The sequence below is a fragment of the uncultured Nitrosomonas sp. genome (assembly GCF_902826915.1).
GTDB lineage: Bacteria > Pseudomonadota > Gammaproteobacteria > Burkholderiales > Nitrosomonadaceae > Nitrosomonas.
On sequence record NZ_CADEGP010000002.1, the window covers coordinates 1 to 57,671 of the forward strand.

A 57,671-nucleotide genomic window follows, 5' to 3' on the forward strand; every position below is an offset into this window, starting at 1 on the left:
TATCAAACCTCTGCATGTCTATTCGATGTGATCGAATAGATCAGCGTTTCCCTAGCATTACCTCAGCGTTCGTTTGGCCCGAAGTTTTGGATTTTTCTCAAAATCCTCTGATGCTTGACGTTGCGGGAGGTTCTGCGGCTCACCCGATTGGTGCAGCATCAAAGTTACCCAACTTGAAAGTAATCTTTCTGGACTTCGCTCAGGTATGCGAGGTGGCTCAAGAATATATCAATCAGTATGGTTTACAGGAACAAATTAAGACGCAAGAAACCAACATTTGGAGCGATCACTGGCCTTCTACAGATCTACATTTTTTCTCAAATATTTATCACGATTGGCCCCCAGAAAAATGTCACTTTCTAACAGCAAAGAGTTTCAACAACCTTGAAGTTGGCGGACGGATCGTCATCCATGAAATGCTCTATGATGATCAAAAAACAGGCCTTTTTGCCCCTGCAGCATTTAGTATGATGATGATGGGCTGGACCGAAGGAAGACAGTATTCTGGTCAAGAATTGACTTCAATGTTAACAGAAATAGGATTTGAGGAAGCTCAAGTCCATCGAGCTTTCGGATACTATAGCATTGTAACGGGGCGCAAGCCTTAAATTGCGTTTATAGCACGCTAATCTTGCCATTCGACAATCCAACCGAAAATGAGATCAATAGTCGCACACTTTCTACATCCTTATTTTCGCTACTTGTCTTTCTGATTAGCACACCCGCATGCTCGCGCTTAAAACATTTGGCGTTACAATTCGAGTTAAAGAATACAAAATGAACTATCAACTTTCTTTTTTGAATAGTTTCTTGTATCCCAGAAAACCCTAATTAGTCGGTCCTGAAATATGCATAATCATTTGATATTATGCATGAATGCGCTGTTTATTAGTGATCATAACAACCGAAAATGTTAAAATAGCATCATATTTCTGGTCGAACTGGTGATTAAAAATGCTAAGACGTAGCAGCACGATTCATCAACAGAATTTGTTTGGAACGGATTTTCTGATGCAGTTGGATGCCAGTGATCCATTGCTGAAGCTTGCAGACGCGATACCGTGGCAAGAATTTGACGAAGCATTCTCGATTCACTACACGAAATCGACAGGCGCGCCGAGCAAGCCGATCCGTTTGATGGTTGGGTTATTGATACTGAAGCAATTAGAGAATTTGAGTGATGAGGCGGTGGTGTTGCAGTGGAAGCGCAATCCTTACTACCAGGCTTTTTGTGGTATGAAGGAGTTCCAATGCAAGTTGCTTTGTCATAGCACGGAGCTGGTGCATTTTCGTAAGCGTATAGGCGCGGAAGGTGTTGAGAAGATTTTCCGGATGAGCGTTGGTTTGCATGGAGAGTCGGCGCGGGAAGATGTCATTCATGTTGACACGACAGTGCATGAGAAGAACATCACGTACCCGACGGATAGCAAGCTGGCGATCAAGATTATCAAGCGATTAAATAAGATTGCCAAAGCCCATGGCATTTTGCAACGACGCACTTTCGTTAGGCAAGTAAAATCACTGCGCCTAGATATTCGGCACTACCGGCACGTGAAGAAAAGAGCCAAGGCCAAACGAGCGCTAAAGCGACTCAGAACAATTGCAGGGATTTTGATACGGGAGCTAAGGAGAGAATTACCGCAACATTGTCTGTTTGAGTGCTACCAACAGGATTTTCTACTGTATGAACGTGTTCTGAAGCAAAAAACCAAAGACACACATAAAATCTATTCTCTGCATGAACCACAAGTGTACTGTGTTGGTAAGGGAAAAGACCACAAGCAATACGAATACGGCAGCAAGGCATCGATAGCCAGCACAGCAAAAGGTAATCTGATTGTCGGAGTCGTCAGTCACGAACAGAACCTGCATGACAGTCACACATTACCCGAAATCCTGCGCCATGTTGAAAACTCACGGGGGAAAGCTGCCAGGCAAGCCGTATGCGATCGCGGCTACCGTGGCAAACGTGAAGTCAATAGAACTCAGATCATTCTGCCTGGAAAAGCATTGAAGAAGGATACCCGGTACCAGAAAGACAAGAAGCGAAAACAGTGCAGGAGGCGTGCGGCAATTGAACCTGTTATTGGCCACCTGAAATCGGATTATCGAATGGCGAGGAACTATCTGAAAGGCGCTATCGGCGATCGTATTAACCTGCTGATGGCTGCTGCAGCCTGGAATCTGAAACAATGGCTGCTGGCCATTTTTTGGCTCTTTTTTCCGTGGCGAAGACTACAGACTTCGCAAATTCTTTGATGGAAGAGTGGCGGAAGAAGACCAAATCGCTCGATTTTGTCTTTATTAACTCTCCACCTTTTGAAGCGGCTGATCTAAGATAGCGATTGATGCGGTTTTTCAGGGCCGACTAATTAATCCCTTTAAATCCCTGAGAAATTCGGTAATATACCCGACGCACAGGCTCACCGTGGCGTTCGATTACACGATATTCAACCGCGCCAGGGTGATTAAGCATTCCTTTAACATCGATGTCTGGTCGTATTTTTTCTAAATGGCGGCGTTTCATGCCAACCTGAATGATCGGCCGATCAGTGGGGTTTTGGAAAGGAAGCCAGAATTCATACATGGCCCCACTACCGCCAAACATATTACGTGAACGGATATCCAACTTTGCATTACCGTGTGTATAAAAATATAGCGCACTGGCAACAGACCATTTGCTCATACCCACAATGATGGGTTCTTGGTCCGTTTGATTTCTGACTTCAGCTGCAATTTTCTCGATCTCAGCGGCGGTCTCACGCCAGAAATAGTGTTCTGTGAATAAGTGATAGGGTATACCTGGTATTCCCAGCACCACAAAATGGAGCACAAAGGCGTAACCAAAGATACAAGCAATAATGGTCGGTCGCCATGCTGTTTGAATGCGCTTGAACAGAGTACTCAGATGGTCGGTATGAACAATCATCCATGCGATGGTTGGTAATAGTGCAAGCCAGATCGGCGCAGTCCAGTGAAATCGGGGCGCATCAAAAGTACTGAGTATGAAACAAACGAATACTGGGATACCGGCGAAAACTTGTACAAACAAATAGCGCCTGCGTTCGAGAGGCTGAGACTCGGGTCGTTTGATAAAAAACAAGGCAAATATTGCTGCAAGAAAACCAATAGGGGTTAATAAAATGATAATGTGGAAAATGAATAAGTGGACTGCAAACTTATAGTCATCTGTCAATACCCGGTTCGACTGGAATGCAAAAGACGCCCAATCATTTTGATAGTTCCAGATAATTACTGGCGAAAAGAGAAGCAATGCCAATAGTGCTGCTAAATAAGGATGGGGACGTTTCATCCAACGGCGTGCTGCCGGATCTACAATTACAAACACCAATGCGGCTAACCCCAATAATCCCAGCGAGTATTTCGATAGTAACCCGAGACCAAACGCAATTCCCATTCCTAGCCAAGCCGTATTCTGGTGGGCGACTAGCGCTCGTTCCATGTAATAGAGGGTTGCTGCCCACGCTGCAAAGAGAGGTGCATCGGGCGTCGCTAACAGACCGGTAGAAAAGCCGAGCGGCAGGATAATGAGTAACAACAGGGTGCGCATTGCAGTGGATTTATCATACAAATTCTGTGCCAATGCATACAGATAACCCATTGTGATAAAGCCACAGAGAAACGCACCGATGCGAACACCGAACTCATTGTGCCCAAGAATTGATGTGCCAAGCCAGATTAACCAAGCAACTGCGGGGGGATGATCATAAAAACTGAGACCCATGTGTTGCGCATATTGCCAATAATAAGCTTCATCTGGAATGAGTTGCGCCAAGCCGAAATAAACCAGCCGTAGCAGTATGGCAAAAAATACAATACCAATTGCCGCCATACGCCAGCGTATTTCCAACGAAGGAAGGTTCTTTTTATTGGGGAACACATAAAAAGCCGAGCCTAAGAAGTTTACCGCTGCTGTGGTAAGTATAGCCGGAAAAATGGCCAATAGAGGCGGGACATGCCAAACATAAACTAGAAAAGCCAGCACGCCCCCACGTAATAAAAGCGCAAGTGTGCCAACAATTAAAAATCGACCAAATTGATGCCAGCGTAAACAGCCTTCATGATGTTCACGAAATGACCACTTTGAGTTAAGAGCATAGTTAAAGGTTGCTGCAACAAAAAAACTGACGAAGTGGGACAGAGCAAGCCCGGCTTCACGGCTGATCATCCAATGAAAAACAAAAGCATCTATTAATACACCTAACAGTCCAACTGCTGCAAAACGTCCTGCCGTATTGATCGTGGCCGTTCCTCCGGCTAACGTGATCAAACGTTGTATATAAGCTTGCTGGTGAAATAAAGATAGCTTTGAAGTGCCATAGGTCCGATCGCGAAAGCAAATTGGTATCTCTGTTACACGAATTTTCCCCTGATTAGCCATGAGTAGTTCGAGTAGAATCTTGTAACCATGTGCGTGACTTGAAATATTTTTAGCCAGATCCCGGCGAAATGCAAAAAAACCGGATGTGCCATCATTCACATCACAGATGGGTCGCGCTATCCAACCACCCACGCGAGATAAAAACTGTCGATACAATGGCCAATTTTCAGTACTGCCTCCCGCAATGTAACGACTGCCAACAACCACATCATGAGAATCATTTAATATCGGGGCAACGATAGCTGGTAATTGCTCAGGTGGATGACTAAGATCGGCATCCATAACAACAATGACGTCACTCTTAGCCGCAGCAACACCAGATAGTATCGAAGCAGTTAAGTCCGGTGTTTCTCGGCGCTGGATTAGTCGAACATTTGATTGATTTTCCCAGTTAAGTACTTTATTCGGAGTACCATCGGTTGAGCCGTCGTCAACAATAATTACTTCAAAAGAATCTGGAACAAAATCCAGTGCAAAGATGCGGGTTAAAAGTAAATCAATATTCTCGGATTCATTCAGCGTGGGCACTACGATGGAAAATTGTGTCATGTAGCTCACAGCTCAAAAGTTGATGCTTGTTGATGGCAGCATAATGTTATTTTTTTGCTTCTGGTATTTATTTACTGCTTTATTATGGTCCGTCAAATTGGTTGAAAACTGAGATTCTCCATTACCCTTTGCAACGAAATAGAGCGCATCCGTTTCGCTTGGATTAAGAGCTGCGCGGATTGAGGCAAGACCTGGCATGGCAATAGGAGTCGGTGGCAGGCCAGAACGCGTATAAGTATTATACTCCTGGTCGGTTAACAAGTCCTTTTTGCGCAAATTACCGTCAAACTGTTCACCCAGACCATAAATAATGGTTGGGTCAGTTTGTAAACGCATGCCTTTGCGTAACCGGTTAATAAATACGCCTGCTATTTCAGCGCGATCACTTTCCAAGCCGGTTTCTTTTTCTATAATGGAAGCCAGTATCAGCGCCTCATAAGGCGTGGCTAATGGTAATGATTCTGCACGAACTATCCAGCTACTCTCCAAGTGGTTTTGCATATTATGATAGGCGCGTTGCAAAATCTCTATATCACTACTATCTCTAACAAAATAATAAGTATCAGGGAAAAACAAACCTTCAGCGGAGGTTTCAACTGCACCTATTACGCGCAGAATTTCCTGCTCACTCAGTCCAGTCGTAAAATTCCTAATTGCTGGATGCTCATTCAATACTTGCCTGATTTGAGCAAACGTCCACCCTTCAATGAATCTTATTTCATTTTGTATCACATCACCTCTGATCAGAGCCTTTAATAATGCAACCTGAGTAAGATTTTCCTTAAATCTATAATCACCCGCTTTGATTGCAGATTCCTGATTCTGATAGCGTGCCAATAGTATAAATGTCCATTTGTTCAGAATAACCCCGGCGTCTTCTAGTTGCTGAGAAACCTGCTTCAGATTGGCGCCAGCCGGAATAGAAATATCATAAGGAATTGCAGGGAGGCTAACACTTGAATGAACATGAAGATAGAACCATGAAGCAAGCAAAATGGCTATCAATGTCCCAGAAAAAAGTAGGCGTTTTAGCTTTTGCATGCGCCAATGGATAAAATTTATATACGGCGGAAGACGAGCGTTCCGTTGGTTCCTCCAAACCCGAAAGAGTTTGATAATGCAACTTTAATATTCATATTTCTAGCAGTGTTGGGGATATAGTCAAGATCACATTGCGGATCTTGATTAACAAGATTAATAGTCGGCGGGGCAATTTGATGATGCGTCGCCAGTACTGAAAAAATAGCTTCTACACCACCAGCGGCACCTAATAAATGCCCTGTCATTGATTTTGTAGAATTAACAGCAATTTTACTTGCATGGTCACCAAAACAGCGTTTGAGCGCAATGGTCTCGGCAATGTCACCTAATGGAGTAGATGTGCCGTGTGCATTAACGTAATCAACTTCTGCAGTATTGATTTCGGCATTTTTCAGTGCGTTCGACATACAGCGTGCGGCGCCTTCACCATCGTCGCAAGGTGCTGTCATATGAAATGCATCTGCGCTCATGCCAAAACCGGCTACTTCAGCATAAATTTTAGCGCCGCGACGCTTAGCATGTTCTATTTCTTCCAAGACCAAAACTCCGGCACCTTCACCCAAGACAAAACCATCACGATCAATGTCCCAAGGACGGCTTGCAATTTCTGGTTCATCATTGTGTACTGACAAAGCTTTAGCGGCGGCAAACCCGCCGATAGCAAGAGGCGTTACACAAGATTCGGCACCGCCACACACCATGATATCGGCATCACCATATTCAATCATACGCGCTGAGTGACCTATACTGTGCGTAGCTGTAGTACATGCTGTCACAATGGCTAGGTTGGGGCCTTTATAGCCATACATGATGGATAAATTTCCCGCAATCATGTTAATGATAGTGCTGGGTATAAAGAAGGGGGATATTTTACGTGGCCCACCCGCATGATATGCGATGTCGGTACTCTCAATCATCGACAAACCGCCAATACCCGAACCGATATTTACACCGATCTTTTCCGCATCTAACCTAGAAATCTCATCGATACCCGCATCTTTAACTGCTTGTATAGCTGCAGCCATACCATAATGAATAAAAATATCCATGCGACGCGCTTCTTTCGCTGAGAGATATTGGTGAATATCAAAATCTTTTACTTCGCCAGCAATCTGTGAAGCAAAACTAGACGCATCAAAGCGGGAAATCCTGGTAATGCCAGACTTTCCCGCAATAATGCTCTCCCATGCGCCTGAAATTGTGTTTCCAACAGGGGACACGATACCCAATCCGGTCACTACTACCTTACGTTTGGACAAAATTACTCCACTTCCATGTACATATAAAAAACCAGAAACTAACCAGCACTCGTGTTGGCGGTGACGTAATCAATCGCTTCCTGCACGGTATTTATTTTTTCAGCTTGTTCATCCGGGATTTCGCACTCGAACTCTTCTTCTAGCGCCATGACCAGTTCCACTGTGTCAAGCGAGTCTGCGCCCAAATCATTGACAAAAGATGATTCATTCTTGACTTCTGCTTCATTAACGCCAAGTTGCTCAGCTACAATTTTTTTAATCCGCTGCTCAATATTTTCCATCTAGGTATTCCTTCTCAGGTAAGAAAAACTTATTTATTCTAACAAATTTTACATGCCAACAAAATCGAAACATGGCACAGGATGCAACTATTGTTTAGTTTTATTCGATGTTACACTATAAAAAATTTTTTGCGATTAATTTACTTCCACAATTGATTGAATTAATTTCTATTTATCTATGTGCTAATCCATATACATTCCACCATTAACATGTAGCGTTGTGCCCGTAATATAGCCTGCCGCAAACGAGGCGAGGAATGCAACAGCTGAAGCAACTTCTTCAGGTCGCCCCAATCGCCCCAAGGGAACATGCTGAATCAAGGTTTGTTGAAACGCATCCGGCAGGGAGCGCGTCATATCCGTATCGATGAAGCCTGGGGCAACACAGTTGACGGTAATATTACGACTACCTACCTCACGCGCCAATGATTTACTAAACCCAAATACTCCTGCTTTAGCAGCTGCATAGTTCGTTTGCCCCGTATTCCCCATTGCACCGACAACAGAAGAAATATTAATAATACGGCCATATCGGGCCTTCATCATTGCGCGAAGAACCCCGCGGCTTAATCGAAAAATTGATTTCAAATCAGTTTCCATAATTTCATCCCATTCTTCATCTTTCATACGAACCAGCAGATTATCACGCGTAACCCCGGCGTTATTCACCAATATTTCCACTTCACCAAATTTTTCACGAATGGTTTGAATAGCATGGTTAATTTGCTCGGCATCATTCACGTTTAAAACGACGCCGGTGCCTTTAATGCCCGCCTTATCCAAGTATTGATTAATCGCAGTCATGCCACTTTCGCTAGTTGCCGTACCGATAACTACCGCACCAAGCTGCCCTAGTTTTAATGCAATAGCTTGTCCGATTCCCCGGCTAGCGCCAGTTACTAAAGCAATCTTATTCTCCAAGATCATATCTCCTTACATAGAGTCATGATGATTTGCTGCAAATAAACATTGTTCATGACGTCCTTACATCGTTAATAGCTTGCTTGATTGCTTCACTATCAGTCAATGACAATTGTTGTAAATTTTGATCGATGCGTTTATTCAATCCAGCCAATACCTTGCCGGGACCACATTCGATAACATGCGTAATCTCAGCAGCCGCAAAAGCTCGGACAGTATCCACCCAATGTACCGGCCTTATGAGCTGTTGAGCTAAAATTTCTTTGATTGTCGCTGGATCTGAATGTGATTTCACATCAGTATTATGCAGAATTGGAATGTTAGGCGCTTGCAGCGTGACGTGTTGCAATTGCAACTGTAATCTTTCAGATGCCGGTTTCATTAGAGAACAATGTGAAGGAATGCTCATGGGCAGCATAATTGCACGCTTTGCTCCTTTGGATTTAGCTAATTCTATTCCTTGCAAAATTGCATTTTTGTGTCCCGCGATAACGACCTGACCTGGTGAGTTGAAGTTGGCTGGCTCAAGAGATTCTCCATTACCCTGGTTTGTGATGTCGCGACAAATCGCTGTGATCGCTTCATCATCCAACCCAAGAATCGCAGCCATTCCACCAACACCTTCCGGCACAGCTTGCTGCATAACTTGTGCACGAAAATGCACTAATGATAGTGCATCGGCAAAACTCAACGCTTCCGACGCAACCAGCGCGGTGTACTCGCCTAGACTATGTCCAGCCAGAAATACTGGTTCTTTTCCACCCAGACTAGTCCAAGCGCGATATACAGCCACTCCTGCGGCAAGCATGAGGGGCTGGGTATTTAGTGTAAGGTTAAGGTCTTCCGCAGGCCCGGAATTTACCATCGACCAGAAATCCTGCTTGAGGATATCGGAAGCTTCTTGAAAAGTCTCTTGAATAATGGGTAAATCTGTGTACCCATGCATCATTCCAACCGATTGCGACCCTTGACCCGGGAATACAAATGCAAATTTCATGATCACCAACGCAGCAAAACTGCTCCCCATGTAAAACCACCGCCAACACCTTCCATCAGAATCAATTGATCAGGCTGAATGCGTCCGTCACGCACGGCAATATCAAGCGCAAGTGGAATGGAAGCTGCTGAAGTGTTGCCATGTTTATCCACTGCTACTACTACTTTTTCCATGGGCAACCCCAATTTTTTTGCAGTTGATTGAATAATCCGAATATTAGCCTGATGAGGAATTAACCAATCAAGATCGGTGGACCGCAGATTGTTTTCTGCGACTGCTTCGTGCACAACCTCTTCCAGAACTTTGACCGCGAATTTAAAAACGGCATTGCCTTCCATGTTGATGTAAGGCGTACCTTGCACTTTACCGCCACTGATGCACCCAGGGGCAGACAGAATATTACTATAGCTCCCGCTGGCATGCAGATGTGTTGATAAAATTCCGGGGCGATCACTGCGCGACAATACCACTGCCCCCGCACCATCGCCAAACAAAACACAGGTGTTACGATCGTTCCAATCAAGTATTTTTGAGTAAATTTCACTACCAACGACTAAGGCATTGCGGCATTTTCCTGAACTGACAAACATATCGGCTGTTGCCAGTGCATAAATGAAGCCACTGCAAACCGCTTGCACATCAAATGCCGGGCAGTTCTCGATACCCAATTTATTTTGCAGAATACAGGCAGTGCTTGGAAAAATCATGTCGGGTGTGGTCGTGGCAACAATGATGAGATCAATGTCTTTTCCGGTTACGCCGGCAGCCAGCATGGCATTCTGGCACGCATACAACGCTAGATCGCTGGCAACCTGATCCCCAGCGGCAATATGCCGCTGGGTAATGCCGGTTCGTGTTCGTATCCATTCATCACTGGTATCAACGATACGCTCCAGGTCGAGATTGGTAAGTATTTTTTCCGGTAAATAGCTACCTGTTCCAGTAATTCTTGAATACATTATCTTGTAATTTCTTTAGAAGATATTTGTGGATGCTGAGAAAACTCAGCCACCCGTTCGCTAATCCGCCGCAACATTCCGCCACGAACTTCATCAGCAGCTCGTTTTATAGCAAAACCAAAAGCATATTTATCTGCGGAACCATGGCTTTTAATTACTATCCCACGCAAGCCCAAAAAACTGGCACCATTATAGCGACGGTGATCAACACGGCGTTTGAACGAATTAATGACAGGCATCGCAATGACACCCGCTAGTTTTGTCAGCAAATTGCGTTTGAATTCTTCGCGCAAATAAGTTCCTAGCATTTGTGCCAGGCCCTCCGATGTTTTTAAGGTGATATTGCCAACAAATCCATCGCAAACCACAACATCAGTCGTTCCCTTATAAATATCGGTACCCTCGACATTACCATAGAAATTAAGTCCGCTAGCGCGCAATAATTCAGCCGCCTGTTTGACTATCTCATTTCCTTTAATTTCTTCTTCACCAATGTTGAGCAACCCAACGCTTGGATATGCCTTGTTTTCTACCGAAGACACCAAGGATGCCCCCATGATTCCAAATTGAAATAAGTGCTCCGCGGTACAGTCAACGTTTGCACCCAAGTCTAAAACATAAGTATGGCCAATGCTAGTGGGCAAGATTACAGCCAGCGCCGGACGATCAACACCGGGAATTGTTTTTAACACGAAACGGGAAGTTGCCAATAGCGCACCTGTGTTTCCAGCACTGATGCAAGCCTGCGCTTCGCCTGTTTTAACTAGATTGATGGAAACTCGCATGGAGGAATCCTTCTTGCCACGCAGCACCACTGCCGGAGACTCGTCCATACCGACCACTTCACTTGCTGGATGTAAACGTATTCTTGTTCCGAGTTCAGAATTTGCGGCACGTAGTTCAGCTTCGATAGCATCGGGAATGCCAACAAGGATAATATTAGCCTCAGGATCGTTGCGTAAATAATCGAGTGCGGACGGGACTGTGACATGCGGGCCGTGATCACCTCCCATACAATCTATTGCTACCGTAATATCCAATATCAGTACCTTTGTGGCTGCGAAAAACTTATATTCAGGTATGTCGTAGCAATAGAGAGAAATTATTAATCGTTTTTGGTTTTAACGACTTTTTTGCCACGATAATATCCGTTTGGACTAATATGGTGACGCAAGTGAATTTCTCCCGTACTTGGTTCCACGGCTAATGGTGGACTAGTCAGGAAATCATGCGAGCGATGCATGCCGCGTTTCGATGGTGATTTTTTGTTTTGTTGAACTGCCATTGTGATAACTCCTTAAGCTTAATTTGTCTTTTTTAATGCCGCCAATGCTGCAAAGGGATGTGCTGCTCTTTTTTTGTCGATCAGATTATCTTCAATTGACTTTAGTTTAAGCGGACTACACTCGCCCTCTGCATGTCGCGATGAAATCGACAAACTAAGAATTAATTCATCTTCAATTAAATTGACCACATCCAAATCAGGTGTTGCTAAAATAGCATCAATAGTATCGTCTTCATCAACCTGTTGCAGCTCTACCTCATTTTTTGCCAGCAACAAAAATGTCTTTAGGTCAATTCTGTAAGCCAGTTTCTCAAGGCAACGCTGACAATTAAGATGAATTCTACCCTTTACTTCCAGTTGCAAGCCAGGCTTTGCATTCTTGTCGAATTGACCACTAATTTGATAGATTAGCTCCCCTTCTTTGTCAAACAAAAAGTCATGCAGACGCGCAAGATCAGTCACCGGGATTCTACCATGACGTATACCCGCATTTTGAACAAAATCTATAGGGTCTATCATTAACCTAACAGACATAAGGCGCGCATGTTATATTTTTTACTCATAAGTGTCAAAAAACACAGAAGGAAATTTTGAAAATAAAAAACGATTTTACACAGCAAATTATACTGGGATCCGGCTCGATCTATCGCAAAGAATTGCTTCAACGATTGCAAATTCCTTTTGAAACGAGCAATCCACAAATTAACGAAACGCCGTTAATCGACGAATTACCCGAACAGACGGCGGCACGTTTAGCTGAGGCAAAAGCCCGCGCAGTAGCCAAAACTTACCCACAGGCGCTTATTATTGGCTCAGATCAAGTGGCAGCCTTAGGGGATGTTCGTCTTGGCAAGCCGTTGAATCATGCTAATGCGGTAGAGCAATTACGACAGACCCGGGGAAAGGAAGTTGTATTTCATACTGCCGTATGTGTCCTGAATAGTTTCACCGATAAGCTACAAATACGTGTTATTCCATACCATGTGAAATTCCGCCAGTTGAGCGATCAACAAATCGAGAACTATTTGTTAAAAGAACAGCCCTATCAATGCGCCGGCAGCGCAAAATCAGAAGGACTCGGCATTGCACTGATTGAACGAATAACGGGAAATGATCCTAGCGGATTGATCGGATTGCCTCTCATCACTTTAATCGACATGCTGACTCTCGAAGGAATCAAGATAATTTAAATGCTCAAAACAAAACTTGAATTTATTGACAAAATTGCCTAATTGCAAATAGCGTGATAATGTGAAATGATTGCGATTGTCCAAGACTTACATTATTTGTAGATTGACACACCGATGCGGAAATATCCTGTTTATCCAGTTATTCTTGTGCTGATTATCAGCATACTGACGAATGGACTGAGCTTATCTTTTAGAGGAGAAGTTTTCGCCCATGAATTGGATCATATTCGACAATCATTATCCGCGGATCCTGCGACACATCTGGAATTGCATCGGAATAATGTAGCCTGGGATGGCGTTGATCTTGATGCAGCCACCCATTTATGCCTACACTCTGTGGGACAATACCAGCCATTTTTCTTTAATTCTTTTCCGCACATTCCCGATCTAATCGTTACAGAGACGATAACTGTATTCATTTCTTCATTTATTCCAGAAACAATCCCGGATTTGCCCCTACGCCCTCCTCGAAGCATTTCTTTAAGCTAGATCAAAAAAATTTAGTATTTGTGGATTAAATTTATTAATCTACAGCCGCGCAAGTGCAGATGAATTCAAACTTCATGATGATCTGTTTTACACATGCGTGGGCAAATGCCGGGAGAATTTTATGAAACTAATCAGTCTGTCTAGGCCACGCAGTTGGGTGGCAACAGAATTAAGATTTATGCTACTGAGTTGTATTCTATTACTATTTTTTTCATCTCAGATAGAAGCTAGTGCTGATACCTTTAGTGACGCATCCAACCGGACAAATAATCACACCATTGATTCTTCAATCAATGAAACGAGTGATCTCACGTTACGCGATGCGGTCAGTCTTGCATTACTTCGCAATCCAGAGCTGGCAGCTTTCTCCAAAGAAATGCGTGCATTGGAAGGTGCGACTCTACAAGCTGGATTGCTAAGAAACCCAGAATTGTCGGTAAATGTTGAAAATGTTGGGAATATTCAGAAGATACGTGGTGACATTAATGCAGCCGATTCGATAGTGCAAGAAGTTGTGCAGCAGGTCACGACCATACGCATTGGTCAATTAATCGAATTAGGCGGAAAGCGTACCGCCAGAGTGAACGCAGCTTTACTTGGAGAAGAGCTGGCGGCCAAGGATTATGAAACCAAACGCATCGAAATTATCGCCCGAGTTGCCAGTGTATTCACAGAAGTGCTCGCTGCACAAGAGCGATTAAGACTGGCCGAGGAAACCAGACAAGTGGCGCAAAACGTAGTCAGTACCGTCACGGGACGTGTACAAGCGGGGAAAGTACCGCCCATCGAAGAAACCCGAGTGAAAATAGGTCTATCGACGACGCGTATCGAGCAGGAACAGGCGCAACGAGATCTGATATCCGCACGCAGGCGATTAGCGCTGTTATGGAACAGTTCCTCACCGCAATTCGATAAGGTTTTGGGTGATATGGAAATAATGACTGCGCCACCAAACTTCCAAGTCCTTGAGAAAAAAATATTAAACAATCCAATGGCGCTCCGCGCCTTGAAGAATATCGAGCATCGCAAAGCTTTATTGGAGGTTGAACAAACCCGGCGCATTCCCAACCTGACCCTAAATGCAGGCGTCGTAAATTATGCTGTGGTGGGTGGCAATACGGCCATAGCAAGCATAATGATGCCATTACCTCTATTCGATCGTAATCAGGGCAATCTCAAAGAAGCTTATCAACGTGTAGACAAAGCCGAGGATGAACAGACGATGATGGAACTCAGGCTGAAAACCGAGCTGGCGCAAACTTATGAAGCAATGCTGACAGTCTGGAATGAAATTAACTTATTACGTGAAGAGATTTTACCTGGTGCCAAGAGTGCTTTTCATGTGATGCGCAGGGGCTATGAATTGGGCAAATTTGGTTTGCTGGAATTGCTGGATGCACAACGTGTGCTATTTCAGAATCAATTGCTCTACGTGCGTGCATTGGCAAACTATCAGCGATTGATGAATGACATTGAACGCCTGATCGCAGCGCCTATCGATAGTGTTTTGACTCATCGTGGTGTAGAAAAAAGGGTTAAGGAATAAATTATGGATAAAGCGCGATTGAGGCCAATCCTGATGGTAATTACCATAGGGATTATATTGGCTGGATTGATTCTAACTTTGGATAAGCCTACTGGCACTACCGAAGTCAAGATAAAAGATATGCACACCGATGAAAAATCAACCGAGAATCAACTTGCCACGGGACCAAGAGGAGGCAAGCTGTTTACAGATCATGATTTTAGTCTAGAGCTTACTATTTTCGAAACCGGTGTACCACCGCAGTTCCGAATCTTTCTGTATGAAAGGAATAAATTGTTACCACCAACCTCGGCGACCGTAGCCATCACATTAACCCGGCTGGGTACACCAGCGCAGTTGATTCAATTTACTCCGGAAGCGGATTACTTGCTGGGAAATCAAATCATCGAAGAACCGCATTCATTTGATCTCGCTATTACCGCAGAGCTCAACGGCAAAATCTTACGCTGGAGCCATAGCCAAGTGGAGGGACGAGTAGAAATAAGCGATGACATGCTAAAAAGCATGGGGATTGAGCTTTTCACCGCCGGGCCAGCAACTATCAAGCCCAAACTCAGATTACCGGGAGAAGTGATATTTAATGAACACAACATAGTGCGCATAGTACCGCGAGTTCCCGGCATGGTGACTGTGGTGCATGGCCATCATGGCCAGCATGTTAAAAAAGGAGATGTATTGGCCGTCATCGATAGTCCGATGCTAGCCGACATGCGCAGTCAGTATTCTGTGGCCAAGAAACGGCTGACTCTGGCAAAAACAACGTATAAGCGAGAGAAACAGTTGTGGGAAGAAAAAATCAGCGCCCAACAGGAATTTCTTTTGGCAGAAGAATTATGGAATGAAGCTCAGATTGCCTTAGAGTTGGCTGCCACCAAATTGCTTGCATTAGGCGTGCAACCTGAATCTAGCTTCTTGAGAACAAACATTACACAGTATGAAATACGCGCCCCAATTTCCGGAATCATTATTGCTAAGTCCGTTGCGCTTGGCGAGGTACTCAAGGAAGACAGGGAAATTTATACTGTAGCGGATGTATCGACAGTATGGACAGCTGTTACGGTTTATCCTAAAGACCTTAACGTGATTCGGGTTGGTCAGGAAGTTACAGTAAAGGCAACGGCTTACGACATAAAGGGCGAAGGAAGTGTAACTTATATTTCTACCTTGATCGGCGGACAAACGCGCACAGCAACAGCCAGGGTTGAGTTAGATAATAGCGATGGTAAATGGCGTCCCGGGATGTTTGTGAATGCTGAACTGATAGCCGAAGAAATTGAGGTACCTGCTGCCGTTTCTGTTGATGCCATTCAAACATTTCGCGACTGGTCAGTAGTTTTCGGCCGTTATGGCCAGTATTTTGAGGTTCGTCCTTTGGAACTAGGCCGCAGTGATGGTGAGATGGTTGAGGTTCTCGAAGGACTTACTCACGGTGAGCAATACGCCGGAGGCAATAGCTTTGCTCTTAAAGCAGAACTGGGCAAAGCGGGCGCAACGCACGACCATTAAACCGACAACCTGATCAAGGTGAGCCACCATGTTTGAACGCATTCTACATTTATCCATCTATCAACGCGGCATCGTGCTGATGGCGGTCTTGATGATGGCAATTATCGGTGTTTATAGTTACCAGAAACTGCCGATTGATGCGGTACCCGATATCACCAACGTACAGGTTCAGATTAACACGGTTGCGACGGGTTATTCACCGATTGAGGCGGAACAGCGCATCACGTTTCCGATTGAAACTATCATGGCAGGTTTGCCGCGTCTGGACTATACCCGCTCGATTTCACGTTACGGGCTGTCACAAGTCACCGTAGTCTTCAAAGATGGTACTGATGTTTATTTTGCGCGCCAGCAAGTCAGTCAGCGTATTCAGGAAGCAAGGGGACGGTTGCCCGCTGGCATTGAACCCATGATGGGGCCTATTTCCACAGGGCTTGGCGAAATTTTCATGTGGACTGTAAATGCCAAGGAAGGTGCTAAGAAACCGGATGGTGCAGACTATACCTCGACTGATTTGCGGGAAATCCAGGATTGGGTGATTCGACCGCAACTGAGGATGGTGAAAGGGGTTACAGAAATCAATACCGTGGGTGGTTATGTCAAACAATTTCATGTGGTGCCGTACCCGGAAAAAATGATTTCTTTTGGTTTGACATTGACCGACTTGATGACCGCTCTGGAGCGCAACAATCTGAACGTCGGTGCGGGCTATATCGAAAGAAGCGGAGAACAGTATCTGGTTCGCATGCCGGGGCAAATCGCTGACTTGGATGAAATTGGCAATATTATTTTGAGTTCTCGGCAAGGGACACCTATTCGGGTAAAGGATGTAGCGGATATTCTGATCGGCAAAGAGCTACGCAACGGTGCCGCTACTCAGAATGGCAAAGAAGTCGTGTTAGGAACGGTACATATGCTGATTGGAGAAAATAGCCGTACCGTCTCTCAAGCTACAGCCAAGAAACTGGAGGAAATCAATCGCAGCCTGCCGGAAGGTGTTTTTACTACCCCCGTCTATGATCGCACCACATTAGTGGATCAAACTATTCATACTGTGGCGAAGAATCTGCTCGAAGGCGCTGCATTGGTGATTGTGGTATTGCTATTGTTTCTTGGCAATCTGCGAGCCGCACTGATTGCGGCATTTGTTATTCCATTGTCGATGTTGTTTACCTTCACCGGCATGGTGACCAATCACGTCAGTGCCAATCTGATGAGCTTGGGAGCAATTGATTTTGGCATTATCGTGGATGGCGCGATTGTCATTGTTGAAAACAGCATTCGTAGATTGGCACATGAACAGATGCGCCTGGGAAGAGAGCTCACGCTCACTGAGCGACTGGAGTTGGTATTTGATGCTTCCAGAGAAGCACGAAAAGTTTTGATTTATGGTGAGTTGATCATCATTATTGTTTACTTGCCGATTTTTGCGCTGACCGGAGTGGAAGGAAAAATGTTTCATCCGATGGCGCTGACGGTTGTGACAGCATTGATTGGTGCGATGATTCTTTCGATAACATTTGTTCCGGCAGCCATCGCGTTCTTTTTGACCGGTAAAGTACAGGAAAAAGAAAGTCGTGTGATGGTATGGGCTAAAAAAATCTATGTGCCAATATTGACAACAACCATGAATAACCGTGCACTCATCGTCACGATTGCAATTGTGATTGTTATTCTGTCAGGATTGCTAACTACGCGCGTTGGTAGCGAATTTGTCCCAAGTTTGAATGAAGGTGATATTGCATTGCATGCCATCCGTATTCCCGGCACCAGCTTGACCACTGCAGTCGAAATGCAGAATGAACTGGAAGCGGCCATCAAAAAATTTCCTGAAGTCGAACGGGTATTTTCCAAAATTGGCACGGCTGAAATAGCGACCGATCCGATGCCTCCTAGTGTTGCAGACACTTTCATCATCTTGAAACCACAATCGGAATGGACCGGAGAACATCGAACCAAAGCAGAGCTAATCGCTGCAATGGAGCAAGTGGTATATAAAGTTCCGGGAAATAATTACGAATTTACCCAGCCGATCCAGATGCGTTTTAATGAGCTACTATCTGGGGTGCGCGCCGATGTTGCAGTGAAAGTATTCGGTGATGACATGGATACTCTGCTGGCTTTGGGTGAAAGCATTGAGAAGCTGCTTGGAACCGTCCCCGGCGCGGCGGATGTACGAACCGAGCAGATTACCGGTTTACCGGTGCTTTCGATCCAAATGGATCGGGTAAAAATGGCACGTTACGGGCTCAATGGCCGCGATGTGCAAGATGTGGTGGCAATGTCGGTAGGTGGTAGAAGCACTGGCATGATCTTTGAGGGCGACCGTCGCTTTGATCTGCAGATAAGGTTACCGGAACATTTGCGGATAGATATTGAAACCTTGAAGCGGCTGCCCATCAGTGTTCCGATGCAAAGTGTTGCAATGACACCCATTATGCCGCAAGCTGCTCAAGCAGCTCAGCCAGCTGTACCGGTTTTTGTTACCTTGGGAGAAGTGGCCAAATTCGAATTAACTCAAGGTCCAAATCAAGTCAGCAGGGAAAATGGCAAACGCAGAATCGTAGTCACCGCCAACGTTCGTGGCCGTGATCTGGGTTCTTTTGTTAACGAAGCGGAGGAGCTTATCAACGAGAAGATCCAAATCCCTCCTGGATATTGGACGACCTGGGGCGGTCAATTTGAACAAATGATATCCGCAGCACAACGTCTGCAGATCGTGATTCCAGTTTCACTTGGTTTGATTTTCATTCTGCTGTACACGATGTTCGGTAATGTGCGCGATGGATTGCTGATGTTCACCGGAGTTCCATTTGCCTTGACCGGCGGGATATTGGCTTTATGGCTGCGTGATATTCCCTTATCCATCTCAGCCGGTGTAGGATTTATCGCTCTCTCCGGTGTGGCGGTACTGAACGGCTTGGTGATGCTGGCGTTTATCCGGGGTTTGAGAGAAAAAGGATTTCAATTGGATGATGCGATTCAGACTGGTGCGCTGACCCGGTTACGTCCAGTATTGATGACTGCACTGGTGGCATCAATTGGATTCCTGCCCATGGCACTTGCCACCGGTACCGGCGCCGAAGTGCAACGGCCTTTGGCTACTGTGGTGATCGGAGGAATTTTATCGTCGACTGCGTTAACATTGTTGGTGCTGCCCGTCTTGTACCGGATCGTACATGGAAGGGATATAAGTAAGAAATAACCTAGGTTGACCCTGCCCAGATTTTATTTCGCCAATGACGCCCCCCATTGCAAGTAGCGGGAAACTAAGCTCAGAAAATATTTTTCTTGTATTATGAAATCGAAAATTCAATCTGCCAATCAAATAACTGCAGTTTCCTCTTCAAATAACAATACTACTTTGCTATCACTATCCATATCAATCGTCACTTTCCCACCATTGACTAAGCGTCCGAATAATAATTCGTCGGCAAGCGCACTACGAACTGTATCTTGGATCAAGCGCTCCATAGGTCGCGCACCCATTAGCGGATCAAAGCCATGCTGCGCAAGATATTTACGCAATCTTTCGGTAAATGCTGCTTCGACTTTTTTCTCTTGCAACTGATTCTCAAGTTGAATCAAAAATTTATCAGAAACCCGCTGAATAATTTCCTGATCTAATGAAGCAAAAGAAATAACCGCATCCAGTCTATTACGAAATTCAGGAGTAAATAATCTCTTGATATCAATTAATTCATCACCAGCAGAATTTGATTTTGTGAAGCCAATTGATGTTTTCGTAAGCGCTTCCGAACCTGCATTTGTAGTCATTATAATAATGACATTACGTAAATCCGCTTTACGCCCATTATTGTCAGTTAATGTACCATAATCCATAACTTGCAGAAGAATATTAAAAATATCTGAATGTGCTTTCTCGATCTCGTCCAATAATAAAACCGAATAGGGGTGTTTGATCACAGCCTCAGTTAACAATCCACCCTGGTCATACCCTACATAACCAGGCGGTGCACCAATCAGCCGTGATACTGCGTGACGTTCCATATATTCGGACATATCAAAACGATGCAAGTGAACGCCCAAAGCATATGCTAATTGCCTTGCCACTTCAGTTTTCCCAACACCTGTCGGACCCGTGAAAAGAAAAGAACCAACCGGTTTTCTTGGATTACCCAATCCGCTTCTTGACATTTTAATGGCTGCTGTCAATGCATTAATCGCATTGTCTTGACCAAAAACGACCGCTTTCATATCACGCCCCAAGGTTTTTAATTTACTACGGTCGTTAGTAGAAATGCTCTGAGATGGAATTCTTGCGATTCTTGCGACAACACTCTCAATCTCTCCTTTACCAATAACCTTGCGTTTCTTCGATTTCGGCAATAATCGCTGTGCAGCGCCAGCTTCATCAAGCACATCTATTGCTTTATCTGGTAAATGCCTATCATTAATATACCGTTCTGATAACTCTGCAGCTGAAACTAGAGCGCTGCTAGTATACTTAACCTTATGGTGTTGCTCATAACGAGATTTTAAGCCTCGTAAAATAGCCACCGTCTCATCCACACTTGGCTCGCTAACTTCTATCTGCTGAAAACGTCGTGACAATGCATGGTCTTTCTCAAAAATTCCACGATACTCACTAAAAGTTGTCGCGCCAATACATCGCAACTGTCCAGTATTCAGAACCGGTTTCAGTAAATTTGAAGCGTCCATAACTCCACCAGAGGCAGCACCAGCACCAATAAGGACATGAATTTCATCAATAAATAAAATAGCCGCGGGATCATCAGTTAATTGTCTTAGTAAAGCTTTTAAACGTTGCTCAAAATCTCCCCGATATTTCGTACCCGCTAATAAAGCCCCCATATCGAGCGAATAAATCTGATGCTTCAAAAGTAACTCAGGTACATTTTCCTCAACAATTCGCTTCGCTAGGCCTTCTGCAATCGCCGTTTTCCCAACACCGGCCTCTCCAACCAGCAGTGGGTTATTTTTACGGCGTCTACATAAGATTTGTATTACGCGCTCGATTTCTTTTTCACGCCCCACCAAAGGATCAATTTTATTTATTAGTGCCAAGTGATTTAGATTTACCGTGTAATTCTCAAGTAGCCCAGCAGAGCTGGATTCATGTTCAGCATCGCTTTCACTTGCAGTTTTAGCATCATTCTCATGCGACATCTTCTTAATGTTGTGTGAGATGTAATTAACCACATCCAAACGAGTCACTCCTCTTTGATGCAAGAAATAGACCGCATGAGAATCTTTTTCTCCAAATATCGATACCAATACATTAGCACCTGTTACCTCCTTTTTCCCAGATGACTGAACATGCAATATGGCACGCTGAATAACACGCTGAAAACCCAGTGTAGGCTGCGTATCAACTTCCTCATCACCTTTAATCACAGGAGTATGACGTGTTATATGATCCAACAATACTGCTCGCAAATCTTCTATACCCACCAAGCAGGCATTTAATACTTCAGCTGCGCTTGCATTATCCAGCATTGCCAACAACAAATGTTCTACCGTAATAAATTCATAGCGCTTCTGCCTCGACTCTACGAATGCCATATGCAAACTAACTTCTAAATCTGGTGCAATCATTTCAGTTTTTCTCCATTACACACTTAAGAGGGTGCTGATTTCTTCTGCTAAATTCAACCACTTGCTTGACCTTAGTACTTGCAATATCGCCAGGATATATACCACACACGCCCACTCCTTCTGTATGCACCTTTAACATTATTAATGTCGCCTGTTCTTGGCTCATGGAGAAAAACAACTTTAGTACCTCAACCACAAACTCCATTGGAGTGAAGTCATCATTTAATAGTAAAATTTTATAAAAAGGAGGTGGCTTGTGCTTCACCTTCTCTTGTGAAAGCTTAACGGTTCCAGACTTGCTCTCCGTCATGAATATTTCCTAAACTGATAAATTTCTAATCATAAAATATAGTACAAAAGACTTCTCTACACTAGAGGCATATTTAACGATTACGACAAAAATTTCAAGTATCTTGAGACAATTACCTTTCCCTGAACCACAAAAATGGTGCAACCGCTTGACTTTAACCTAGGATTTGCGTAAAACAGCAAATGGCGTTTGACTTTAAGATTACTTACGGATCAATTTTATCCATAAGTAATCTTAAATTTCAAATAGTATCAGGGTTTCCGGCCCAGTTTTTATATAGGAAGTAGAAATGGCAACAGGTACAGTAAAATGGTTCAATGATTCTAAAGGTTTTGGTTTTATTACTCCTGATGACGGTAGCGAGGATTTGTTTGCACACTTCTCGGCAATCACTATGTCTGGTTTTAAAACCCTTAAGGAAGGTCAAAAAGTGAGCTTCGATGTCACTCAAGGACCAAAGGGGAAACAAGCCTCAAATATCCAGGCCACTTAACTTTCATAACTACTGGCCAAACAATAACAATAATTTTCTTTTACTCTTATATAATAGCCCCTTTGCTTTGTTGTATTGCACGCAGCAAGGGGTTCACTTTCGAACTCACTCCTTATTTATAACCGGATAAATAGCATCCATGAGTAATTAGCTCATGGAATCAATCATCGCATTACCAAAAGCCGAGCAAGAGACTTTCTTAGCATTAGTCATTTGCCGGGCAAAATCATAAGTAACAATTCCGTCCTGGATAGTCTTTTCCATAGATTTAATAATTTTGTCGGCTGCTTCACCCCATCCAATATGTCGCAGCATCATCTCTGCCGATAATATTATTGAACCAGGGTTTACTTGATCTTTACCAGCATACTTTGGTGCTGTGCCATGTGTTGCTTCAAAAACTGCCACCACATCGCTGAGATTGGCTCCAGGCGCTATCCCTATTCCACCCACCTGCGCAGCCAAAGCATCGGATATATAATCCCCATTTAAATTCAAAGTTGCAACAACATCATACTCTTCTGGACGAAGCAAGATTTGTTGAAGAAAAGCATCAGCAATTACATCTTTGATAACAACTCCACCCAGTGTCGAAGGCAACTTCATCCAAGGCCCACCGTCCAACAATTCTGCTCCGAATTCATTGGCTGCCAATGCATATCCCCACTTTTTAAATGCACCCTCAGTAAACTTCATAATATTACCTTTATGCACCAAAGAAACAGAATCACGTTTATTATCAATTGCATACTGAATTGCCCTACGGACAAAACGCTCCGTTCCCTCTTTTGAGACCGGTTTAATACCGATACCAGAAGACCGAGGAAAACGTATATTCGTCACCCTCATATCTTTAACCAAAAAATTAATTACTTTTGTTACAGATTCTGACTCTGCTTCCCACTCTATACCCGCATAGATATCCTCAGAATTCTCACGAAAAATGATCATGTCTGTTTTTTCTGGGTTCTTTAATGGACTCGGAACACCACTGAAATAGCGTACGGGCCTTAAACAAACATATAAATCTAGTTGCTGCCGTAAAGCAACATTAATTGAACGAATTCCACCACCAACCGGTGTTGTTAACGGGCCTTTAATTGAAACCACAAACTCTTTGGCAGCCTGCAATGTCTCTTCTGGTAACCATACATCTGATCCATAAACCTGCGTTGATTTCTCACCCGCATAAATTTCCATCCACGAAATTTTTCGTTGATCACCATAAGCTTTCTCAACAGCTGAATCAACAACACTACGCATCACTGGAGTGATATCAACACCAATCCCATCACCTTCAATAAAAGGAATTATTGGATTGTCAGGCACTTTTAATGAATAATCATCATTAACCTTAATCCGCTCACCCTTACTAGGCACCTTTATATGCTGATACATGACATCTCCAAATATTCAAAATGCAATTTGCAAGAAAAATTCTGCCAATCTAAAATAAACTCGTTCTTTCTATACGATGCATTATACGTGTAAACACAATACCTTTCCATGATGGCAAGTAACCCTATCCCTGCATACAGCATTACCTCGCATTTGTATCAGCAGCAATATGGTCACTTGCCTTACAAAACCTTTTTGGAGTGTTTCATTCCCCTCAATGAATATTAACCTTCTAATTCCCAATCTATTTTGGTCTGACACTTCGCAACCAGAAATCTATGATGGTTTATTAATGCATTCTTTAGAAACACTACTATCTAAAGGTTTCTCCAAGACAAATTCATCCCTTGAAATGGAAATCTGGCTATGCAAACAGTTTAATTTGGAACAACAACATGGGAATTGGCCTATTGCACCATTGATGTTACACCTTGATGCCCCCGTTTTGGCAAAAACAAGTAAAGATTTCTGGATACGAGCCGATCCTGTTCATCTTCGCATTGAACAAAACCATATCATGCTAGCAGATAGTCAATCTTTCGAAATCTCCCCAGAAGAAGCAGAGCAATTAATACAAGACTTGAATCATAATCTTGGTAACCAAGATTTTATTTTTTCAGCTTTTCATCCCCATCGTTGGTACATTCGAATACCCAAGGCACCTGAAATGCAAACACACACACTCAGCCACGTTACATGCAAAAACATTAATAATTTCTTGCCGACAGGAAAAGACAGCAGCATCTGGCATAAAATCTTTAATGAAGTCCAAATGCTTCTGCATGAGCATCCGGTTAACCAAGCTCGTGAATCTCGCGGCGAATTGATCATTAATAGCATTTGGCCTTGGGGAGGAGGAAACATAATTCAATCAATACATTCTCCTTACACACATGCATGGAGTAATAATGATTTTTCTCAATCACTAGCACTGGCTGCTAGTAATATCAATTATTCAAATCCACCTACAGATGTTAACAAATGGCTCCAAACTAAAATATCAGGAAATCATCTTGTAGTGTTGGACTCGCTACGTAATCCAGCAAAATACAAGAATGCTTATGGATGGCGAGAAGCTCTCAGAAATATGGAACACAATTGGTTTCTACCCTTATACACAGCAATTAAAAACGGAAAAGTTAGACAACTCACCATAACAACATCGAATGAAATCGCCTCACATGATTTTGCAATAACACGCTCTGATCTATGGAAATTCTGGCTATTTAATAAACCACTCTTCACTCATAGTAGAAAAATCAACTAAAAAATACTCTATAAATAGCAACAACGCATCTTAATTTAAGCTCTCAAGAATAAGGAATTATCGTGCCAAAGAACTCATTATTAAATAACGTCAAGCCCTATTTGACTATTTGTATTTCATTGATTCTATTGCTTATCATCATAGCAGATGCATATATTACCAATGAACTCCCGCCCCATTGGCTAACTGCATTATGGTTTTCTTTACTCTTTACAATACTAATAGTAATTATTCAGTTAGCGCAAGCCGAGAAAAATTCCAGAAGCCTCAGCAATCAACTCAATGTTACTAAGGAAAGACTCGGAAATGAGATTAAACATCGGCTTTGGGCTGAAAAAACATCGTCAGAAAATAAGATAAAATCACAATTTATCGATGAGAATTTCCCTGTTATGTTGGCTTATTTTAATACTGAGCTCCGCTGTCGGTACCATAATCGAATTTTCCGCCGATGGTTTGGGTTAAATCCGGATCAGATTGATGGGCATTCTCTAAAAGAATTCTCAAATGCAGAATTCTTTTCTGATATCCAGAATAATATTGAAAAAATATTAACAGGAAAAACCGTACATAACGAACGAATCCTTAAATCTATCAAAGGCTTTCCCTATATTTTCACAGAGCAATATCTTCCTCATATTGATAATAAAGGAAAAACTATTGGCTTCTATACACTGCACACCCCTCGTGCACAAGAAAAAAGTCGTATACCCTCAAAAAACAATAAAGATGGAAATAAAACAAAGCCAGAGTTAAAAAAATCTATTGAAGCATCAACCAATAACGACATAAAGCTTCAACAAAATAATCAACCATCCACATCTAAATCAGGAATTACTGCTGCACGCATTGCTCAAGCAATTGACGGAGAAGAGTTTAATCTCTATTGCCAGAAAATAATCCCTATCAAATCTGCTGATACATCTTCCTCGCATTATGAAATTCTGATTCGTATGCATGAAGAAGAAAATAGCTTAATGCCTCCAGGTTCGTTCTTACCCCTAGTCGATCAATTCCAAATGATGCCCAAGCTGGATCGATGGATCATCAACCATATCGTTCAGTGGCTATCGGTTCATCCAGAAACCAATTCGGTATTTCACCTTAATTTAGCCAAAGATACTTTAAAAGATGTAGCCTTCCCTAGCTTTATTCAAGATCAGTTGCAAAAGACCAAAGTCGCCGGCTCTAGTCTTTGTTTTGAAATTGAAGTTTCAGATGCAGAAGACAGTACGGCAGACACACATATCTTCACACAAAGGATTCATGAATTAGGTTGCCTGGTTTCACTCTGTAGCTTTAGCGATAATTCTGAATCATTAAATCTACAGAGTAAAATAAAAGTGGACTACCTGAAAATCGATGGCAGCATTGTTTGTAATATACTTCGCGACGAAGAAGATTTAACCAAAATAATAGCTATCAATCAGCTCGCTCAAGATGCTAATGTCAAAACAATTGCTGAATTAGTCGAAACGGATGATATCATCGCGAAATTACAAGAAATTGGCATCGATTATGCGCAAGGATTTGGTATTGCGAAACCTCATCCCTTTAATGATCTTGAAACTTAGTCCCAGATCATGAATGCCGTTCAATATATTAGAGCAACCGCTCAGGCAATTGCTCTCCAGTTCCAGAAATAGTCAATGTCTTTCAGGATATCACAATGCCTTGACCATATGCTCAACGACTTTCTTAGCATCTCCGAATATCATCATAGTCTTATCCATATAGAACAGATCATTATCAAGACCGGCATAACCCACCGCCATACTACGCTTTACAACCATAACCGTACGCGCCTTATGCGCATCTAATATCGGCATACCATAGATGGGGCTGCCTGGAACGTTTGCTGCCGGGTTGACTACATCATTTGCACCCAATACCAAAACAACATCTGTATTTGAAAAGTCGCTATTGATTTCTTCCATTTCCTGGACTTGCTCATAAGGAATTTCAGCTTCCGCCAATAATACATTCATGTGTCCAGGCATACGTCCGGCTACTGGATGAATAGCAAAGCGAACATTAACTCCCTTTTTATGCAATACCTCAGCCAATTCCTTGACTGCGTGCTGCGCTCTTGCAACTGCTAAGCCATATCCAGGGATGATGATCACACTATCTGCATTACCCATCAAGAAAGCTGCATCTTCTGCACTTCCGCTACGATGAGTCTTCTGGGTGCCATCCGTAGCTACAATTGCTCCGCCATCGCTGCCAAAACCGCCCAATATAACAGATAAAAATGGCCGATTCATAGCTTTACACATGATGTAAGAAAGAATAGCGCCTGAACTACCCACCAAGGATCCGGCAATAATCAACATCGGATTACCTAACGAAAAACCAATGCCTGCTGCAGCCCAACCAGAATATGAGTTAAGCATCGATATCACGACCGGCATATCAGCACCACCAATAGGAATAATGATCAGAAATCCTAATACGAAGGCAATTGTAGTCATGGCAATAAACGCGGTCCAGTTCGTCGTCTCACTAAAAAAGAACCACAAACCAAATCCAACCATGGCAATTGCCAGCAATAAATTAAGCATATGCTGGCCACTGAAAACAATAGGTGTACCGCTCATGCGGCCAGACAACTTCAGAAAAGCAATAACTGAACCCGACCAAGTCATTGCGCCGATAAAAGTACCCAAGAACAATTCCAGCTTACTACCTGCCGGCAAAATCGCAGGCAACCCGAAAGAAACTGGATTATTGATCGCTGCAATTGCAATAAATACTGCCGCCAGACCAACCAGTGAGTGCATAAAGGCAACCAATTCGGGCATTGCAGTCATCTGCACACGTTGTGCCACAATCGCACCGATAGTACCTCCCACCGCAATACATCCCAAAATCAAAAGCCAGTTCTGCGTAAGTGTCAAAGTTGTGGCAACCGCAATCGCCATGCCCACCATACCGAACAAATTTCCACGACGTGCTGATTCAGGCGAGCTTAGGCCTTTTAGTGCAAGTATAAAAAATACTGAAGCAACTAAATATGCAAGTGCTACCATATTGGCTGACATTTACGCGTTTCCTTTTTTATCTTTTCTCTTGAACATTTCTAGCATCCGTTGACTCACCAGAAACCCACCAAAAACATTGATTGCTGCCAGCGTAACTGCAGCAGCACCTAACCAAACGCCCCAGTCGGTCTCCGTTGGCCCCGCAGCCAACATTGCGCCAACAAGAATAATACCGGAAATAGCGTTAGTCACTGACATCAGAGGGGTATGCAAAGCCGGTGTAACATTCCACACAACATGATAGCCAACAAAAACTGCCAGCACAAAAACCGTTAGATTGATAATAACCGGATCAATTTCACCAATCATATTTACTCCTTTAAAATTCGTTAACTGTACTTTCTCTATGCAGCAACTGATAAAGCGTCTTTCTTAGTTATCGTTGAGATTATGACTTTCCGATGACTTCCCCACCTGCACATAATAATGTTCCCGCAATAATTTCATCTGAGCGGTCTATTTTCAATGCATCATTCTCCTGATCAAGCATCAAGTTAAGAAAATTCATCAGATTTCGTGCATATAATGCACTAGCATCGGCTGCCACCAAACCAGGAAGATTCGCAATCCCAATCAGATACACACCATGTTTAAACACATTCTTATTTAATTCGGATAATGGGCAATTACCACCTGCTTCAACTGCCATGTCGACAATAACAGAACCTGGCTTCATCGCCTGCACGGTTTCCTCTTTGACCAAAACGGGCGCTGGGCGACCCGGAATTAACGCGGTTGTAATAATAATATCTGCCAAAACCGCACGCTCATGGACCAAGTCGCCTTGCCGCCGCTTATAATCATCCGACATTTCCGCCGCATACCCGCCCGCTGTTTCAGCTTCGGCTTTTTCTTCATCACTGAGTGGCACTTCCACAAACTTGGCACCCAGACTCTCTACCTGTTCCTTAACTGCCGGTCGCACATCGAAAGCTTCAACCACTGCGCCCAATCTCTTGGCGGTTGCAATGGCCTGCAATCCAGCAACACCTGCACCCAGGACTAGAACTCGTGCCGCTTTCACAGTACCAGCTGCCGTCATCAGCATAGGAAAGAATTTTTGATAGATATTTGCCGCCACAATCACTGCTTTGTAGCCCGCAATGTTTGCCTGTGACGACAAAACATCCATATTTTGCGCACGAGAAATCCGCGGCAATTTCTCCATCGCAAATGCAGTCAATCCATGTTGTACTAGTGCATCCACACCATCCTTTTGATGCGGCGACAACAACCCTAGCAATACCGCATCCTTTCGCATCATCGCTAATTCACTGGACTCTGGGCCACGCACTTTGAGTACAATTTGCGATTGCGCATACAATTCAGCCACATCAGTCACTATCGTTGCGCCCGCCTCTTGATAGGCTGAGTCTGGAATACTGGCACCAGCACCGGCACCTAGCTGGACTGAAACCTTATGAACACCCTTAGCAGTATATTTTTTCACGGTCTCCGGTGTGGCTGCCACACGCGTTTCTCCACCGCGAATCTCTGCTGGTATGCCTATATGCATTGATAATCTCCCTTTTCTTACCTATCTGTTTGCAGATAAAACCAATATTGAGTTTAAATTTTTAATGAGTAGTGGATTATAAATCAATTTGCGCGTAATGCATTAAATGGATCAGGAAAAACTTGATATGGCGTGATCTTAGGTTATACAGACAATTTCTTGCAGTGATTAAGCTCACACCCAATAAAAGGATCAAGATGCATGGATGAATATCCAATCACTATGCTTCTTATCAAGCTCTCGATAAAAAATTTGAATCGTCGAAGTAAAATGACCAGGTTCCGCCTAGCGCCTTATTCGCTCAACTCACCAAATTCATGCTCAAGTTGTTGTGTAATCTGCTTCAACAAAAGTGGAATCTTTGCCAGCAATGCTTCCGCATCGGACCAATTATTATTGGCGCTCGCTTCCTCAAGCGCCTCGCATAAATCAGCGAAACTTAAGGCGCCGATTGTTCTTGCTGAAGATTTTAATTTATGACCTAAACAACCCAACGCTGACAGATCCTTTTCAGTCTGCGCCACTTCCATTTCCGAAAGCGTGTCATTGGCAACCTCAATAAATTTAAGACAAAACTTTCGTACTAGCACAGAATTGTCATGAAACATCAGACGCATTTTTGCGATATCAACCGGCAATGACGCATCCGGTAACGATCCTTCTTCTGCTTCATTAATCACTACAGCTCAGACCCCGTTTTTTAAACAACGGTCAACCCATCGATTTGTTAGTTTTTCCTGCACAGTATTTTGGCGCAGACGTGTATTCAATCCTGAGAAATCCACTTGATCCAAGGGCTGATCTTGGTTGAAACAAGAAAACACATACGTAATTTTTCCTGTTTCCGGATCCTGATGCGGCTGTAGACATTGTGCGCAAATCTCCTTCATCATGCACTGCATAGGCGAGTTAATCGAACCAATTGCAAAATGATCTGCCTTCAAGTAAGGCTTCAACTGGTTATGACGAGCTAGTCCAACAGCAGCCATCATGCGATCCGAACCAATTGCAATAATATGATCGGCTTCAGTCAGCGCCACCGGTTGCACACCTAATTCACCACTGGCATAAGCCACCATTGCTTGCACGATATTTCCTACATAGCTTTTATCCTGAGGACGCGTAGCTGTAAAACCTGGCGACTCATCGCAGCACCATACGACAATGTCTGCTGCAGCCTCGATCTCAGCCACTTTATATCGATCGACCAATTTCTTATAACCAGCAAAATATAACACCCTCGATCCGGCCGCACGCGCGGCTGCCCCAATAGAAAACAACACCGCATTACCTAAACCACCACCCACTAACACCACAGTCTTATCCCCAGGGATTTCTGTTGGTGTTCCGGTAGGCCCCATCAGCACAACCGGCTCACCCGGTTTCAGCATCGCACACAAATTAGAAGATCCGCCCATTTCCAAAACAACGAGTGAAACCAATCCGCGCTCGATATCCACCGATGCGCCAGTCAACGCTAAACCCTCCATCGCCAGCCTAGTATCTCCGGCAATTGTTGCTAGTGTTGCATAATTCTGAAAGCGATAAAATTGACCCGGCTGAAAATGCTCTGCTGCCATTGGAGCATGCACAACCACTTCGATTATATTGGGAGCAAGCCTCTCTACTTTATAAACCGTTGGACGCAGCTGATTGTTTAAGCCTGCAAAGAACTGCTGTGTCGACTGATTCAACTTTGGCTTAACACGCCCCAATACCCGATGCACCACGGGATAGCCTTGTTTGGCACTCGACATCGCCTTCACTACATTCCCAGAATAGGATGGATGCAAATCACCAAAAAAACTGATAAAGCGGCCATCTTGACCATCCCGATAACGACTGAGCAACACCATCGGTATTTCTGGTTTGGGATTACCATGGGCGGGTTGCACTGGATTCCCTTCCTCATCGCAAGCAGCAAAATAACGGCCGTTGAGTTTGAATAGTTTTTCATCTTCCCGTGCCAGCACTGTATTAGGTTGAGTACCAGCAGCAACCAACAATGCACGTGCTGACAACTCTACATTGCCCGCATTTTGCCATTGTCCGGTTTCATCTCGTTTCTGCACCCCAAATTGCACCGATTGCGTGTGTCCCCATTGATCTACATTAACGCGCTCTGGCGTCATTCCCTCAGCAAACCAGATGCCTTCTTCCAGCGCCTTTTCCACTTCTTCATGATTCAACGTATAAGAAGGACTATCAATCAAGCGCTTCCGATAAGCTATTGTCGCGCCGCCCCAAGCTTGCAGCAGATTGATGATACGCGGTGCACGCCCTTCCTTTTCTGCATCCCGACGTTCTGCCCGAATGGCTCGTGCATGATTAAGAAGCTCGTCAGCAATTTCTTTCTCCTCATCGTCCCACGCTTCACGAATCGCAGCTTCACCTTGCACTACTGCCATTATTTCATAGCGCTGCAGAAATTTTTCCACCTGAACTGGATAATATGCCAGCGCCTCAGTTGCTGTATCAATGGCCGTCAACCCACCACCAATAACCACCACAGGCAAACGTAATTGCATATTCGCAATCGAATCGCTCTGCGCAGCACCCGTAAGTTGCAAACCCATCAAGAAATCCGATGCGGCACGCACCCCACGCGCTAACCCGTTCGGCATATCCAGCACAGTAGGTCGTCCAGCCCCTGCAGCTAGAGCAATATGGTCAAACCCCATAGCAAATGCATCATCGGCAGTCAACGTGCCGCCAAAGCGCACACCTCCAAACAATGCAAATTCTTCTCTGCGCTCCAGCAACAACCGAATCAATTTGAGAAAGTTTTTATTCCAACGCACAGTAATTCCATATTCTGCCACTCCACCAAAACCACCCGGCATACGCTGCTCCAAGTTTTCTTCTAGCGTACTAGCCAGCCGGATCGCCTGAAATGGCACCCGTTCACCCTGTAAATTCACCCCTGAGATCTCTTCCGGCAAAAATTCAATCTTAAGCCCGTCGATGCCCACCACCGTGTGGCCTTCATTCATTAAATGATGCGCCAGCGTATATCCGGCCGGCCCCATGCCGACCACCAGCACCTTGCGGCCGGATGGCGACTTCGGCACCGGTCTATGTAAGTTCAAAGGATTCCAACGTGTCAGTAAACTATAAATTTCAAATCCCCATGGCAATGCCAGCACGTCTTTCAGCGTTCGTGTCTCAGCCTGAGGGATATCAACCGGCTCTTGTTTCTGGTAAATACATGATTTCATGCAATCATTACAAATTCGATGACCAGTTCCGGCACACATCGGATTATCCAGCGCGATCATGGCCAGACTGCCTATTGCGACGCCTTGTGTTTTGAGTTTATGAAATTCGGAAATGCGCTCTTCCAGCGGACAACCCGCGAGCAGCGCGCCCAACTCGCTGCGTTTGAAAGCAAGAGGCTCATCCGGTGATTTAGATTTCTGTATCAAACCCTTAGAGCATGAATCCTTACCTTGCTCATGACACCAGATGCAGTAATTAGCTTCATCAAGCGCTCCCATCAGATCTGTTCCATTATCGGTCAACGCAAAACCATTGCGTTCACGCACATGACCAAGCCGATGCACCGGATACCCTGCCGACTCATCCGTTTCCAGCGACAACAGATGCTGAAAATCCAATTTGGCAGGTGACTTAAATAAAATACCTTGCCGCGTACGTTGCTGCCCAGCCGGTGTTCGTAGTGCCCAAGCAGCATAGTGAAGCGCTTTGTTCAACTGGGATTCATTATCCGCCTCCGCATCCATCCACTGCGTTACTTTAGTAGCAAAAACTAATTCAGAGAAAGCTTCACCAAATTCTGCAGCAAGTTCCTTTTCAAGAGTCAATCCATCAATGCCAGCCAATTCTCCATCACTCACTTTCCCCTTGGCTCGGCGTTGTACAAATTGCCGCTTGCAAAAATACAGTGGAGCTAGTTCATGATGTTGTGCCGCCAATTGTTGCACTTCATTCTCAATATTAAACAACCGAGCAACAAAGTCTTCCAACCAAGGCGCAATCTCAATTAACAATGCAGATTCGTCTTTGGGTAACAAATCATCAGGATGCGCACGCGCATGCTCCAGTTTTTTATATAACGCCTCATCACCGGTGCGAAGAAAGCCCAGAAATACCTCATCCAATCTAACTAAACCATCGCGACGATAAAGATCAGCGATTGTGAAGTCAAAGTTAAAATTTGATAAAGTAGCCATTGTTTCCTGTCGAGTGTGAAACGTTGCATCCATTTTTGTCATAATTCCAGATATTTATTAATTATTTTATTACAATGGGAAAATAAGCCATCATGATTTGCAGTAATATTGTCCGCCTAAATTCAAAACTTTGAATTTCCACAACCGCTCATTCTGGTAGCAGCCACTTTAATATGATTCTGACTAGCTGTTCTGGATCAATTGGCTTGATTAAGAAGTCATTCATACCAACGCTCCGACATGAATCCTTATAATGCTGATCTGCATGGGCCGTTACCGCGATAATCGGCATATTGAACCACTGCGGATTAGCCCGAATCATCTTAGTAGCCTCTAAACCATCCATAACAGGCATCTGAATATCCATCAATACACAATCAAAATTTTCCTTACTCAACTTATCCAGCGCTTCTTGTCCGTTACCTGCAATAGACACAACAGCTCCATTATATTCGAGTAGCCCTTGGGCCACTTGTTGATTCAATTCATTATCCTCTACCACCAGAATAATGCATCCATTTAGTTTCAGACCGGAATGATTGATTATATTCATATCGCATTGACTTGATTTATTATTTTCCTAACAGCTCCCATTGCATCAACAACATAATGTGTTTTATATGCGCAGACAGGAATAGAGAAAATCTACCAAATCTATCTTGTAATCGCCACGACTAGGTATGGAATCCCCTCAATATTAGCCAGATAGGCGTGATGACTCATGCGCTTTTTCTCAACAAATAAAAATTTGTGCAAATCCTAGATAGATTGCTCTGACGAAAATAGATAGGGCATTACTAATAATCGCAGTTATTTTGATTGGATTACCTTGTCGGCATGCAATCCGCATTCCTTGGTTTCCGGAGTTTCCCACCACCAGCGCCCGGAGCGTATATCTTCTCCCGGTGTAATAGCGCGCGTACAGGGAGCGCAGCCGATACTGGGATAAAATTTGTCATGCAGCTTGTTATAAGGCACTTCACAGTGTTTAAGATAGTCCCAAACTTCCGCATTAGTCCATTCCAACAATGGATTAACCTTTTGCATGCGATTGTCCATATCGTAAGTGGACACTTCCAGGTTTGCACGAGTTGATGCCTGCTCACGCCTAATTCCGGTGACCCATGCTCGTTTGCCCTGCAAGGCACGACGCAATGGTTCCACTTTACGGATGTAGCAGCAATTTTTACGTAAATCAACGCTTTGATAAAAACCATTGACACCATGCTCCGCAACGTATGCTTCAATCTGCTTCACATTAGGAAAATAAATACGCAATTTAGTTTTGTAGCGCTCTTGCACAGTTTGCATCAAATCATAAGTTTCCTGCGGCAAACGCCCAGTATCCAGACTAAACATTTCGATCCCGATGTGGTGCCGGTCGATAATGTCTGTAAGTACCATATCTTCAGCACCCAGGCTATTAGCAAACGCTACCGGCGCATAATCACGCACGGTTTCAGTCAAAACCGCAACAGCCTGATCAACTCTATGTTGCAAGTTACTCATTGAACGGTGCCTGCAGTCGAATTCCCTTTGCGTTGCGTGCGCCGGAATAATGGTAAGGCTGGATCAAAAGAAGTCTGATAAACCTCAGAGAAATCGCTGAGCCCCTTTATTGCATCTTCTATTTTTCGGTCTGGACGCGGCGCAAAAGCATCAAAACCGACACGCTGCATGTAAAACAATTGATCGCGCAGCACATCACCGATCGCCCGCAATTCTCCCTTATAACCGAGCCGTGCGCGCAGATTATAAGCAATGGAATACCCCCGGCCATCCGAGAATTTCGGAAAATCAACTGCAACCACAGAAAACTTGTGTATATCACCCTTCAAATCTTCCGGGCATTCATCACTAGCCAGCCAAACACCGATGTCTTTGCGCTGTTGTAACGTTTCGCGCTGAGCTTGCCATACTTTTAACGGAACAATGACTTTCCCTGACGCAACTATCGCGCTCTCAGCAGTATCTTGTTCCTTTAACCGTAAGACCGTCCAATCGTCCGCAACGATAGTTTTATTTTTTATGATCATCTCAATTAAAACCTTGGTGAATAAAAGGGAATCTCGTACTGCGCAGACTCTACGCTATGCTTGTCAGCAACTTTCTCTTCCTGCGCTACAAAGTCAGTAGCGTATACATGCTCTTTAAACGGCGCATGGCCAATACGGCGCACCGTATCGATGAAGCACTCAGTTTCTGTGCGTTCGCGCAAATATACATGAATCAAACGTTGGATAACTTCCGGTACCTGATTAAAAGTAAATGACGGGCCAATAATTTTGCTAATCGAACTGTCATTGCCTTCCGCACCACCGATCGAAACTTGATACCACTCATCGTGATCTTTCTTTTCCACACCCGTGATACCAATATTGCCAATATGATGCTGCCCGCAAGCATTCACACACCCCGAAATATTCAACGTAACCTCACCAATATCATGTTGATAGTCCAGATCTTCAAAGCATTCGGAAATTACCTTCGCCAACGGTATCGAACGAGCATTGGCAAGCGTGCAAAATTCCGCGCCGGGACAACTAATAATATCGGTCAACATGCCAATATTGGGTGTGGTTAATTCATGCTCGGTTGATTCTTGCCATAAGCGGACCAAATCTTTCTGCCTGACATCCGCCAATACCAGATTTTGCTTGTGCGTAATGCGTAACTCACCAAAGCTATACCGATCCGCTAAATCTGCAACCGCTTCCATTTGCTCAGCCGTAGCATCGCCAGGAGCCTCACCAGGTTTCTTCAACGACAAAACAACGATCGCGTAGCCGGGAATGCGATGAGGTTTAACGTTGCACGATAACCAATTCGAGAATGAACGGCTGTCCGCTTTGAATTCGTTTAATCTTGGATCATGATCGGTTAGTGTTTCATAAGATGGATCAACAAAGAAAGAGGTGACACGATTGACTTCATCAGAGGTAAGTGTGCCATGACCATCCTTGAGGTCAGCCCAATCGGCCTCCACCTTACGCCTGAATTCATCAACTCCAAGCGCTTTCACCAGTATCTTGATGCGTGCTTTATATTTGTTATCGCGGCGACCATATTGGTTATACACGCGCAAAATAGATTCGACATAGGTCAGAATGTGCTGCCATGGTACAAACTCACAAATTTCACTACCAATGATCGGTGTTCGCCCCAATCCACCGCCCACCAATACACGGAAGCCGACTTCTCCTTGTGTATTCTTTGTCACCGCCAGTCCAATGTCATGCGCATAAATAGCAGCACGATCCTCTTTTCCACCGCTGATGGCGATCTTAAATTTTCGTGGCAGATACGCGAATTCCGGATGAAAAGTGCTCCATTGACGCAAAATCTCTGCATACGGACGCGGGTCAACCACCTCATCCTGCGCCACGCCAGCAAACTCATCCGACGTAATATTGCGCACACAATTCCCAGAGGTTTGAATGGCGTGCATTTCCACAGATGCCAAATCTGCCAGAATATCCGGTGTATCTTCCAATTTAAGCCAGTTAAACTGAATATTTTGACGTGTTGTGAAATGACCATAGCCACGGTCATATTTACGCGCAATATGAGCAAACATGCGCATTTGCTTAGAAGATATCAGGCCATACGGCACTGCAATCCGCAGCATGTAGGCATGGATTTGCATGTATAGTCCGTTTTGCAGCCGCAAAGGGAGAAACTCCTCCTCGGTCAATTCCCCTGATAGGCGCCGACGCACCTGGTCACGGTACTGCTTGACACGTTCATCCACTATTTGTTGATCATATTCATCATAGCGATACATATTTAATTTCCTCGCTTATTTGTTCGAAGATACCCAAAAGGCCTTTAGGATTCTTGGGAATAATGCTTAGATACTGGCAGCAACAATGCCGCATCCAATGGAAATTTGGCACCATACTTCATAATATGGTCCACATCATCGTCTTCATCATGCTTCAACGCCACGCCAATATAAGCATGCTCACCGCTTTCACCCACTACTATACCAATCCGCCCGCCACAACCATTAAACCAGCTCACTTGTTTAGGTTTATTCTCTACATTCGTACTCATCAATCAATCCTTGTTTCATTAATGGAAAATTGCCAAAATCTGCTCACAAATAAGCAACTCACCACCTGTTTGATTTTTTCAAGCCTGACCGTATCGATCAGTGATCTTTCAGCATTCCGGCGTCGTTGATATACGCACAACCAACACACAGAATAGCAAATTCGTTATTCTACCAAAAACTAACGATAATCGCTTTTCGCGTGTTAACAGCAACTGATTAAGCAGTGTGAGCAGAGTTGATCAGAGAACCTGACAAAATAGATTTAGTAACTGCCTTCCAATTTCCTTTTCTAGTCGTTTATTATGATAACAATACATTTTTACAAATCAAAATAATATTATATTAGATGTATATAACCATTTATTATTACTAGGCGGGTCCATGAAACTTCAACAACTTCGCTATTTATGTGAAACCGCTCGCCAGGATATGAATTTGTCCAAAGCGGCCAAAAATCTGCACACCTCCCAACCAGCCATCAGCAAACAAATCCAGATGCTCGAACACGAACTCGGAGTCGATATTTTTTTGCGCAATGGCAAGCGCATTGTAAAAATCACCCCTCCCGGCCAATTGATAATTCAAACTGCCACTCGAATGCTACGCGACGCTGACAATCTGAAAAAAATTGCGCAGGAATTTACCAATGAAGCAAGCGGCACTCTCACTATCGCAACTACTCATACTCAGGCTCGCTACGCGCTACCGATTGTAATCAAGCGTTTTACCGCGCGCTATCCAAAAGTTAAACTTATCCTGCGTCAAGGTAGTCCGATGCAGATCTCAGCTTTAGTAACTTCCGGCGAAGCGGATGTCGCAATCGCTACAGAAGCCATTGAACAATTCCATGAACTCGTCATGCTGCCATGCTATGAATGGAATCGATGTGTCATTGTACTACCCAAGCATCCACTCTTGAAAACAAAAAAACTTACGTTGGAAGCAATCAATCAATATCCCATTATTACTTATGACTTCGCTTTCACTGGGCGCTCAAAAATTAACCAGGCTTTTGCAAACCATGGACTGGAGCCTAACGTAGTATTGACAGCAATCGACTCAGACGTAATCAAAACTTACGTGGAATTGGGATTGGGCGTTGGCATACTAGCTAATATGGCTTTTGACGCCAAGCGTGACAAGAACCTAAGGTCTATTGATGCCAGCCACCTATTTGAATCCAGCACAACGCGTATCGGCATAAGTCGCCATAGTTATTTGCGCGGCTATATTTTCGATTTTATCGAAATGTTTGCACCGCATCTAAATCATGCAAGCATTAAAGCTACACTGAAAAACAACACGAGTGATGGCATAGAAAATTCTGCAACACCTATAACTACAAATTCACGCAATGCAAATTGATTCCTACTAAAATTAAAAGTACTATGAGAAAGGGATTGTTGTACGTTGAAACTAAGCACAGGATATTTTTATAAGGTCATAAAATGAAAATAATTCTTAGTCTTTTATTGGCATCACTCATACTAACCATTATTGCTATTGGATCAGGCGCTTACAATATAGCTGCCACAGAAAAACACTGGGGCATCACTGAGAAGATCATCGAATGGGTGCGCGAAAGTTCCATTGAGGCACGCGCCAAAAACTTGACAGTACCTTCACTGGAAGATACAGAACTACTTGCTCAAGGCGCCGTAGACTATGGCGCCATGTGCATAGATTGCCACTTGGCACCCGGTATCAAGCCGACAGAGCTCTCAATCGGTTTGTATCCTCAGCCACCCATATTCCATCAACGCGAACCTATCAACGATCCAGTCAAACAATTGGAGCTCGCCAGATCACATTTTTGGGTAATAAAGAACGGATTAAAAATGACCGCCATGCCAGCGTGGGGCTTAAGCCATGATGATCAGGCTATTTGGGGAATGGTGGCCTTTGTTCTAAAGTTAGGTCACATGACACCTGAACAACATCAAGATCTCATGAAAGCTGCGCAAGATCACGGCCATAATCATGGCCATAGTCACGATCAAGATCACGGTGATCACTAACAAACTCGCAGATTCATGCAGCGTTATGCACGCTGCTATTGAAACCAACGACTTTGATCCGATCATTGGTGGCTAAAAGCCTTACCGCCAGCTACCATAATACGCACTATCAGATTGGGACTAGTTCAGATGCAATTGTCCTACGTATCGGCCAGCATTCAAAACCACTCACCAAACTTCTTGAAACACTTAAACAATCCTTCGCTGCCATAATCAGCGCATATAACCCATGTAGCCGACTCGTAAGCAATGAAACAAACTTAATTGCACACGAATTACTCAGGAATTATTTGAATCACCATGCTTACGCGATGATTGAAAGCCTGAATGTAGATCCATCTGGCAAATGGCCGCCTGAGAAAAGCTTTTTTGTCCCTGGGCTGGATCTCAATACCGCCCGTTCAATCGGACAGCAATTTAATCAGAATGCGATTGTATGGATTGATAGTGAGGCAATTCCTCGCCTAATATTATTACGCTAGAAAATCAGATTCTGTGTTTTTTGCAACAAAAAGACCGTACGCAGAATTTACTCAGCTAAAAATTCAATGTAGCTGGCAACACAAACCCGATGCTATACTCAACGCTTTACAATACAGTTGGAAGATTATTATGAAGCGAACACTTACCTTTCTAACTTTAGCTATCTTCAGCTTTGGCTTACTTGCTTTTGATGCGGAAGCAAAACGCATGGGCGGTGGCAAAAGTTTCGGCAAACAACGTCAATCCGTTAATCAGCAACAAGCCGCACCCACTCCTCAACAAGCGCCTGCCGCAGCACCTGCAGCCGCTGCGGGTGGCAGTAAGTGGGGTGGCGCACTAGCCGGCTTGGCCGCCGGTGGTTTATTGGCTGCACTCTTTATGGGAGGCGCGTTTGAGAACATCAACATGATGGATATCGTAACCATCCTATTACTCGTAGGCGCTGTGTTTTTCATCATTCGTATGCTGCGCAAACCCAAGACTGAACAATCGCCTTCCATGCAATACTCGGGCATGAATACCAATACACGCGACAACTTCAATACCCCGGCGTTCACGCCCCCTGCCGGAACCACAACTGCGGGCAGTCAAGCAGCTTATCGGCAGCCTAATATTCCCGCAGATTTTAAAGTGGAGCCCTTTTTACGCAATGCAAAAGCTTCGTTTATGCGCTTACAGGCCGCTCACGACCATGGTGATATCAATGAAATTCGTGACTACACAACGCCTGAGATGCTGGCGGAAATTAGCGCACAGGTCAATGAACGGGGCGACGCGCAACAAAGAACGGAGGTCATGTTCATAGATGCCAATTTGTTAGAAGTTGAAACAACTGATGACATGGCCATCGCAAGCGTCCGCTTTACCGGTCAACTGAAAGACTTACCTGATGGCGAACCGGAAGCATTTGATGAAATCTGGCATGTACAGAAAGACCTCAAGGACCCAGATGCGACATGGTTATTAGCCGGCATTCAGCAAGCCTCCTAATTTGTTGCATCCTATCCCGGCTGGCCTATCGTTGTTTGAATAGCGCTGGCCGAGGTTAACAAATATCCCAGCATAAACGTATTATCATGTACGCAAGATTGTCAAAAACTGTGATGGTATTGGCTTTTGCGCTGTACACATCGCTGGTAGCATTCAATAACCTCACCGATTACAACTCAAATTTCTCCATCACTGCACATGTTCTGTTGATGGATACGACTTTTCCTGATAATCAGGGTCGCTGGCGGGCCATCGAATCTCCTTCTCTACATCATGCGGCGTATGGCCTGATCATTGTTACTGAAATTCTGATTGCTGGACTATGTTGGCTGGGTGGCTTGCGCTTATGCCAGAACATCAGAAATCCATCATCTTTCAATCAAGCAAAAAGCTTGGCAATACTTGGCCTCACTCTCGGTTTCTTACTGTGGTTCACCGGATTTATGGCCATTGGTGGGGAGTGGTTTTTAATGTGGCAATCAGAAGTCGCCAATGGTCAGCAAGCTGCATTTCGTTTAGTGATGATTACTGTCATCACCCTCATCTACTTGATCCAGGTAGACGAAGATAAGCATAGTCATAGTTAAAGATTGTTACAAACTGCCCATTTCTTCTCTGAAAAAGTAATGCAAATTCATATTCACATCAACACACGTGAGATCTTTTGCTAATTCTCCGCATGAAAATCAAGACAACAGCGCATCAATTCCAGCCTGAGCTATCCGTGCATCCTGGAAAGATCTCACGCCACTGACTCCGATTGCACCGACAAATTGATCATTAACAACAATCGGCAGTCCGCCTTCAATCGGCAAGGTGCCGGGCAAATTCAGGTAACGCAATTGCCCCTCCGAAATATTTTCTTCCCATATCTTGGTCGGACGGCGAAAGGCAATTGCAGCACGCGCTTTTTCAATCGCCACATCGATACTGCCATACTGCACATGATCCAAACGTTGCAAATAAAGCAAATGACCACCATCATCGACAATAGCAATGACAACTGGCCATTCATTCCGTATCGCTTCCAATTCTGCACCTATCGCTATTTTCTTGGCATCGTCCAGCGTGAGAATTACTTTATCAGCAGTCATGTGATCCCTAAAGGTGTCAACAATTGATCAAATCCCGGCACCACCCTCAAACACCTCTTGACGCATCTGTGCCTGAGAAATATTACTGCCTGGCGGCACGCTTCGCGTCAGCCATACATTACCGCCGATCGTCGATCCTCGTCCTATGGTAATGCGCCCCAGAATCGTTGCCCCAGCATAGATCACCACGTCATCTTCCACAATGGGATGACGCAAATTACCTTTCACCAGCGTACCATTCTCGTCCACCGGGAAACGTTTGGCGCCCAGCGTAACCGCCTGGTATAAGCGTACATTCTGTCCAATGATTGCAGTTTCTCCAATCACCACACCGGTACCATGATCGATAAAGAAACTGCCACCGATCTGCGCGCCTGGATGAATTTCTATACCGGTCACAGAATGCGCAATCTCAGAAATCATACGCGCAATCAGAGGCACCCCTAATCCGTGCAAAACATGCGCTAGCCGGTAATGCGTAATCGCCATAATACCCGGATAACAAACCAATACCTCGTCCACATTCCGTGCCGCCGGATCGCCCTCATACGCTGCCTTAATATCCGTTTCCAGCAAACACCGGACTTTCGGCAAATATTTTGCAAATGCCTGCGTAATTGCTACCGATTGCGCACGATCTTCATCGCCAAGAACTTCCAAACCAGAGTTATAGTGCAACTCATGCTGAATTTGCACCATCAACTCACGCAATGTCATATTCAGCGTATGTCCGACATAATGATCGATGCCTTCATCAGCCAATTCAGATGAACCTAATCGATTAGGAAACATAGCCGCACTCAAACCCTCCGCAACACTGGCCAGAATCCTACGCGACGGCAACCTAGGCGGGCGATCATGCCGGTTACGGCTCTCTAATGAGGCCATGCGTAATGCACACAATTCAGCAACGATACTATCTATATCCAGATGTGTGCTGCGCAATAAAAGATCGCGCGTTCTCTTAGTAGTATTCACTATGCTGTCAAACCTTGTTCATTAAACATACCTTCGAACAATATACTGCTTAAGTAACGCTCAGCAGAATCAGGCAATATCACTACAATAGTTTTCCCCGCATTCTGCGGAAGCTTAGCATGACGTACTGCCGCCGCCACAGCCGCGCCGCAGGAAATACCAGCTAAAATACCCTCCTCGCGCGCTAAGCGCCGTGCAAATAGTATCGCCTCTTCATTGGTAACTTGCTCGATTTCATCCACCAGTGAAAGATCCAGATTATCAGGCACAAAACCGGCACCAATACCTTGAATTTTATGTGGCCCGGGCGCCAATGAAACTCCAGCACACTTTTGTGACAATACTGGACTCGCAGTAGGCTCAACCGCCACCGAAGTAATGGCTTTACCCCTGGTTTGTTTGATATAGCGAGAAACGCCAGTAATCGTGCCGCCTGTACCCACGCCTGCTACAAAAATATCAACAGTACCATCCGTATCGTTCCATATTTCCGGTCCGGTAGTTTTTTCATGAATTTCCGGGTTAGCTGGGTTCTTGAACTGTTGCAGCAAAACATAGCGCCCCGGATCAGAAGCAACAATTTCTTCCGCCTTCGCCAAAGCTCCATTCATACCGCGCACGCCTTCGGTTAATTCCAGCTTGGCGCCCAATGCAACCAACAACTTACGCCGTTCCACGCTCATCGTTTCCGGCATCGTCAAAGTCAACGGAATTCCTCGCGCGGCTGCCACGAAAGCCAGCGCAATTCCCGTATTGCCGCTGGTAGCTTCAATAATTTCTTTCCCAGGCCCCAATAATCCTCTACGTTCGGCATCGTCAATCATCGCCACACCAATGCGACACTTAACCGAATACGCCGGATTACGCCCTTCAATTTTTCCCAACACGATTGCCGACGCACCATCAACAACCCGATTAAGCCGCACTAACGGAGTTTGTCCAATGGATAATGAGTTGTCTTTAAACCAATTTGCCATGATTGCCCTTTATGAATTTGATACAGATCTCAGATCAAACTCACACTATTAACTTATTAAATCACACACTAAACCAATCGTTAACACACAGAACCTGATCGACTCTAAATAATGTACAACTCTGCAGTTTCGAATCTAGCGCAACATTTGAACCAAAGTATTCACTATAGCGCATTCATTCCGAAGCCGAAAGTACACAACTTGTGGCAGACTATTGAGCATAATATTCGTAAACTTATCGAAGGTTAAGTTTGTACTGTATGGGATACAAAAAACAGAAGAAAAAAGAAGTGACTTAGCTGATAACAACGGAGAAAAAGCCATCGGATCGATCCCTTGTGATAGCTCTAAAAAGATTAGCCATTAAAAACCTTGCCCATAAGAATGGTGGCGAATCAGGGATTTGAACCCCGGACCAACGGATTATGATTCCGCTGCTCTAACCACTGAGCTAATTCGCCATGCGCTTAAAGCACAAGGGTCGCATTTTGCCTTTGAGGGGATGGCTTGTCAAGATCAAGAATGTGACATGACAAGGGTTTCTGCGTATTCTCAGGGTGTTGTGTAATGTTTACCGATACTTTAGAGATGAATCAGTAGCTTTGATTTATCGATTGAAAATGCACAACTGTCAGTTGATCTGGACAACCCAAAATTAGCTTTCAACGATGGTTAACTTTGTGTTACCTGTCCATACCAAAGCAGCTGTATAATCAATTCTATGAAATTCGATATCATAGTCATCGGTGGCGGACTCGTGGGTGCAAGCTTGGTAGCTGCTCTTAAAGATAGTGGTCTAAAAATAGCGTTGATAGAACCACATGAATCCGTGCCGGTACCTCAAGATGAGAGCTGGGATAGCCGGGTGTATGCGATTAGCCCGGGCAGTGCTGCTTTCCTGCAAAAATTGGGGGCGTGGCAGCTGATAGAAACTGGGCGGGTAGCACCAGTTTATGAGATGGCGGTATTTGGCGATGATAATACTGCACATATTAATTTCAATGCGTACGAGATTGGTTTACCCGAATTGGCATTTATTGCTGAAAACCGCCAGTTGCAAACAGCTGTCTGGCAAACACTCAGTTCTTCAAAAGAAAATTTACAAATATTCCGCCCAGCAAAATGTACCGCAATCACTTGGTATGACACGCATGTCGATGTGCAGCTGTCAGATGGCACCCGACTTGAAACTGCACTAATAATAGGTGCAGATGGCGTAAATTCTTGGGTGCGTAAACAGGCTGAGATTGAGGTATCGCGGCATGCTTACCATCAAATTGGCGTAGTAGCCAATTTCAGCACGGAACTATCGCATCGTCAGATTGCCCATCAATGGTTCAGGCGGGATGGTGTACTGGCGCTACTCCCGCTACCGGGAAAGCGCGTATCCATGGTTTGGTCTGCCACTGAAGATCACGCGGCTTTTTTACGCAACTTGCCTGCGGAGAAACTCTGTCAGCAAGTAGAAGAAGCTTCTTCACATACGCTGGGCACAATGCAGCTGATTTCGCCGCCAGTAGGTTTTCCATTGAATTATGTACATGTAAAAAAATTGGTTAAGCCTCGCTTGGTACTAATCGGTGATGCTGCACATGGCATTCATCCGCTGGCGGGTCAGGGTGTCAATCTTGGATTGCGCGACACACAGGAACTTGCGGCTATATTGAACACGCAAAACGCGCTAACAGATTGTGGCAATTATATATTATTGCGGCGTTACGAGCTGGCACGCAAGGAGGATATTCTGGCTCTGGAATGGGTCACGGATGGCTTGCAGAAATTATTCAACAATCCCAATCCGACATTAGCCCGCATACGCAATTTAGGGCTTGAAATAACCAATCACTTGCCATTGATTAAAAATCGATTGATACGGCACGCTTTGAATTAAATTTCTTTTTAAACTGGAGTTGACATGGCTACACACTTAAAGCATTTCATTTTCATCCTATCATTAAGTTTTTTTTCCGGAACGCTCTGGGCCAATGAAGAAGCTGTTAAGGAGGCTGTTCAACCCCATTTTGAAGGTCAGAAAATTGACAGCATAAAGAAAACACCTTTTTCAGGTCTATACGAAATCGTTATAGGCGACGAACTCTTTTATTCCGATGATAAAGCAAATTATCTTTTTTTCGGTCATATTATCGATACCAAAACTCGGGCTAGCATGACCAATGAGCGCATCCAAGAAATCAAGGCTGCGCGGCGTGTATCATTCGATTCACTGCCTCTGCAACATGCCATCAAAGCAGTCAAAGGCGATGGCAAACGCAAAGTAGCGGTTTATACGGATCCCAATTGCCCTTACTGCAAACAACTGGAAAAAGAATTAATCAACATCACCAATGTCACGGTTTATAACCTGCTTTACCCGGTGCTTAACGGCTCAATGGAGTTATCAAAAAAAATCTGGTGCGCTGAAAATCAAATCAAGGCATGGGAAGATTTTATGCTAAGAGGAACTGCACCAGCGGAAAAAGACTGCGAAACGCCGCTGGAAACTTTGGTAAAGTCAGGCCGTGAGAATAAAGTTTCCGGCACGCCGACGCTAATTTTTGCTGATGGCTCGGTTGTTGGAGGAATGATTCCTGCCGCAGCCATTGAGGAAAAACTGGAGAGCGCAAGCAAGGACAAATAAAACCTAAAGAAACTTAAAAAGCTTGCTGATAAATTGCAGCAAGCTTTTTATTGCTGCGTAAGCGTAACCGGCTGATATTCCTTTGGCATGAGTATCCACATTTTCCCCGCCTGCTTCATTTTTCCTGCCTGATTTCCGGCTTCATGGCCAAACCCCCAAAAGAAATCTGCGCGCACTCCACCTTTTATCGCACCACCAACGTCTTGCGCCACCATGAGCCGATTCAAAGGTTTATTCGTATTGGGCCAAGTGGTTGCCAGAAACACTGGCACACCCTGCGGGATTGACAGCGGATCAATAGCGATACTTCTGCCGGCAGTCAATGGCACGCCCATAGCACCGATGGGACCTGATAAATCGGATGGCAATTCGCGGAAAAATACGTAGCGCGCATTTTGCTGTAACAACTCTGCTAGCTTACTAGGGTTTTGTCTCCCCCATTGCTTGATACCTTGCATGGATGCCTGTTCCAAAGGTAGTTCACCACGTTGCACCAGAAGCTTACCAATCGAGTTATACGGAAATCCGTTTTGATCGGCAAAACCTATTTTCATCACTTCACCGTTATCGAACACTATCCGCCCGGAGCCTTGCACATGCAGGAAAAACAATTCAACTTCGTCTTCCACCCATAACAGCTCGTATCCGTTCAATAATTTCGGATTATTCATAATATCCGCTCTGCTGTAGTAGGGCACCACTTTGCGACCATTCAAACGCCCGCGCAGACGCAGATCTTTAAGCTCCGGGTAGGCTTCGCCTAATTCGATGGTTAGCAACTCATCGGGAGCAGCATAAACTGGAAAACGATAACGCTCTGAAGATGTCCTGCTCCCTTTCAGCAAAGGCTCATAGTAGCCAGTAACCAAACCTTCTTCAGTATTATCGGTATTAATAACTTGATAAGGGATAAAATAAGTTTCAAAAAAATTCTTTAACGCTAAATTATTAGGATGTTGCAGTGACGCGGCAATTCGGCAATTTTCCTGCCAAATGAGCTGTTTGCTTAAGACTCTACAACTTTGCAAAAAAGTCTGCCATGCCGGAAACAGATCATCATTGTTCCAATCGGTCAGTGCAGACCATTGCACGCGCTTGTGGATAGACTTTGCCAGCGGCTTCGACGACGTTATCACTTCATCAGACTGCGCCGGTGGCGGTGTTGGACTGATATTTCCGGTAGTGCAGGCAGCAAGCCATATAAAAGAAGCAATAACGACAAAACTTAATTGGTTTTTCATCTGATTTTAGTTAAAGTAACAGCTTGATTCAATAATGAGCTAATAATCTTAAATTATGTGGTTATTAATAGTCGAAGCAGCTGTGGCATTGGGTTTATTTCTCTTTATTATCTGGTGGACCATGTTTTCAGGAAAAAAAACGAAAGAAGATAAAAACAAAGATGAATAAAACCAGCATCAGAATTATCGCAGTATGACTTCTGTGTCAATCTTATCCATTACACCGGATTTTCAACATCAATAAATTGATGCTGTATTCCAAATTCCTGCGCAATGTAATTGCCCAGAGCTTGCACACCATAGCGTTCTGTTGCATGATGCCCTGCGGCGATAAATGCGACACCCGATTCGCGCGCAGCATGAACATTCTGTTCTGAAATTTCACCCGTTAAATAGGCATCAACACCTTGCAGAATCGCCGCGTCAAAATAATTTTGTGCAGAACCGGTACACCAGGCGATACGTTGTATGGCTTTATCAAGATCACCGATTATCATTGGCTTACGCAATAAGATTCGTGATATATGCTGGCCTAACGTAGACAAGCTCATGGTTTCTTTGAGTTCTCCCTGCATCATGATATCCTGCCCGCCGAAACGGCCGTTTTCAACAAACCCTAATTTTTGCCCTAATTGCGCATTATTGCCAAATTGCGAATGTGCATCTAGCGGCAAATGATAGGCAAATAAATTGATCTGATGGCTCATTAACAAAGCAATACGACGATTTTTTATACCAGTAATTCGCATATCTTCACCACGCCAGAAATAACCGTGATGAACCAAAACCGCGTCTGCTTTAGCTGCCAGCGCCGCCTGCAGCAGATCAAGCGAAGCGGTTACACCACTAACAACCATATGAATATCGCTGCGCCCTTCCACTTGCAGGCCATTTGGGCAATAATCTTGAAAGCGGGGTATATCCAATAATTGATTCAGATGATTTTCCAGCTTATCTCGATTCATTGATTTCCTCCTTGGTTTCTTATATTGCATCGCAATATATTCATCGCTACGACTATTTTATTGTGGGGTAATACACTTTGATGTACAGACTTTGGTTGATTTTTGCACAAACTGCAACAGTATTGCTGGCTATTTTTTTTGTCGTATCTACACTGCGACCGGATTTACTCTCCTGGAAACCACGAGGAGAAACTGTAACCATAAGAGAAGTTGCGCCTGCGGTTACATCAGAAAGACCGGATAGCTATGCCAAAGCAGCCGAAATTGCCATGCCCTCTGTCGTCAATATTTTTACCAGTAAAGAAGTCAAGGAGCCCATCCATCCTTTGCTAAACGACCCTACGTTTCGCAGATTTTTCGGTGACCAGTTAGAATCCAAACCAAGACGTGCTTCAAGCTTGGGTTCGGGAGTTATTGTCAGTCCTAATGGTTATATATTGACTAATCACCATGTCGTCGAAACCGCAGACGAAGTTGAAGTTGCGCTGGTTGATGGCAGAAAAACCAAAGCTCGCTTGATTGGCTCCGACCCTGAGACAGACTTGGCGGTACTAAAAATTAACTTAAAAGATTTGCCTGCCATAACATTTGGTCAATCACAACAGGTTAAGGTAGGTGATGTCGTGCTCGCTGTGGGCAATCCCTTTGCCGTGGGTCAAAGTGTTACCATGGGAATTGTTGGTGCACTGAGCAGGAGTCGAGTGGGAATTAACACCTTTGAAGATTTCATTCAAACTGACGCAGCGATTAATCCGGGCAACTCTGGTGGAGCGCTGACCGACACTGCAGGCAATCTAATCGGAATTAACACTGCAATTTATTCCAACAGCGGCGGCTCGCTCGGCATCGGCTTTGCAATTCCTGTTCATACTGCCAAACAAATTATGGAACAAATTGTCCAGTCTGGTGGCGTAATCCGTGGCTGGCTAGGAGTCAGCATGCAAGATATGACTGAAGAGCTGGCAGAGTCATTTAATATGAATAGTCCATCGGGAGCCTTGATAGCCAGTATTCTCAAAGACGGCCCGGCTGATAAAGCCGGAATGAAGCCAGGCGATATACTGATTGCAATCGAGGGCAAATCACTTAAAAACTCATCGGAAATGCTTAATCACGTAGCCGCATTACCACCTGGGACAACGGTAACTGTTACAGTCATTCGCAATAAACAAGAAAAATCTTTTCCAGTACAAATCGGTGTAAGACCCAAACAAAAGTAACTACATTTAGCAATTTAAACAACATCAAACTCATGAAGAATCTATTATCGGAAAACGGCTTTCTATCCGTAATATCACAATGGTTTAGCGCCAATATTCTTGCCCTTGGACGTGAAATGCGATTGTCTTATTTACCACCGTTAATGGTATACGTCGCCGCCGGCATCTCGGGTCTGACAAGTATTGTTGGCACGTTCTACGTCAAGGAAAAACTTGGGCTTTCCGCCGAATTTCTGGCCATGCTAGGATTCTGGATGATGTTGCCATGGGCGCTAAAAATGCCGATGGGGCATTTGGTTGATCTGATCTGGCGCTGGAAGAGCTTGCTAGTATATTTAGGTGCCAGTTTAATCATGTTAAGTCTGTTGATCATGATTGGCTTGCTTGGACATACGGAGACCATGACCGCTATGGCCCCTGTTGAAGCTTGGTTTGTAACATCAGCCTTGCTGGCTCCGATCGGTTATGTTTTACAGGATGTGGTTGCCGATGCCATGACCGTTGAAGCAGTACCGCGTGTCGATGAAAATGGCAATAAACTGAATTTAGAGAAGCGTAAGCTAATGCATGTCACGATGCAAACCCTGGGACGAGTCGCCATTATCGGCGGTGGTGTACTGGTATCCGTTATCAATGTTTTTATACTCCGCGATGCTGGATCACTGCCGGAAGTGGAAAAAGAAACCGTGTATTTATTGGTATATGAGCTTGCCTTGATTATTCCGCTTATTTCAATCTTTGGCGTTGTTTTTGCATCCTGGTTACGCCGACGCGAACGCAAGCATTTTCTCGCGTTGGGGCACAGCCGTCAGGAAGTCGATAGGTTACTGAATATGCACTCGGAAGCACCGGAAGTAAACTGGTGGATTCTGGGCGGCGGATTAGCTTTTACAATCATATCCTTGAGCATTGGCTTAAGTCGCATACCCGGCAGCGAGGAGATCATTTTTGTCATCTCCATGGTAATTGTCATATTTCTGATGTGGCGATTAACCGGCGAGCTTGAACCCGAGGCCCGCAACGTGCTAGTGGGTACGGCTGTGTTAATATTCATATTCCGCGCCATTCCCGGGCCCGGTGCCGGCTCTACCTGGTGGATGATTGACGAACTGGGCTTTGATCAACAATTTCTTGCCGTTTTGTCATTGGTGGGCGCTACATTAACGCTATTTGGCATGTTCATTTTCCGCCGTTTCATGGCCGAGCGCTCGATTGCCTATATCATTGGTTTTCTCACTATCGTAGGGACATTTCTTTCACTACCGATCATAGGTATGTATTTTGGCCTACATCAATGGACAGCCGCCATGACTGGTGGAGTGGTCGATGCCCGCTTCATTGCATTGATTGATACCGCACTGGAATCTCCGCTCGGCCAGATTGCCATGATCCCAATGCTGGCCTGGATTGCCAATTCCGCACCGGAAAAACTTAAAGCCACTTTTTTTGCTGTAATGGCCTCATTCACCAATCTGGCACTATCGGCTTCGCAACTCGGAACCAAGTATCTCAACCAGATTTACGAAGTGAAACGTGAGGTGAAGGATGCTGTTTCCGGCCAAGTAACCATCCCGGCAGATTATAGCGATCTGGGGCAGTTACTGATTACCGTCACGATCATTGGTTTTGTTTTGCCACTGGCCACGATTTTGATTGTCAAACATTCACGCTTTCGTAATGCTTGATTAATGAATATCAATCAATATACTTCCTAAATTAATCTCTACAAAATCCGATATCACTTTGACCTGCGTGCATAGCAATGTATGTATTCGGGTATTTTTTAATCCACAAAAACTGAAGCGCTTGTTTTGTTCTGTGCATCAGTATTTGTTTTGATAAAGGAGATATTATGCAGAAATGGTTTCTACTGATGGCTCTGGTATTCTTGTTTACTGGCACTGCATTCGCAGCGGTCAATATCAATACAGCTTCACAATCTGAGCTTGAATCTTTACAAGGAATTGGTCCTGCTAAAGCAAAAGCGATCATTGAGCACCGCGAAAAAAGCGGCACCTTCGCTTCCGTTGATGATTTAGCGAAAGTAAGCGGTATTGGTCAAGGAACTATCAAGCAACTTCGCGATGCAGTTACCGTCGAAGGTGAAAAAGCCACAGAAGCTCCGGCCAAACAGGAGTAGTTTTTGTAGTGGATTAATTTACCCTCTCTGAAGATAATTCAGAGAGGGTTTTTATTTGCGTGATTACTTTGTTTCAATACCGTTAGCTTATGCGATAATTGATGCATCTATGGTAAAGTTTGCATCATGCACAAAACAATTGAAAATTTTGTTGGTAATACGCCCTTAGTCAGACTCAAGCATTTACCCGGAACGACTTCCAATACCATTCTTATCAAGCTAGAAGGTAATAATCCTGCCGGATCGGTCAAAGACCGACCGGCATTGTCGATGATTTCGCATGCGCAACAACGCGGAGAAATTAAACCAGGCGATACACTGATTGAAGCTACCAGTGGCAATACCGGAATTGCATTGGCGATGGCTGCCGCCATGATGGGTTATCGCATGATATTGATCATGCCGGAAAATTTGAGCATTGAACGACGGCAGTCCATGAGCGCATACGGCGCAAAGATTATTCTGACACCGAAATCCGGCAGCATGGAGCAAGCTCGGGATGTGGCGGAAAAAATGCGCGACGAAGGCCAAGGCATCATTTTGGATCAATTTGCAAATCCGGATAATCCACGGGCGCATTATGAAGGCACGGCACCAGAAATCTGGCGCGATACGCAAGGAAAAATTACCCATTTTGTTAGCAGCATGGGGACAACAGGTACAATCATGGGTTGCTCAAAATTTTTCAGGGAGCAGCAAACACCGATTAAAATAATCGGTGTGCAACCAGAGGATGGCGCACAAATACCCGGTATCCGCAAATGGTCTCCAGCATACTTGCCAAAAATTTTCGATGCGAAACGGATCGATGAAATGATTTATGTGAACCAGCCCGAGGCCGAAGATATGACACGCAGATTAGCCCGTGAAGAAGGGATTTTTGCAGGCATTTCATCGGGCGGCGCTCTGGCGGCAGCACTTAAAGTATCCGATCGCGTTGAAAACGCAACCCTAGTTTTCATCGCGTGTGACCGGGGAGATCGCTACTTATCGACCGGGGTTTTCCCTGCTAATGATGTACGATCAGAATAAGGCTTAGCGTCATTCATTAGTATGTTAACCAATTACTTTTCACTGCCGGTTCGTGTCTATTATCAGGATACAGATGCGGGTGGAGTGGTATATCATTCAACCTACCTGAATTTCATGGAGCGAGCACGCTATGAATGGCTTAGAGAACTTGGATTTAATGCCAATACATTGGTTGCAACCTCTAAAATCTTGTTCATGATTCGTTCAATTGAGGTCGAGTATTTCAAACCAGCGACATTGGATGATTTGCTGAATATAACAGTAGCTGTTCAGGAAGTTGGCAGAAGCCGCATTACGCTATTTCAGGAAGTTCTGTGTAACCATATCAAATTAGTAAACGCCACAGTTCATGTGGTATGTGTCGATGCAGTAAAACTCAGACCTGTGAGTATTCCTGCATCTCTTCGTGAAAAAATTGGGACGTCCGCATGAGCACAACAGTAACACAAGATATGTCATTTCTTTATCTGATCGCTAGCGCCAGTGTACTGGTACAACTGGTAATGCTGGTTCTGGTATTGATTTCGTTTTTTTCCTGGTGGTTTATTTTTCGTAAACACTTTGTTATCCGCAATGAGATAAGGAAAACGGATGATTTTGAGGATATTTTCTGGCGCGGAGTCGATTTGAATGCGCTGCATCAGCGAATAACGAGCGCACGCTATGACTCCGGAAGTCTGGAACGGATCTTTGCCGCCGGTTTTGGTGAATTTAACAAGCACGCTGCCGGATCTGATCTTGACGCGGTAATGGAAAGCACTCGCAGAGCCATGCGTGCTACGTATCAACGGGAAATGGATTATCTGGAATCGCACTTGTCATTTCTGGCCACCGTTGGTTCAGTCAGTCCTTACATCGGCTTGTTAGGCACCGTGTGGGGCATTATGAATTCTTTCCGCAGTCTCGCCAACGTCACCCAAGCTACCATCGCGCATGTCGCTCCAGGAATCGCGGAAGCCTTAATTGCAACAGCAATGGGATTATTTGCGGCCATCCCAGCAGTGGTTGCATATAATCGCTATGCCAGCAGCACCGATCAGCTGGCAACCCGGTTCGAGAGTTTCATGGAAGAATTGTCCAATGTATTGCAACGGCGAGCAGCCGGATAAACTGATATAAGAGGATTCTATGGCGCGTCGTGCCAAACATCGATTAATGAATGAGATCAATGTAGTACCATACATTGATGTGATGCTGGTATTGCTCATCATTTTTATGGTCACAGCACCCATGATCAACCACGGACAGATTGAGTTACCACAGATTGGTAAATCGCTGGCAACGCCAGCTGTACCCCTGGAAGTAATCATACAAGCGGATGGCAGCCTTTCCTTGCGCGATCGTGCCATATCTTCAACAGAACAGAGTGTTGACCAGAATCAACTGATCGAGGCCATCAAACAGAAACAAGCACAAAACGCTGAACAACCGGTCGTGATTGCCGCCGACAAAAACGTGCGCTATGAAGAAGTCATCAAGGTAATGGATGTTCTGCAGCAGAATCAAGTGCAAAGAGTAGGTTTGCTGGCGCAACAGAAATGAACTATTTGTAATGAGTGTAACCGCCTTACGCAATTCATCCTATTCTGAACCGAGAATACTATTGGCAGGCGTGCTAGCTGGATTGGTGCATCTCGTGTTTATTGCGTTATTGATTTTTGGTTTAAATTGGAAAGATCATCCACCCGAAGGCATGATGGTCGAAATCTGGACAGAGTTGCCCAAGCCCATTCAAGAACCAGTCAAAACCCAACCACCACCAAAACAACAAACCAAACCCGCACCAGAGCCCTTAAAACCAAAACCCGAGCCAGAACCGCCAAAACCAGAATCAGTCAAACCTGAGCCTGCTAAGCCAGCACCGCGGCAAGCGGCTGTGACGCCGCCTGTCAAAAAACCAGATATTACGATGCAGCAGAAACCAGAACCCATTAAAGAAATCAAACCGGACCTGGAGCAGCAAAAGAAAAAAGAACAAGAAAGGTTAAAAGAACTGGAAAAACAAAAGGAGCTTGAGAAAAAGAAAGAATTAGAGAAACAAAAGGAATTGGAAAAACAAAAAGAACTGGCCGCACAACGACAGCGAGAACAAGCAGCAAAAGCACAGCGAGAAGCTGAAGCGCAACGTGCTGCGCAACAAGCAGCAGCAAGGAATTTGGTAACGAATGAAATCTCGAAGTATAAAGCTCTGATCCTGGCCAAGATCAGGAGCAGAATCGTAATGCCGCCTGATTTACCGGGCAACCCTATTGCTGAATTCAGCGTTACGTTGCTTCCTGGCGGCGACATTCTCGATGTTAGATTGACCAAGAGTAGCGGGCATGCTGTTTTTGACAATGCCGTAGAACGTGCAATCTTTTTGTCAAAACCACTACCACTACCTCCCGATCCTGCGCTGTTTCATGAATTCCGTAATCTGAATATTACAGTGCATTATCGTGAATGATTGTTATAATCAGTGAAAAAATTTAACGCTTTCTAAAACTTAATGCTTATGTCAATTTACTGCTCTAAATTAATGCGTGGTTTGCTATTTTTGCTTCTATGGCTAATCATTCCATCGCTCCACGCACAACTAAATATCGAAATTTTTGGCGGTGGCGCATCCCGCATTCCGATTACTATCGTTCCTTTTGCTGAAGAAAATAGGCTGCAGCAAAGCATTACCCCTGTTATCAGTGCCGATTTGCAACGCACTGGATTGTTCAGATTGATTGATCCCGCTGGCTCATCACCCCATGCACCGGTGGAAGTAGTCTATGCCGACTGGGCCAATCGAGGAGTCAATGCTCTGGTCATCGGCCGCGTTACGCATTTGTCCGACGACCAGGTGGAAATTCAGTTTCGGGTAATGGATATTGCCAAGAAATCACAATTAACCGGCCTGGCCATTACCGTTCCAACTACACAATTACGCGCTGCAGCGCATCGCATCGCGGATGTTATCTACGAAGCGCTGACCGGTGATGTTGGGGTATTTAGTACCCGTATCGCCTATGTTCTGAAACGTGGCAATAAATACGCATTACAAGTTGCTGATGCCGATGGTTATAATGCACAATCCATCATCGAATATACGGAACCGATTATTTCTCCCGCATGGTCTCCGGATGGAAACCAATTGGCTTATGTATCTTTTGAGAACAAAAAACCGGTTGTATACGTTCAGACACTATCAACCCGTGAACGCAGAGCAGTTGCCAGTTTTAAAGGCAGCAATAGTGCGCCAGCCTGGTCTCCGGATGGAAAAAGGCTGGCGGTTGTGTTGACTGGACAGGGTGGATCACAAATATTTCTGGTCAATACCGATGGCAGCGGTTTGCAAAGATTGAGTAGAAGTTCCAGTATTGATACAGAACCGAACTTCTCTCCAGACGGACGATACATCATATTTACTTCTGATCGTGGCGGTAGCCCGCAAATTTACCGCATGCCAGTAACCACCACAGAGTCTAGCAATGCCGAACGCCTTACATTTGAAGGTAACTACAATGCCAGTCCCGATTATAGTCGGGATGGCAAAAGCTTTACTTTTATTCATCGCAACAACAATCAGTTTAATGTAGCTGCTCAAGAGATCGGTTCACGTCAAGTAGAGATTCTAACCAATTC

General features: G+C 44.5%; 54 protein-coding genes and 1 tRNA gene (1 of these 55 running past the window's edge). 26 read left to right on the forward strand and 29 right to left on the reverse strand.

Annotated features, from left to right (window positions below; genetic code table 11):
* Together QZV86_RS00420 and QZV86_RS00425 are read left to right on the forward strand one after the other, a co-directional pair.
* A partial coding sequence (locus tag QZV86_RS00420) for a methyltransferase (RefSeq protein ID WP_295623314.1) occupies window positions 1–608 on the forward strand: 608 nt, incomplete at its 5' end.
* A 346-nt stretch (window positions 609–954) separates the two neighbouring features.
* Window positions 955–2,259 (forward strand): IS5 family transposase, encoded by a 1,305-nt coding sequence (locus QZV86_RS00425; RefSeq protein WP_295623315.1) that lies wholly within the window; start codon window positions 955–957, stop codon window positions 2,257–2,259.
* A 109-nt stretch (window positions 2,260–2,368) separates the two neighbouring features.
* Here QZV86_RS00425 and QZV86_RS00430 read toward each other — a convergent pair whose 3' ends face one another.
* The 10 genes from QZV86_RS00430 to QZV86_RS00475 form a co-directional block, all read right to left on the reverse strand.
* Complete coding sequence (locus QZV86_RS00430; RefSeq protein ID WP_295623316.1) at window positions 2,369–4,951, reverse strand: glycosyltransferase family 39 protein; 2,583 nt, start codon at window positions 4,949–4,951, stop codon at window positions 2,369–2,371.
* Window positions 4,952–4,963: 12 nt separating this feature from the next.
* Entirely contained in the window at window positions 4,964–5,992 is a 1,029-nt protein-coding gene (gene mltG, locus QZV86_RS00435) for an endolytic transglycosylase MltG (protein ID WP_295623317.1), read from the reverse strand.
* A 17-nt stretch (window positions 5,993–6,009) separates the two neighbouring features.
* The gene (fabF, locus tag QZV86_RS00440; RefSeq protein ID WP_295623318.1) at window positions 6,010–7,251 is read right to left on the reverse strand and encodes a beta-ketoacyl-ACP synthase II; all 1,242 of its coding nucleotides are present in this window, start codon (window positions 7,249–7,251) and stop codon (window positions 6,010–6,012) included.
* 38 nt (window positions 7,252–7,289) lie between these two features.
* Complete coding sequence (gene acpP, locus QZV86_RS00445) at window positions 7,290–7,532, reverse strand: acyl carrier protein (protein ID WP_103965054.1); 243 nt, start codon at window positions 7,530–7,532, stop codon at window positions 7,290–7,292.
* A 183-nt stretch (window positions 7,533–7,715) separates the two neighbouring features.
* Window positions 7,716–8,459 (reverse strand): 3-oxoacyl-ACP reductase FabG, encoded by a 744-nt coding sequence (fabG, locus tag QZV86_RS00450; protein WP_295623319.1) that lies wholly within the window; start codon window positions 8,457–8,459, stop codon window positions 7,716–7,718.
* A gap of 46 nt (window positions 8,460–8,505) precedes the next feature.
* On the reverse strand, window positions 8,506–9,450 hold the full coding sequence (gene fabD / locus QZV86_RS00455) for an ACP S-malonyltransferase (RefSeq protein WP_295623320.1): 945 nt from the start codon (window positions 9,448–9,450) through the stop codon (window positions 8,506–8,508).
* Between the two features lie 2 nt (window positions 9,451–9,452).
* Complete coding sequence (locus QZV86_RS00460; RefSeq protein ID WP_295623321.1) at window positions 9,453–10,409, reverse strand: beta-ketoacyl-ACP synthase III; 957 nt, start codon at window positions 10,407–10,409, stop codon at window positions 9,453–9,455.
* A complete protein-coding gene (plsX, locus tag QZV86_RS00465; protein ID WP_295623322.1) occupies window positions 10,409–11,449 on the reverse strand; it encodes a phosphate acyltransferase PlsX in 1,041 nt (346 codons plus the stop codon). Before plsX ends, QZV86_RS00460 begins: the two co-directional genes overlap by 1 nt.
* A 65-nt stretch (window positions 11,450–11,514) precedes the next feature.
* Window positions 11,515–11,694, reverse strand: coding sequence for a 50S ribosomal protein L32 (gene rpmF / locus QZV86_RS00470; RefSeq protein WP_292919268.1), 180 nt, complete (start codon window positions 11,692–11,694; stop codon window positions 11,515–11,517).
* Between the two features lie 18 nt (window positions 11,695–11,712).
* Complete coding sequence (locus tag QZV86_RS00475; protein ID WP_295623323.1) at window positions 11,713–12,213, reverse strand: YceD family protein; 501 nt, start codon at window positions 12,211–12,213, stop codon at window positions 11,713–11,715.
* Window positions 12,214–12,284: 71 nt separating this feature from the next.
* On the opposite strand from QZV86_RS00475, the gene QZV86_RS00480 reads away from it, so the two are divergent.
* The 5 genes from QZV86_RS00480 (at window position 12,285) to QZV86_RS00500 (ending at window position 19,630) form a co-directional block, all read left to right on the forward strand.
* Entirely contained in the window at window positions 12,285–12,884 is a 600-nt protein-coding gene (locus QZV86_RS00480) for a Maf family nucleotide pyrophosphatase (protein ID WP_295623324.1), read from the forward strand.
* 114 nt (window positions 12,885–12,998) lie between these two features.
* Window positions 12,999–13,373 (forward strand): hypothetical protein, encoded by a 375-nt coding sequence (locus QZV86_RS00485; protein WP_295623325.1) that lies wholly within the window; start codon window positions 12,999–13,001, stop codon window positions 13,371–13,373.
* 121 nt (window positions 13,374–13,494) lie between these two features.
* The gene (locus tag QZV86_RS00490; RefSeq protein WP_295623326.1) at window positions 13,495–14,919 is read left to right on the forward strand and encodes a TolC family protein; all 1,425 of its coding nucleotides are present in this window, start codon (window positions 13,495–13,497) and stop codon (window positions 14,917–14,919) included.
* A gap of 3 nt (window positions 14,920–14,922) precedes the next feature.
* Entirely contained in the window at window positions 14,923–16,425 is a 1,503-nt protein-coding gene (locus QZV86_RS00495; RefSeq protein WP_295623327.1) for an efflux RND transporter periplasmic adaptor subunit, read from the forward strand.
* 28 nt (window positions 16,426–16,453) lie between these two features.
* Window positions 16,454–19,630 carry a CusA/CzcA family heavy metal efflux RND transporter gene (locus QZV86_RS00500; RefSeq protein ID WP_295623328.1) on the forward strand — a complete coding sequence of 1,059 codons (3,177 nt, stop codon included), beginning with the start codon at window positions 16,454–16,456 and terminating at the stop codon, window positions 19,628–19,630.
* 119 nt (window positions 19,631–19,749) lie between these two features.
* Here QZV86_RS00500 and clpA read toward each other — a convergent pair whose 3' ends face one another.
* Window positions 19,750–22,005, reverse strand: a complete 2,256-nt coding sequence (clpA, locus tag QZV86_RS00505) for an ATP-dependent Clp protease ATP-binding subunit ClpA (RefSeq protein WP_295623329.1) — start codon at window positions 22,003–22,005, stop codon at window positions 19,750–19,752.
* Between the two features lies 1 nt (window position 22,006).
* On the reverse strand, window positions 22,007–22,315 hold the full coding sequence (clpS, locus tag QZV86_RS00510) for an ATP-dependent Clp protease adapter ClpS (protein WP_295623330.1): 309 nt from the start codon (window positions 22,313–22,315) through the stop codon (window positions 22,007–22,009).
* A 289-nt stretch (window positions 22,316–22,604) separates the two neighbouring features.
* Between clpS and QZV86_RS00515 the strand changes: the two genes are divergently transcribed.
* Window positions 22,605–22,808: a cold-shock protein gene (locus QZV86_RS00515; RefSeq protein WP_292919259.1), complete on the forward strand. Its 204-nt coding sequence runs from the start codon at window positions 22,605–22,607 to the stop codon at window positions 22,806–22,808.
* 147 nt (window positions 22,809–22,955) lie between these two features.
* On the opposite strand, the gene icd is transcribed toward QZV86_RS00515, so the two are convergent.
* On the reverse strand, window positions 22,956–24,206 hold the full coding sequence (icd, locus tag QZV86_RS00520) for an NADP-dependent isocitrate dehydrogenase (protein ID WP_295623331.1): 1,251 nt from the start codon (window positions 24,204–24,206) through the stop codon (window positions 22,956–22,958).
* Between the two features lie 217 nt (window positions 24,207–24,423).
* Here icd and QZV86_RS00525 point away from each other — a divergent pair, with 217 nt between their 5' ends.
* Both QZV86_RS00525 and QZV86_RS00530 read left to right on the forward strand, forming a co-directional pair.
* The gene (locus QZV86_RS00525) at window positions 24,424–25,473 is read left to right on the forward strand and encodes a phosphoglycerate mutase (protein WP_295623332.1); all 1,050 of its coding nucleotides are present in this window, start codon (window positions 24,424–24,426) and stop codon (window positions 25,471–25,473) included.
* 119 nt (window positions 25,474–25,592) lie between these two features.
* Window positions 25,593–27,047: an EAL domain-containing protein gene (locus QZV86_RS00530; RefSeq protein WP_295623333.1), complete on the forward strand. Its 1,455-nt coding sequence runs from the start codon at window positions 25,593–25,595 to the stop codon at window positions 27,045–27,047.
* Between the two features lie 90 nt (window positions 27,048–27,137).
* On the opposite strand, the gene QZV86_RS00535 is transcribed toward QZV86_RS00530, so the two are convergent.
* From QZV86_RS00535 to QZV86_RS00580, 10 genes are all read right to left on the reverse strand, one after another.
* A complete protein-coding gene (locus QZV86_RS00535) occupies window positions 27,138–28,517 on the reverse strand; it encodes an NAD(P)(+) transhydrogenase (Re/Si-specific) subunit beta (RefSeq protein ID WP_292919255.1) in 1,380 nt (459 codons plus the stop codon).
* Window positions 28,518–28,826, reverse strand: a complete 309-nt coding sequence (locus QZV86_RS00540) for an NAD(P) transhydrogenase subunit alpha (RefSeq protein ID WP_292919254.1) — start codon at window positions 28,824–28,826, stop codon at window positions 28,518–28,520.
* A 79-nt stretch (window positions 28,827–28,905) separates the two neighbouring features.
* Window positions 28,906–30,033 (reverse strand): Re/Si-specific NAD(P)(+) transhydrogenase subunit alpha, encoded by a 1,128-nt coding sequence (locus tag QZV86_RS00545; RefSeq protein WP_295623334.1) that lies wholly within the window; start codon window positions 30,031–30,033, stop codon window positions 28,906–28,908.
* Between the two features lie 293 nt (window positions 30,034–30,326).
* Window positions 30,327–30,713: an Hpt domain-containing protein gene (locus tag QZV86_RS00550; RefSeq protein WP_295623335.1), complete on the reverse strand. Its 387-nt coding sequence runs from the start codon at window positions 30,711–30,713 to the stop codon at window positions 30,327–30,329.
* Window positions 30,714–30,719: 6 nt separating this feature from the next.
* On the reverse strand, window positions 30,720–34,226 hold the full coding sequence (locus QZV86_RS00555; protein WP_295623336.1) for an FAD-dependent oxidoreductase: 3,507 nt from the start codon (window positions 34,224–34,226) through the stop codon (window positions 30,720–30,722).
* A gap of 148 nt (window positions 34,227–34,374) precedes the next feature.
* On the reverse strand, window positions 34,375–34,779 hold the full coding sequence (locus tag QZV86_RS00560) for a response regulator (RefSeq protein WP_295623337.1): 405 nt from the start codon (window positions 34,777–34,779) through the stop codon (window positions 34,375–34,377).
* A 257-nt stretch (window positions 34,780–35,036) separates the two neighbouring features.
* Window positions 35,037–35,735: a phosphoadenylyl-sulfate reductase gene (locus QZV86_RS00565; protein ID WP_295623338.1), complete on the reverse strand. Its 699-nt coding sequence runs from the start codon at window positions 35,733–35,735 to the stop codon at window positions 35,037–35,039.
* Window positions 35,732–36,262 (reverse strand): DUF934 domain-containing protein, encoded by a 531-nt coding sequence (locus QZV86_RS00570; RefSeq protein WP_295623339.1) that lies wholly within the window; start codon window positions 36,260–36,262, stop codon window positions 35,732–35,734. Before QZV86_RS00570 ends, QZV86_RS00565 begins: the two co-directional genes overlap by 4 nt.
* Window positions 36,263–36,267: 5 nt before the next feature.
* The gene (locus QZV86_RS00575; protein WP_295623340.1) at window positions 36,268–38,010 is read right to left on the reverse strand and encodes a nitrite/sulfite reductase; all 1,743 of its coding nucleotides are present in this window, start codon (window positions 38,008–38,010) and stop codon (window positions 36,268–36,270) included.
* 44 nt (window positions 38,011–38,054) lie between these two features.
* Window positions 38,055–38,282 (reverse strand): hypothetical protein, encoded by a 228-nt coding sequence (locus QZV86_RS00580; RefSeq protein WP_292919246.1) that lies wholly within the window; start codon window positions 38,280–38,282, stop codon window positions 38,055–38,057.
* A gap of 382 nt (window positions 38,283–38,664) precedes the next feature.
* Here QZV86_RS00580 and cysB point away from each other — a divergent pair, with 382 nt between their 5' ends.
* From cysB to QZV86_RS00605, 5 genes are all read left to right on the forward strand, one after another.
* A complete protein-coding gene (gene cysB, locus QZV86_RS00585) occupies window positions 38,665–39,648 on the forward strand; it encodes an HTH-type transcriptional regulator CysB (protein ID WP_295623341.1) in 984 nt (327 codons plus the stop codon).
* An 83-nt stretch (window positions 39,649–39,731) separates the two neighbouring features.
* The gene (locus tag QZV86_RS00590; protein WP_295623342.1) at window positions 39,732–40,301 is read left to right on the forward strand and encodes a c-type cytochrome; all 570 of its coding nucleotides are present in this window, start codon (window positions 39,732–39,734) and stop codon (window positions 40,299–40,301) included.
* Between the two features lie 68 nt (window positions 40,302–40,369).
* Entirely contained in the window at window positions 40,370–40,783 is a 414-nt protein-coding gene (locus tag QZV86_RS00595; RefSeq protein ID WP_295623343.1) for a DUF3293 domain-containing protein, read from the forward strand.
* A gap of 130 nt (window positions 40,784–40,913) precedes the next feature.
* The gene (locus tag QZV86_RS00600) at window positions 40,914–41,774 is read left to right on the forward strand and encodes a Tim44 domain-containing protein (RefSeq protein WP_295623344.1); all 861 of its coding nucleotides are present in this window, start codon (window positions 40,914–40,916) and stop codon (window positions 41,772–41,774) included.
* 86 nt (window positions 41,775–41,860) lie between these two features.
* Window positions 41,861–42,361, forward strand: a complete 501-nt coding sequence (locus QZV86_RS00605) for a DUF2165 family protein (RefSeq protein WP_295623345.1) — start codon at window positions 41,861–41,863, stop codon at window positions 42,359–42,361.
* Between the two features lie 99 nt (window positions 42,362–42,460).
* Here QZV86_RS00605 and QZV86_RS00610 read toward each other — a convergent pair whose 3' ends face one another.
* The 4 genes from QZV86_RS00610 to QZV86_RS00625 all read right to left on the reverse strand — a co-directional run bounded on the left by QZV86_RS00610 (window position 42,461) and on the right by QZV86_RS00625 (window position 45,284).
* A complete protein-coding gene (locus QZV86_RS00610) occupies window positions 42,461–42,868 on the reverse strand; it encodes a heme-binding protein (protein ID WP_295623346.1) in 408 nt (135 codons plus the stop codon).
* A gap of 27 nt (window positions 42,869–42,895) precedes the next feature.
* Complete coding sequence (gene epsC / locus QZV86_RS00615; protein ID WP_292919328.1) at window positions 42,896–43,756, reverse strand: serine O-acetyltransferase EpsC; 861 nt, start codon at window positions 43,754–43,756, stop codon at window positions 42,896–42,898.
* 89 nt (window positions 43,757–43,845) lie between these two features.
* A complete protein-coding gene (gene cysK / locus QZV86_RS00620) occupies window positions 43,846–44,823 on the reverse strand; it encodes a cysteine synthase A (RefSeq protein WP_295623347.1) in 978 nt (325 codons plus the stop codon).
* Between the two features lie 385 nt (window positions 44,824–45,208).
* A tRNA-Met gene (locus tag QZV86_RS00625) sits at window positions 45,209–45,284 on the reverse strand.
* Between the two features lie 260 nt (window positions 45,285–45,544).
* On the opposite strand from QZV86_RS00625, the gene QZV86_RS00630 reads away from it, so the two are divergent.
* Both QZV86_RS00630 and QZV86_RS00635 read left to right on the forward strand, forming a co-directional pair.
* The gene (locus tag QZV86_RS00630; protein ID WP_295623348.1) at window positions 45,545–46,714 is read left to right on the forward strand and encodes a UbiH/UbiF family hydroxylase; all 1,170 of its coding nucleotides are present in this window, start codon (window positions 45,545–45,547) and stop codon (window positions 46,712–46,714) included.
* A 24-nt stretch (window positions 46,715–46,738) separates the two neighbouring features.
* On the forward strand, window positions 46,739–47,461 hold the full coding sequence (locus tag QZV86_RS00635; RefSeq protein ID WP_295623349.1) for a DsbC family protein: 723 nt from the start codon (window positions 46,739–46,741) through the stop codon (window positions 47,459–47,461).
* A gap of 47 nt (window positions 47,462–47,508) precedes the next feature.
* Here QZV86_RS00635 and QZV86_RS00640 read toward each other — a convergent pair whose 3' ends face one another.
* Window positions 47,509–48,702, reverse strand: coding sequence for a murein transglycosylase A (locus QZV86_RS00640; RefSeq protein WP_295623350.1), 1,194 nt, complete (start codon window positions 48,700–48,702; stop codon window positions 47,509–47,511).
* Window positions 48,703–48,920: 218 nt separating this feature from the next.
* A complete protein-coding gene (locus QZV86_RS00645) occupies window positions 48,921–49,667 on the reverse strand; it encodes a Nif3-like dinuclear metal center hexameric protein (RefSeq protein ID WP_295623351.1) in 747 nt (248 codons plus the stop codon).
* A gap of 80 nt (window positions 49,668–49,747) precedes the next feature.
* Between QZV86_RS00645 and QZV86_RS00650 the strand changes: the two genes are divergently transcribed.
* The 9 genes from QZV86_RS00650 to tolB all read left to right on the forward strand — a co-directional run.
* Window positions 49,748–50,887 (forward strand): Do family serine endopeptidase, encoded by a 1,140-nt coding sequence (locus QZV86_RS00650; protein WP_295623379.1) that lies wholly within the window; start codon window positions 49,748–49,750, stop codon window positions 50,885–50,887.
* A gap of 32 nt (window positions 50,888–50,919) precedes the next feature.
* Window positions 50,920–52,572 carry a hypothetical protein gene (locus QZV86_RS00655; RefSeq protein WP_295623352.1) on the forward strand — a complete coding sequence of 551 codons (1,653 nt, stop codon included), beginning with the start codon at window positions 50,920–50,922 and terminating at the stop codon, window positions 52,570–52,572.
* Window positions 52,573–52,739: 167 nt separating this feature from the next.
* Window positions 52,740–53,027, forward strand: coding sequence for a helix-hairpin-helix domain-containing protein (locus QZV86_RS00660; RefSeq protein ID WP_295623353.1), 288 nt, complete (start codon window positions 52,740–52,742; stop codon window positions 53,025–53,027).
* Between the two features lie 126 nt (window positions 53,028–53,153).
* The gene (gene cysM, locus QZV86_RS00665; protein WP_295623354.1) at window positions 53,154–54,059 is read left to right on the forward strand and encodes a cysteine synthase CysM; all 906 of its coding nucleotides are present in this window, start codon (window positions 53,154–53,156) and stop codon (window positions 54,057–54,059) included.
* Between the two features lie 21 nt (window positions 54,060–54,080).
* Window positions 54,081–54,491 (forward strand): tol-pal system-associated acyl-CoA thioesterase, encoded by a 411-nt coding sequence (ybgC, locus tag QZV86_RS00670; protein ID WP_295623355.1) that lies wholly within the window; start codon window positions 54,081–54,083, stop codon window positions 54,489–54,491.
* Window positions 54,488–55,168, forward strand: a complete 681-nt coding sequence (gene tolQ / locus QZV86_RS00675) for a protein TolQ (RefSeq protein ID WP_295623356.1) — start codon at window positions 54,488–54,490, stop codon at window positions 55,166–55,168. Before ybgC ends, tolQ begins: the two co-directional genes overlap by 4 nt.
* A gap of 19 nt (window positions 55,169–55,187) precedes the next feature.
* Window positions 55,188–55,601, forward strand: a complete 414-nt coding sequence (gene tolR, locus QZV86_RS00680; protein WP_295623357.1) for a protein TolR — start codon at window positions 55,188–55,190, stop codon at window positions 55,599–55,601.
* A gap of 10 nt (window positions 55,602–55,611) precedes the next feature.
* Window positions 55,612–56,505 carry a cell envelope integrity protein TolA gene (locus QZV86_RS00685; protein ID WP_295623358.1) on the forward strand — a complete coding sequence of 298 codons (894 nt, stop codon included), beginning with the start codon at window positions 55,612–55,614 and terminating at the stop codon, window positions 56,503–56,505.
* A 48-nt stretch (window positions 56,506–56,553) separates the two neighbouring features.
* On the forward strand, window positions 56,554–57,671 hold the 5' portion of the coding sequence (gene tolB / locus QZV86_RS00690; protein ID WP_295623359.1) for a Tol-Pal system beta propeller repeat protein TolB. It continues 181 nt past the right edge of the window; 1,118 of the gene's 1,299 nt are visible here — the first part of the coding sequence; the start codon lies at window positions 56,554–56,556; the stop codon falls past the right edge of the window.

Bases quoted from the DNA above. Each gene is read 5' to 3' on its own strand.
- QZV86_RS00425 (WP_295623315.1), top strand. From the start codon at position 955: ATGCTAAGACGTAGCAGCACGATTCATCAACAGAATTTGTTTGGAACG.
- QZV86_RS00430 (WP_295623316.1), bottom strand. From the start codon at position 4,951: ATGACACAATTTTCCATCGTAGTGCCCACGCTGAATGAATCCGAGAAT.
- mltG (WP_295623317.1), bottom strand. From the start codon at position 5,992: ATGCAAAAGCTAAAACGCCTACTTTTTTCTGGGACATTGATAGCCATT.
- acpP (WP_103965054.1), bottom strand. From the start codon at position 7,532: ATGGAAAATATTGAGCAGCGGATTAAAAAAATTGTAGCTGAGCAACTT.
- fabG (WP_295623319.1), bottom strand. From the start codon at position 8,459: ATGATCTTGGAGAATAAGATTGCTTTAGTAACTGGCGCTAGCCGGGGA.
- fabD (WP_295623320.1), bottom strand. From the start codon at position 9,450: ATGAAATTTGCATTTGTATTCCCGGGTCAAGGGTCGCAATCGGTTGGA.
- QZV86_RS00460 (WP_295623321.1), bottom strand. From the start codon at position 10,409: ATGTATTCAAGAATTACTGGAACAGGTAGCTATTTACCGGAAAAAATA.
- rpmF (WP_292919268.1), bottom strand. From the start codon at position 11,694: ATGGCAGTTCAACAAAACAAAAAATCACCATCGAAACGCGGCATGCAT.
- QZV86_RS00475 (WP_295623323.1), bottom strand. From the start codon at position 12,213: ATGATAGACCCTATAGATTTTGTTCAAAATGCGGGTATACGTCATGGT.
- QZV86_RS00485 (WP_295623325.1), top strand. From the start codon at position 12,999: ATGCGGAAATATCCTGTTTATCCAGTTATTCTTGTGCTGATTATCAGC.
- QZV86_RS00490 (WP_295623326.1), top strand. From the start codon at position 13,495: ATGAAACTAATCAGTCTGTCTAGGCCACGCAGTTGGGTGGCAACAGAA.
- QZV86_RS00495 (WP_295623327.1), top strand. From the start codon at position 14,923: ATGGATAAAGCGCGATTGAGGCCAATCCTGATGGTAATTACCATAGGG.
- QZV86_RS00500 (WP_295623328.1), top strand. From the start codon at position 16,454: ATGTTTGAACGCATTCTACATTTATCCATCTATCAACGCGGCATCGTG.
- clpA (WP_295623329.1), bottom strand. From the start codon at position 22,005: ATGATTGCACCAGATTTAGAAGTTAGTTTGCATATGGCATTCGTAGAG.
- clpS (WP_295623330.1), bottom strand. From the start codon at position 22,315: ATGACGGAGAGCAAGTCTGGAACCGTTAAGCTTTCACAAGAGAAGGTG.
- QZV86_RS00515 (WP_292919259.1), top strand. From the start codon at position 22,605: ATGGCAACAGGTACAGTAAAATGGTTCAATGATTCTAAAGGTTTTGGT.
- icd (WP_295623331.1), bottom strand. From the start codon at position 24,206: ATGTATCAGCATATAAAGGTGCCTAGTAAGGGTGAGCGGATTAAGGTT.
- QZV86_RS00525 (WP_295623332.1), top strand. From the start codon at position 24,424: ATGAATATTAACCTTCTAATTCCCAATCTATTTTGGTCTGACACTTCG.
- QZV86_RS00535 (WP_292919255.1), bottom strand. From the start codon at position 28,517: ATGTCAGCCAATATGGTAGCACTTGCATATTTAGTTGCTTCAGTATTT.
- QZV86_RS00540 (WP_292919254.1), bottom strand. From the start codon at position 28,826: ATGATTGGTGAAATTGATCCGGTTATTATCAATCTAACGGTTTTTGTG.
- QZV86_RS00545 (WP_295623334.1), bottom strand. From the start codon at position 30,033: ATGCATATAGGCATACCAGCAGAGATTCGCGGTGGAGAAACGCGTGTG.
- QZV86_RS00555 (WP_295623336.1), bottom strand. From the start codon at position 34,226: ATGGCTACTTTATCAAATTTTAACTTTGACTTCACAATCGCTGATCTT.
- QZV86_RS00560 (WP_295623337.1), bottom strand. From the start codon at position 34,779: ATGAATATAATCAATCATTCCGGTCTGAAACTAAATGGATGCATTATT.
- QZV86_RS00565 (WP_295623338.1), bottom strand. From the start codon at position 35,735: ATGAGTAACTTGCAACATAGAGTTGATCAGGCTGTTGCGGTTTTGACT.
- QZV86_RS00570 (WP_295623339.1), bottom strand. From the start codon at position 36,262: ATGATCATAAAAAATAAAACTATCGTTGCGGACGATTGGACGGTCTTA.
- QZV86_RS00575 (WP_295623340.1), bottom strand. From the start codon at position 38,010: ATGTATCGCTATGATGAATATGATCAACAAATAGTGGATGAACGTGTC.
- QZV86_RS00580 (WP_292919246.1), bottom strand. From the start codon at position 38,282: ATGAGTACGAATGTAGAGAATAAACCTAAACAAGTGAGCTGGTTTAAT.
- cysB (WP_295623341.1), top strand. From the start codon at position 38,665: ATGAAACTTCAACAACTTCGCTATTTATGTGAAACCGCTCGCCAGGAT.
- QZV86_RS00590 (WP_295623342.1), top strand. From the start codon at position 39,732: ATGAAAATAATTCTTAGTCTTTTATTGGCATCACTCATACTAACCATT.
- QZV86_RS00600 (WP_295623344.1), top strand. From the start codon at position 40,914: ATGAAGCGAACACTTACCTTTCTAACTTTAGCTATCTTCAGCTTTGGC.
- QZV86_RS00605 (WP_295623345.1), top strand. From the start codon at position 41,861: ATGTACGCAAGATTGTCAAAAACTGTGATGGTATTGGCTTTTGCGCTG.
- QZV86_RS00610 (WP_295623346.1), bottom strand. From the start codon at position 42,868: ATGACTGCTGATAAAGTAATTCTCACGCTGGACGATGCCAAGAAAATA.
- epsC (WP_292919328.1), bottom strand. From the start codon at position 43,756: ATGGCCTCATTAGAGAGCCGTAACCGGCATGATCGCCCGCCTAGGTTG.
- cysK (WP_295623347.1), bottom strand. From the start codon at position 44,823: ATGGCAAATTGGTTTAAAGACAACTCATTATCCATTGGACAAACTCCG.
- QZV86_RS00630 (WP_295623348.1), top strand. From the start codon at position 45,545: ATGAAATTCGATATCATAGTCATCGGTGGCGGACTCGTGGGTGCAAGC.
- QZV86_RS00635 (WP_295623349.1), top strand. From the start codon at position 46,739: ATGGCTACACACTTAAAGCATTTCATTTTCATCCTATCATTAAGTTTT.
- QZV86_RS00640 (WP_295623350.1), bottom strand. From the start codon at position 48,702: ATGAAAAACCAATTAAGTTTTGTCGTTATTGCTTCTTTTATATGGCTT.
- QZV86_RS00645 (WP_295623351.1), bottom strand. From the start codon at position 49,667: ATGAATCGAGATAAGCTGGAAAATCATCTGAATCAATTATTGGATATA.
- QZV86_RS00650 (WP_295623379.1), top strand. From the start codon at position 49,748: ATGTACAGACTTTGGTTGATTTTTGCACAAACTGCAACAGTATTGCTG.
- QZV86_RS00655 (WP_295623352.1), top strand. From the start codon at position 50,920: ATGAAGAATCTATTATCGGAAAACGGCTTTCTATCCGTAATATCACAA.
- QZV86_RS00660 (WP_295623353.1), top strand. From the start codon at position 52,740: ATGCAGAAATGGTTTCTACTGATGGCTCTGGTATTCTTGTTTACTGGC.
- cysM (WP_295623354.1), top strand. From the start codon at position 53,154: ATGCACAAAACAATTGAAAATTTTGTTGGTAATACGCCCTTAGTCAGA.
- ybgC (WP_295623355.1), top strand. From the start codon at position 54,081: ATGTTAACCAATTACTTTTCACTGCCGGTTCGTGTCTATTATCAGGAT.
- tolQ (WP_295623356.1), top strand. From the start codon at position 54,488: ATGAGCACAACAGTAACACAAGATATGTCATTTCTTTATCTGATCGCT.
- tolR (WP_295623357.1), top strand. From the start codon at position 55,188: ATGGCGCGTCGTGCCAAACATCGATTAATGAATGAGATCAATGTAGTA.
- QZV86_RS00685 (WP_295623358.1), top strand. From the start codon at position 55,612: ATGAGTGTAACCGCCTTACGCAATTCATCCTATTCTGAACCGAGAATA.